The organism is Lysobacter ciconiae, from assembly GCF_015209725.1.
GTDB classification, from domain to species: domain Bacteria; phylum Pseudomonadota; class Gammaproteobacteria; order Xanthomonadales; family Xanthomonadaceae; genus Novilysobacter; species Novilysobacter ciconiae.
Map to the genome: position 1 here is coordinate 2,835,855 of NZ_CP063656.1, position 56,468 is coordinate 2,892,322.

The 56,468-nt window shown below is 65.9% G+C and carries 56 protein-coding genes (1 of these 56 only partly in view); 34 read left to right on the forward strand and 22 right to left on the reverse strand.

All coding sequences use genetic code 11. From position 1 onward, the window contains the following. Both INQ41_RS12790 and prpB read left to right on the forward strand, forming a co-directional pair. Nucleotides 1-543, forward strand: partial view of an electron transfer flavoprotein-ubiquinone oxidoreductase gene (locus INQ41_RS12790; RefSeq protein WP_193985035.1) — the final stretch only. Its footprint begins 1,140 nt before the window's first position; 543 of the gene's 1,683 nt are visible here — the last part of the coding sequence; the start codon falls outside the window, past its left edge; its stop codon occupies nt 541-543. A 44-nt stretch (nt 544-587) separates the two neighbouring features. After that, nucleotides 588-1,475, forward strand: coding sequence for a methylisocitrate lyase (prpB, locus tag INQ41_RS12795; protein ID WP_193985037.1), 888 nt, complete (start codon nt 588-590; stop codon nt 1,473-1,475). Between the two features lie 73 nt (nt 1,476-1,548). On the opposite strand, the gene betT is transcribed toward prpB, so the two are convergent. The 7 genes from betT to INQ41_RS12830 form a co-directional block, all read right to left on the reverse strand. Continuing rightward, complete coding sequence (gene betT, locus INQ41_RS12800) at nt 1,549-3,762, reverse strand: choline BCCT transporter BetT (RefSeq protein WP_193985039.1); 2,214 nt, start codon at nt 3,760-3,762, stop codon at nt 1,549-1,551. A gap of 79 nt (nt 3,763-3,841) precedes the next feature. Then, nucleotides 3,842-4,225 carry a fluoride efflux transporter CrcB gene (crcB, locus tag INQ41_RS12805; protein WP_193985041.1) on the reverse strand — a complete coding sequence of 128 codons (384 nt, stop codon included), beginning with the start codon at nt 4,223-4,225 and terminating at the stop codon, nt 3,842-3,844. A 56-nt stretch (nt 4,226-4,281) separates the two neighbouring features. Next, a complete protein-coding gene (locus tag INQ41_RS12810) occupies nt 4,282-4,455 on the reverse strand; it encodes a LiaI-LiaF-like domain-containing protein (RefSeq protein WP_193985043.1) in 174 nt (57 codons plus the stop codon). A gap of 41 nt (nt 4,456-4,496) precedes the next feature. Then, nucleotides 4,497-4,904, reverse strand: coding sequence for a hypothetical protein (locus tag INQ41_RS12815; protein WP_193985045.1), 408 nt, complete (start codon nt 4,902-4,904; stop codon nt 4,497-4,499). Between the two features lie 71 nt (nt 4,905-4,975). Continuing rightward, nucleotides 4,976-5,182: a hypothetical protein gene (locus tag INQ41_RS12820; protein ID WP_193985047.1), complete on the reverse strand. Its 207-nt coding sequence runs from the start codon at nt 5,180-5,182 to the stop codon at nt 4,976-4,978. Then, entirely contained in the window at nt 5,179-6,522 is a 1,344-nt protein-coding gene (locus INQ41_RS12825; protein WP_193985048.1) for a sigma-54-dependent transcriptional regulator, read from the reverse strand. Before INQ41_RS12825 ends, INQ41_RS12820 begins: the two co-directional genes overlap by 4 nt. An 83-nt stretch (nt 6,523-6,605) precedes the next feature. After that, nucleotides 6,606-10,883, reverse strand: coding sequence for a chemotaxis protein CheB (locus tag INQ41_RS12830; protein ID WP_228076620.1), 4,278 nt, complete (start codon nt 10,881-10,883; stop codon nt 6,606-6,608). Between the two features lie 275 nt (nt 10,884-11,158). On the opposite strand from INQ41_RS12830, the gene INQ41_RS12835 reads away from it, so the two are divergent. Both INQ41_RS12835 and INQ41_RS12840 read left to right on the forward strand, forming a co-directional pair. Further along, a complete protein-coding gene (locus INQ41_RS12835; RefSeq protein WP_193985053.1) occupies nt 11,159-11,533 on the forward strand; it encodes a KGG domain-containing protein in 375 nt (124 codons plus the stop codon). A 115-nt stretch (nt 11,534-11,648) separates the two neighbouring features. Continuing rightward, nucleotides 11,649-11,861 carry a hypothetical protein gene (locus tag INQ41_RS12840; protein WP_193985055.1) on the forward strand — a complete coding sequence of 71 codons (213 nt, stop codon included), beginning with the start codon at nt 11,649-11,651 and terminating at the stop codon, nt 11,859-11,861. A gap of 54 nt (nt 11,862-11,915) precedes the next feature. On the opposite strand, the gene INQ41_RS12845 is transcribed toward INQ41_RS12840, so the two are convergent. The 3 genes from INQ41_RS12845 to INQ41_RS12855 are packed head-to-tail and all read right to left on the reverse strand — an operon-like array spanning nt 11,916 to nt 15,214. Then, on the reverse strand, nt 11,916-13,370 hold the full coding sequence (locus tag INQ41_RS12845) for an aldehyde dehydrogenase family protein (protein WP_193985057.1): 1,455 nt from the start codon (nt 13,368-13,370) through the stop codon (nt 11,916-11,918). Next, on the reverse strand, nt 13,363-14,406 hold the full coding sequence (locus INQ41_RS12850; RefSeq protein WP_193985058.1) for a nitrilase-related carbon-nitrogen hydrolase: 1,044 nt from the start codon (nt 14,404-14,406) through the stop codon (nt 13,363-13,365). The genes INQ41_RS12845 and INQ41_RS12850 overlap by 8 nt, the downstream gene beginning before the upstream one ends. 28 nt (nt 14,407-14,434) lie before the next feature. Continuing rightward, complete coding sequence (locus INQ41_RS12855; RefSeq protein WP_193985060.1) at nt 14,435-15,214, reverse strand: enoyl-CoA hydratase/isomerase family protein; 780 nt, start codon at nt 15,212-15,214, stop codon at nt 14,435-14,437. A gap of 66 nt (nt 15,215-15,280) precedes the next feature. On the opposite strand from INQ41_RS12855, the gene INQ41_RS12860 reads away from it, so the two are divergent. The 5 genes from INQ41_RS12860 (at nt 15,281) to INQ41_RS12880 (ending at nt 21,349) form a co-directional block, all read left to right on the forward strand. Then, nucleotides 15,281-16,072: a GntR family transcriptional regulator gene (locus tag INQ41_RS12860; RefSeq protein WP_193985062.1), complete on the forward strand. Its 792-nt coding sequence runs from the start codon at nt 15,281-15,283 to the stop codon at nt 16,070-16,072. Between the two features lie 183 nt (nt 16,073-16,255). Then, nucleotides 16,256-18,382, forward strand: coding sequence for a TonB-dependent receptor (locus INQ41_RS12865; protein ID WP_193985064.1), 2,127 nt, complete (start codon nt 16,256-16,258; stop codon nt 18,380-18,382). A gap of 91 nt (nt 18,383-18,473) precedes the next feature. Further along, on the forward strand, nt 18,474-19,745 hold the full coding sequence (locus INQ41_RS12870; protein ID WP_228076621.1) for a 3-isopropylmalate dehydratase large subunit: 1,272 nt from the start codon (nt 18,474-18,476) through the stop codon (nt 19,743-19,745). Nucleotides 19,746-19,784: 39 nt separating this feature from the next. Next, nucleotides 19,785-20,396, forward strand: coding sequence for a LeuD/DmdB family oxidoreductase small subunit (locus tag INQ41_RS12875; RefSeq protein WP_228076622.1), 612 nt, complete (start codon nt 19,785-19,787; stop codon nt 20,394-20,396). Then, the gene (locus INQ41_RS12880; RefSeq protein ID WP_193985066.1) at nt 20,393-21,349 is read left to right on the forward strand and encodes a VOC family protein; all 957 of its coding nucleotides are present in this window, start codon (nt 20,393-20,395) and stop codon (nt 21,347-21,349) included. Before INQ41_RS12875 ends, INQ41_RS12880 begins: the two co-directional genes overlap by 4 nt. Nucleotides 21,350-21,386: 37 nt before the next feature. Here INQ41_RS12880 and INQ41_RS12885 read toward each other — a convergent pair whose 3' ends face one another. From INQ41_RS12885 to INQ41_RS12910, 6 genes are all read right to left on the reverse strand, one after another. Beyond that, nucleotides 21,387-21,563: a hypothetical protein gene (locus tag INQ41_RS12885; protein ID WP_193985068.1), complete on the reverse strand. Its 177-nt coding sequence runs from the start codon at nt 21,561-21,563 to the stop codon at nt 21,387-21,389. Nucleotides 21,564-21,651: 88 nt separating this feature from the next. Further along, entirely contained in the window at nt 21,652-22,911 is a 1,260-nt protein-coding gene (locus tag INQ41_RS12890) for a CaiB/BaiF CoA transferase family protein (protein ID WP_193985069.1), read from the reverse strand. After that, entirely contained in the window at nt 22,908-24,305 is a 1,398-nt protein-coding gene (locus INQ41_RS12895) for an amidase (protein WP_193985071.1), read from the reverse strand. The genes INQ41_RS12890 and INQ41_RS12895 overlap by 4 nt, the downstream gene beginning before the upstream one ends. Nucleotides 24,306-24,317: 12 nt before the next feature. Next, nucleotides 24,318-25,718, reverse strand: coding sequence for a phenylacetate--CoA ligase family protein (locus INQ41_RS12900; protein WP_193985073.1), 1,401 nt, complete (start codon nt 25,716-25,718; stop codon nt 24,318-24,320). Further along, nucleotides 25,715-27,100, reverse strand: a complete 1,386-nt coding sequence (locus INQ41_RS12905) for an MmgE/PrpD family protein (RefSeq protein WP_193985075.1) — start codon at nt 27,098-27,100, stop codon at nt 25,715-25,717. Before INQ41_RS12905 ends, INQ41_RS12900 begins: the two co-directional genes overlap by 4 nt. Nucleotides 27,101-27,108: 8 nt before the next feature. Continuing rightward, complete coding sequence (locus INQ41_RS12910; protein ID WP_193985077.1) at nt 27,109-28,470, reverse strand: MmgE/PrpD family protein; 1,362 nt, start codon at nt 28,468-28,470, stop codon at nt 27,109-27,111. A 152-nt stretch (nt 28,471-28,622) separates the two neighbouring features. Between INQ41_RS12910 and INQ41_RS12915 the strand changes: the two genes are divergently transcribed. Together INQ41_RS12915 and INQ41_RS12920 are read left to right on the forward strand one after the other, a co-directional pair. Then, entirely contained in the window at nt 28,623-29,867 is a 1,245-nt protein-coding gene (locus tag INQ41_RS12915) for an acetyl-CoA hydrolase/transferase family protein (RefSeq protein WP_193985078.1), read from the forward strand. 27 nt (nt 29,868-29,894) lie between these two features. After that, nucleotides 29,895-30,635 carry a GntR family transcriptional regulator gene (locus INQ41_RS12920; RefSeq protein WP_193985080.1) on the forward strand — a complete coding sequence of 247 codons (741 nt, stop codon included), beginning with the start codon at nt 29,895-29,897 and terminating at the stop codon, nt 30,633-30,635. Nucleotides 30,636-30,680: 45 nt separating this feature from the next. Here the strand turns inward: INQ41_RS12920 and INQ41_RS12925 are convergent, their stop codons facing one another. Together INQ41_RS12925 and INQ41_RS12930 are read right to left on the reverse strand one after the other, a co-directional pair. Then, nucleotides 30,681-30,872, reverse strand: coding sequence for a hypothetical protein (locus tag INQ41_RS12925; protein ID WP_043959441.1), 192 nt, complete (start codon nt 30,870-30,872; stop codon nt 30,681-30,683). Then, nucleotides 30,869-32,428, reverse strand: a complete 1,560-nt coding sequence (locus tag INQ41_RS12930) for an FAD-dependent oxidoreductase (protein WP_193985082.1) — start codon at nt 32,426-32,428, stop codon at nt 30,869-30,871. The genes INQ41_RS12925 and INQ41_RS12930 overlap by 4 nt, the downstream gene beginning before the upstream one ends. A 46-nt stretch (nt 32,429-32,474) precedes the next feature. Between INQ41_RS12930 and INQ41_RS12935 the strand changes: the two genes are divergently transcribed. Beyond that, on the forward strand, nt 32,475-33,440 hold the full coding sequence (locus tag INQ41_RS12935) for a LysR family transcriptional regulator (RefSeq protein WP_193985084.1): 966 nt from the start codon (nt 32,475-32,477) through the stop codon (nt 33,438-33,440). Here INQ41_RS12935 and INQ41_RS12940 read toward each other — a convergent pair. Next, nucleotides 33,437-34,438, reverse strand: coding sequence for an integron integrase (locus INQ41_RS12940; protein WP_193985086.1), 1,002 nt, complete (start codon nt 34,436-34,438; stop codon nt 33,437-33,439). The two genes, INQ41_RS12935 and INQ41_RS12940, sit on opposite strands and share 4 nt — an antisense overlap. A gap of 756 nt (nt 34,439-35,194) precedes the next feature. Between INQ41_RS12940 and INQ41_RS13415 the strand changes: the two genes are divergently transcribed. The 15 genes from INQ41_RS13415 to INQ41_RS13020 all read left to right on the forward strand — a co-directional run bounded on the left by INQ41_RS13415 (nt 35,195) and on the right by INQ41_RS13020 (nt 46,697). Continuing rightward, a complete protein-coding gene (locus INQ41_RS13415) occupies nt 35,195-35,521 on the forward strand; it encodes a ribonuclease E inhibitor RraB (protein WP_407074281.1) in 327 nt (108 codons plus the stop codon). A gap of 58 nt (nt 35,522-35,579) precedes the next feature. Further along, nucleotides 35,580-36,041: a hypothetical protein gene (locus INQ41_RS12950; protein WP_193985090.1), complete on the forward strand. Its 462-nt coding sequence runs from the start codon at nt 35,580-35,582 to the stop codon at nt 36,039-36,041. 212 nt (nt 36,042-36,253) lie between these two features. Then, nucleotides 36,254-36,790 (forward strand): hypothetical protein, encoded by a 537-nt coding sequence (locus INQ41_RS12955; RefSeq protein ID WP_193985091.1) that lies wholly within the window; start codon nt 36,254-36,256, stop codon nt 36,788-36,790. A 57-nt stretch (nt 36,791-36,847) separates the two neighbouring features. Beyond that, a complete protein-coding gene (locus INQ41_RS12960) occupies nt 36,848-37,363 on the forward strand; it encodes a TIR domain-containing protein (protein WP_193985093.1) in 516 nt (171 codons plus the stop codon). Between the two features lie 505 nt (nt 37,364-37,868). Beyond that, nucleotides 37,869-38,348, forward strand: coding sequence for a hypothetical protein (locus INQ41_RS12970; RefSeq protein WP_193985097.1), 480 nt, complete (start codon nt 37,869-37,871; stop codon nt 38,346-38,348). 525 nt (nt 38,349-38,873) lie between these two features. Next, complete coding sequence (locus INQ41_RS12975; RefSeq protein WP_193985099.1) at nt 38,874-39,410, forward strand: hypothetical protein; 537 nt, start codon at nt 38,874-38,876, stop codon at nt 39,408-39,410. A 19-nt stretch (nt 39,411-39,429) separates the two neighbouring features. Further along, complete coding sequence (locus INQ41_RS12980) at nt 39,430-39,981, forward strand: hypothetical protein (protein ID WP_193985100.1); 552 nt, start codon at nt 39,430-39,432, stop codon at nt 39,979-39,981. An 81-nt stretch (nt 39,982-40,062) separates the two neighbouring features. Further along, the gene (locus tag INQ41_RS12985; RefSeq protein WP_193985102.1) at nt 40,063-40,545 is read left to right on the forward strand and encodes a GNAT family N-acetyltransferase; all 483 of its coding nucleotides are present in this window, start codon (nt 40,063-40,065) and stop codon (nt 40,543-40,545) included. A 513-nt stretch (nt 40,546-41,058) separates the two neighbouring features. Next, nucleotides 41,059-41,415 (forward strand): transposase, encoded by a 357-nt coding sequence (locus INQ41_RS12990; protein WP_193985104.1) that lies wholly within the window; start codon nt 41,059-41,061, stop codon nt 41,413-41,415. Continuing rightward, entirely contained in the window at nt 41,385-42,221 is an 837-nt protein-coding gene (locus INQ41_RS12995; protein ID WP_228076823.1) for an IS3 family transposase, read from the forward strand. The genes INQ41_RS12990 and INQ41_RS12995 overlap by 31 nt, the downstream gene beginning before the upstream one ends. Before the next feature lie 662 nt (nt 42,222-42,883). Beyond that, nucleotides 42,884-43,186 (forward strand): putative quinol monooxygenase, encoded by a 303-nt coding sequence (locus INQ41_RS13000; RefSeq protein ID WP_092704911.1) that lies wholly within the window; start codon nt 42,884-42,886, stop codon nt 43,184-43,186. A 973-nt stretch (nt 43,187-44,159) separates the two neighbouring features. Beyond that, the gene (locus tag INQ41_RS13005; protein ID WP_193985106.1) at nt 44,160-44,582 is read left to right on the forward strand and encodes a hypothetical protein; all 423 of its coding nucleotides are present in this window, start codon (nt 44,160-44,162) and stop codon (nt 44,580-44,582) included. 711 nt (nt 44,583-45,293) lie between these two features. After that, a complete protein-coding gene (locus tag INQ41_RS13010) occupies nt 45,294-45,614 on the forward strand; it encodes a hypothetical protein (RefSeq protein ID WP_193985108.1) in 321 nt (106 codons plus the stop codon). 148 nt (nt 45,615-45,762) lie between these two features. Then, nucleotides 45,763-46,164, forward strand: coding sequence for a hypothetical protein (locus tag INQ41_RS13015; protein ID WP_193985110.1), 402 nt, complete (start codon nt 45,763-45,765; stop codon nt 46,162-46,164). A gap of 194 nt (nt 46,165-46,358) precedes the next feature. After that, nucleotides 46,359-46,697 (forward strand): MliC family protein, encoded by a 339-nt coding sequence (locus INQ41_RS13020; RefSeq protein WP_193985112.1) that lies wholly within the window; start codon nt 46,359-46,361, stop codon nt 46,695-46,697. 71 nt (nt 46,698-46,768) lie between these two features. On the opposite strand, the gene INQ41_RS13025 is transcribed toward INQ41_RS13020, so the two are convergent. From INQ41_RS13025 to INQ41_RS13035, 3 genes are all read right to left on the reverse strand, one after another. Then, nucleotides 46,769-48,328, reverse strand: coding sequence for an FAD-binding oxidoreductase (locus INQ41_RS13025; protein WP_193985114.1), 1,560 nt, complete (start codon nt 48,326-48,328; stop codon nt 46,769-46,771). A 73-nt stretch (nt 48,329-48,401) separates the two neighbouring features. After that, nucleotides 48,402-50,078: an alpha/beta fold hydrolase gene (locus tag INQ41_RS13030; protein WP_193985116.1), complete on the reverse strand. Its 1,677-nt coding sequence runs from the start codon at nt 50,076-50,078 to the stop codon at nt 48,402-48,404. Continuing rightward, nucleotides 50,075-51,082, reverse strand: coding sequence for an NADP-dependent oxidoreductase (locus tag INQ41_RS13035; RefSeq protein WP_193985118.1), 1,008 nt, complete (start codon nt 51,080-51,082; stop codon nt 50,075-50,077). The genes INQ41_RS13030 and INQ41_RS13035 overlap by 4 nt, the downstream gene beginning before the upstream one ends. Nucleotides 51,083-51,315: 233 nt before the next feature. Between INQ41_RS13035 and INQ41_RS13040 the strand changes: the two genes are divergently transcribed. The 7 genes from INQ41_RS13040 to INQ41_RS13070 all read left to right on the forward strand — a co-directional run bounded on the left by INQ41_RS13040 (nt 51,316) and on the right by INQ41_RS13070 (nt 56,410). Continuing rightward, nucleotides 51,316-51,831 (forward strand): c-type cytochrome, encoded by a 516-nt coding sequence (locus INQ41_RS13040; protein WP_193985120.1) that lies wholly within the window; start codon nt 51,316-51,318, stop codon nt 51,829-51,831. A gap of 92 nt (nt 51,832-51,923) precedes the next feature. Then, nucleotides 51,924-52,631, forward strand: coding sequence for an alpha/beta hydrolase (locus INQ41_RS13045; RefSeq protein ID WP_193985122.1), 708 nt, complete (start codon nt 51,924-51,926; stop codon nt 52,629-52,631). Then, the gene (gene zapE, locus INQ41_RS13050; RefSeq protein WP_193985123.1) at nt 52,624-53,748 is read left to right on the forward strand and encodes a cell division protein ZapE; all 1,125 of its coding nucleotides are present in this window, start codon (nt 52,624-52,626) and stop codon (nt 53,746-53,748) included. Before INQ41_RS13045 ends, zapE begins: the two co-directional genes overlap by 8 nt. Before the next feature lie 7 nt (nt 53,749-53,755). After that, nucleotides 53,756-54,601, forward strand: coding sequence for an NADPH-dependent 7-cyano-7-deazaguanine reductase QueF (gene queF, locus INQ41_RS13055; protein WP_193985125.1), 846 nt, complete (start codon nt 53,756-53,758; stop codon nt 54,599-54,601). A gap of 123 nt (nt 54,602-54,724) precedes the next feature. After that, a complete protein-coding gene (locus INQ41_RS13060) occupies nt 54,725-55,039 on the forward strand; it encodes a LysM peptidoglycan-binding domain-containing protein (RefSeq protein ID WP_193985127.1) in 315 nt (104 codons plus the stop codon). Between the two features lie 36 nt (nt 55,040-55,075). Continuing rightward, a complete protein-coding gene (locus INQ41_RS13065) occupies nt 55,076-55,564 on the forward strand; it encodes a hypothetical protein (RefSeq protein WP_193985129.1) in 489 nt (162 codons plus the stop codon). 120 nt (nt 55,565-55,684) lie between these two features. Next, nucleotides 55,685-56,410, forward strand: coding sequence for a UPF0149 family protein (locus tag INQ41_RS13070; protein ID WP_193985131.1), 726 nt, complete (start codon nt 55,685-55,687; stop codon nt 56,408-56,410). The last annotated feature ends 58 nt before the right edge of the window (nt 56,411-56,468 follow it).

A 56,468-nucleotide genomic window follows, 5' to 3' on the forward strand; every position in this document is an offset into this window, starting at 1 on the left:
GCATTCGAAGCCAGCTGGCTGCACGACGAGCTCAAGCAGTCCAAGAACTTCAAGCAGTGGTTCAAGAAGGGCCGCACGATCGCCACCCTGATGACCGGCATCGAGCAGTGGCTGCTGCCCAAGCTGGGCATCCGCAATCCGCCGTGGACGCTGCGCCACGCCAAGGCCGATCACGAGTGCCTGGATCCGGCCGACAAGCGCGAGAGGATCGACTACCCCAAGCCCGACGGCGTGCTGACCTTCGACAGGCTCAGCTCGGTGTTCCTCAGCAGCACCCACCACGACGAGAGCCAGCCGGCGCATCTGACGCTGAAGGATCCGGCCGTGCCGGTGAGCATCAACCTGGCAGAATACGCCGGTCCGGAAGCGCGCTACTGCCCGGCGGGCGTGTATGAATTCGTCGGCGAGCCGGGCGCGGAGAAGCTGCAGATCAACTTCGCCAACTGCGTGCACTGCAAGACCTGCGACATCAAGGACCCGACCCAGAACATCGTCTGGGTCGCCCCGCTGGGCGGCGACGGTCCCAATTACGCCAAAATGTAAGTGCGCGGCCACGCGCCGCCCCACCCACCGACATCGAGAGCCCCATGACCGCAAGCACGAGCCCCGGCGCCCGTTTCCGCCAAGCCCTCAGCGAAGAGAAGCCGCTGCAGATCGTCGGCACCATCAACGCCAACCACGCGCTGCTGGCCAGGCGCGCGGGCTATCGCGCCATCTATCTGTCCGGCGGCGGTGTCGCAGCTGGCTCCTTGGGCCTGCCGGATCTGGGCATCAACACCCTGGATGACGTGCTGACCGACGTGCGCCGGATCACCGATGTCTGCGATCTGCCGCTGATGGTCGACATCGATACCGGCTTCGGCCCCAGCGCGTTCAACATCGCGCGCACCGTGAAGTCGCTGATCAAGGCCGGCGGTGCGGCCTGCCATATCGAGGACCAGGTGGGTGCCAAGCGCTGCGGCCACCGCCCGGGCAAGGAGATTGTCTCCAAGGGCGAGATGGTCGACCGCATCAAGGCGGCGGTCGATGCCAAAACCGACCCGGACTTTTTCCTGATCGCGCGCACCGACGCGATCGCCTCGCACGGCGTGGATGACGCCATCGAGCGCGCGATCGCGTTCGTGGAGGCCGGCGCGGACGGCATCTTCGCCGAGGCCGCCTACGACCTGCCGACCTACCAGCGCTTCGTGGATGCGGTGAAGGCGCCGGTGCTTGCCAACATCACCGAGTTCGGCCAGACCCCGCTGTTCACCCGCGACGAACTCGCCTCAGTGGGCGTGGCAATGCAACTGTTCCCGCTGTCCGCGTTCCGGGCGATGAACAAGGCCGCCGAGGCCGTCTACACCGCCATCCGCAGCGACGGCCACCAGAAGAACGTGGTCGACAGCATGCAGACCCGCGAGGAGCTGTACGACCGGATTGGCTACCACGAGTTCGAGCAGAGCCTGGACAAGGTCTTCAGCGGCGCCAAGTAGGCGCGCACGGGGCGGCCGGTCAAGCGTTGCATAGCGGAAGCGCAATGGAGCGCCCGGGACCCGGATCAAGGGATCAGTCCGTGGCTTCCCCCGCGCCGCGCGCCTGCGACTGGACCGCCTCCGCCCGGGCGGCTAGGTATGCCTCGTAGCGCTCCAGCACGTCGTCGATGACCTGCGGGCGGGTCAGGCCCATCAGGTCATAGCCGCCCGAGCCCGATCCGGTGACCACTTCCAGGCGGTAATAGACGTCCGTCTGGCGCGCCATCTTGCCGCTGAAGGTCGGTACCGGCGCCTCGACCACGGCGACCTGGTACTGGAACGGCCGCTGCGCCTCCGGCGACACCCGCAGCACTGGCTCGGCAATGCCCAAGGCGTTGGTCACCGATTCGCTCTGCACCTGGTAACCCTCGTTGCGGAACTCGGCGGCGACCTCTTCCAGCGCCGGCCGCACGGTCCGCTCCAGGAACTGGCTGGCCTCGCGCAAAGACGGGAACGTGAGCAGGTGGCCCAGCCGCTGTTTCCAGGAGCGCTCCGGCACCGGCCCGCCGCTGGGCGCGATGGACGGCTTGCGCAGCACCGTGCCCTCGCGCTCGGCGCGTTCCATCCCCAGCGCCTTGTAGAACGAGGCCATCACCAGGTAGGCGATGATCGTCACCGGCAGGGCGAAGATCAGGGTGGCGTACTCCATGGTCATCACGCCACCGGCGAGCAACATTGCGATGGTCAGCACGGCGGTCAGCAGCGCCCAGAAAATGCGCAGCCACTTGGGACCGTCCTGCGCGGGATCCGGGATCGAGGCGGAAAAGTTCGACATCACCATCGCCCCGGAATTGGCACTGGTGAGGTAGAACAGCAGTCCGGAAAAGGTCGCCAGGATGATCAGAAAGATCGCACCCGGGAACAGCTCCATCAGCGCGTACCAGCCGCGCTCGGGGCTAGCCACCGCCAGCTCGGCGAATGCGTTGTTTCCCTGCAGCACCTCGTACAGCGCCGAGTTGCCGAACAGCGACACGATGATGAAGTCGCACAGCACCGGCACGGTGATCGCGGCAATGACGAATTCGCGCAGCGTGCGTCCACGCGAGATCCGCGCCAGGAACACGCCGACAAACGGCCCCCAGGCCAGCCAGAACGCCCAGAAAAACAGCGTCCACGATCCCATCCACTCGCTGCTGCCGGGCTCGTAGGCGAAGGTCTGGAACATCCGCGCCGGCAGCGTGACCAGGAACCGGCCCACGTTTTCGACCAGCGCATTCATCAGGAATGCGGTCTGGCCGGCGACGAGGATGAACACCATCATCGCCAGCGCGCTCCACAGGTTCAGCTCGGAGATCCAGCGCACGCCCCGGTCCACCCCGGAGGTGGTGGCCGCGATGGTGACCGCGACCGCGCCGATCACCAGCGCGATCTGCAGCGTCAGGCCGGCCTCCAGACCAAAAATGCGCGCGAAGCCGACGCTCAGCAGGACCACGCCGATGCCCATCGACGTGGCGACGCCGAACACCGTGCCCACCAGCGCGATGATGCTGATGCCATGGCCGAGCGGGCCGCTGACGCGTTTGCCCAGCAGCGGATACAGCGCGGCGCGGATGGAGAGCGGCATGTCCCAGCGGTAGGCGAAATAGCCCATCGCCATGCCCAGCAGCGCGTACACCGCCCAGCCGGCGATGCCGTAGTGGAACATCGTCCACACCACCGCATCCTGCAACGCGGCCGAGGAGACGCCGTCGCCCGCGGGCGGGGTCAGGTATTGCACGACCGGGCCGGTCACGGAAAAGAACAGCAGGTCGATGCCCACGCCGGCGGCGAACAGCATTGCCACCCAGGTCGTCAGCTTGTACTGCGGCCGGGACTCGTCGGGGCCGAGGCGGATATCGCCTTCCCTGGACACGGCCACCCAGACCACGAAGCCGATCACCAGTGCCATCGTCAGCACGTAGTACCAGCCAAGGTTGGAGGCGATCCAGTGGACGACCAGGCGCATGGTGGTGCGCGCGCCATCGGGCATGAAGATCGCCCACATCGAGAAGGCGAGGATCACCGCCGAGGCAATGACCAGCACGCTCCAGTTGATGTGGGCCTTGCCGTCGCCGACCAGTTCCTGGCGACCCTTGCCAAGGTCGCCGCGCGATACCGGTGCCTCGTCATCCGCACGCCTGGGGGGGCGCTGGGTGCCGCCGAAACGGCTGCGCTCAATCGGCGCCGGAGGTCTGGAGCCGGACTCGCCCGGTGTTGCGCCATGCGCAGCAGGCTGCGAACGCTTCGCGTCAATCGGCTCGTTCGTCATCGGCTGCCACGTCCACTTGTTGGATCCGCGTGATCCTAGATATCGCGACGGCTCGGTTGCGTGAATCCGGCCCGCCTGCTCATCGCGGCAGCATCGCCGCGAGCTTGACGCCGACCCAGACCGCGCCGATGCCGAGCACCACACTGCAGCCCACATACAATGCCGCCGAAGCCAATTCGCCTCGACGCAGCAGGTGCGAAGCCTCCAGACCGAACGCCGAGAACGTGGTGAACCCGCCCAGCAAGCCGGTGAACAGGAACAGCCGGGCTTCGGTTCCGAAGACCTGGTAGCGCTCGCCGACCCCCGCCAGCACGCCCACCGCCAGACACCCCAGGATATTCACCGCCAGCGTACCCAGCGGGAAGCGGCCCTGTCCGCCCATGGGCAGGATCAGCAGGCCGATCGAATAACGCGCGATCGCGCCGAGGAATCCACCGCATCCGACAAGGAGCAGGCTATGCATGGTCGCCAGCCCTTCTGCCCAGGCAGGTCACCGGTGCGCGCGCCGGGGCGTCGCGCTCAACCGCGCGAGCGCCGCTGCACGATCATGCCCACGCCGATGACGATCAGCACCGCCGGCCACCATTCCGTGACGAGCGGCCGGATGTTGGGCAGCCAACCCTGCTTCTGGAGCAGGAAATAGGTGCCCACCGCAATCAGTACATAGGCGCCGGTCAGTGAGTTGGAGCGCATGGGATCGTCCTGTTGAAGCCTGCGGCTGGATTAATGGTCGCCTAGGGTACCCCGACTGCGGACGCCTCCTGCATCCTTGCCAGCAGCTTCCCGGAGACCAGCAGGTTCTTCGCCGGCACGATCAACCCGGACTCGAACGGAGTGAGGAGCACCGTCATCAGGATCATCGGCATCAGGCCGATGGTGCGCGCCAGCGGGTCGATGGCGCGGCAGGTCCGGTGGACACGTGCCGCGTAGACAATCACCGGGGGCACGGTGATCAGCGCCAGCCAGATCGAGGTGGTGGCCACGGTCCGGGAGGCGTGGAAGACCGCCGTGAGGACCATCGCGCCGAACCAGAGCACGTGGACGATGTAGCTCACCATCAGCCGCCGCCGTTGCCTGTGCAGCGTCGACGCGAGCGGGTGTCGCCATTCGTCGGTGAGCGATGTCGCCGCCGCTGCCTCCATTCTGCCCACCTGCCAGAGAGGATCGCGTCCGTGTGGACCGTTGCACGGAGTGTGCCGCAAGCCAGCGGACTTCAGCGCGACCGGCGCACGTTCCGCGGCTGGCTCACCAGTTGCTGGCAGGCGCTGCAGGCCTGCTCCAGGTCGTCGAGGAACTCGATCGCGCGGTCGAGTTCGCCCTGTGCGAGCAGGCCACGTACCACGGCGGCCGACAGCACGACCGTGTTGAGCGCGTTGCGCAGATCGTGCAGCCAGTCGCGGTCGTATTCGGGCGCGCTCATGCCGGCGCGTCGGAGGTCCTGCCGTCCTCGGCCTCGAGGCGGGCAAGGTGGTTGTGCACGGTGCGCACGCTGATGCCCAGTGCGCGCGCGGCGGCCGTCTTGTCCTGGTCGAAATGGTCCAGCGTCTTCAGCAGGGCGCGGCGCTCGAGCTCGGCCAGGGTGGTGCCGACGGTGAACACGATGGTGGAGTCGGTCTCGGTCAGCACCGGCCGTGGCGGCGCCGGCCGCACGGTCAGTGCATCGCCGGGCTCCAGCAGGTAGGCGCGCTGGACGGCGCTGCGCAGCTCGCGCACGTTGCCCGGCCAGGCGTGGCGCAGCAGCAGGCCTTCGGTCCGCGGCTTGAGGTAGCGGCTGCGGTGGTAACGCGTATTGAGCCGATCGATGAACATGCGCGCCAGCAGGATCACGTCGTCGCCGCGCTCGCGCAGCGGCGGCAGGGTGATGGGCACATCGGCCAAGCGGTAGTACAGGTCCTCGCGCAGGCGTCCGGCCTCCACGGCAGCCAGCGGGTCGCGGTTGGTCGCCGCCACGACCCGGACCGGCACGGGGATCGCATCGGATCCGCCGACGCGGGTGACGGTCCCGGTTTCCAGCACGCGCAGCAGGTAGACCTGCAACTGCGCCGGCATCTCGCCGATCTCGTCCAGCAGCAGGGTGCCGTGCGCGGCCTGCTCGAACACACCGATGTGGCGACCGTGGGCGCCGGTGAAACTGCCGCGCTCGTGGCCGAACAGCTGGCTGGCCAGCAGCTCGTGGGGCACGGCCCCGCAGTTGATGGCGACAAACGGGCCACTGCGTCCGCTGAGCTCGTGCAGCGCGCGGGCGGCGACTTCCTTGCCGGTGCCGCTCTCGCCGTCGATGAGCACGGTCGCCTCCGAAGCCGCCACCTGGACCAGGGTGTCGGCGACCTGCTGCGTGGCCGGCGAGCGGCCCACGAAACCGTCCAGCCCGGGCGGCCGGCTGGGCACGGACTTCTTCCAGCGACCCGGCGATGACTGCTCCAGCAGCCTGGCCATCTGCGCCGGACACAGCGGTTTGAGGATGTAATCCATGACCGGCGCGGAGACCGCGCGCATCGCCGATTCGATGCTCGGGCTGCCGGTCACCACCACCACCTGCCCGTGCTCGGCCAGGTCGATGTCGGCCAGCAGGTCCATCCCGCGCCCGTCCGGCAGCTCCAGGTCGAGCAACAACAGGTCGGCGCGGATGTCGGGGATCTTTTCCCGCGCCTCGGCCAGGGTATGCGCGGCATGGACCTGGTAGCCGTGCTGGCGCGCCATTTCGCTGGCGGCGCGGACGAAGCTGCGGTCATCGTCGAGAATGAACAGGGTGGGTTCCAAGGCGGCCCTCCCGCGGGTTGGATTCCGAGCGTAGGCTCGGCGCAGTTAACGCGCTGTTGAACGCCTGCCGCATTGGGCTCGGGTCAGCGGCTGGAGCCTGAACGGTTCACCTTCACCACTGCATCCATTTCGCGCAGCAAGTCATCCACGTGGATGGGCTTGCCGATGTGACCGGCAAACCCGGCCTCCCCGGACTGGCGCGCGTCGTTCTCGCCGCCAAAGCCGGTGACGGCGATGACCGGAACGTCCGCGGTCGATGGCCGTTCGCGCAGCTTGGCCAGCAGCTGGTAGCCGTCCATGTCCGGCATGCCCAGGTCGGTGAGCACCACATCCGGGGGCCGGCGCGCCGCCAATTGCAGGGCTTGCTCGCCGCTGCTGGCGGCCAGCACGTCCACCCCTTCCAGACGCAGCAACGCGGCCAGTGCATCCACCGTCTGCGGGTCATCGTCGACGATGAGCACGCACAGGCCGGTGCCTGCCGGGTGGTCGTGGGTGCTTGCGGCGGGCTCCGTCAGCGACGGCGCCTGCAGCGGCAGCCAGACGCTGAAGCATGCCCCTTTGTCGGGGCCCTCGGAGCGCGCCTGCACGCGTCCGCCGTGGAGCTCGGCCAGCTGCCGCACCACCGACAGGCCGATACCCAGTCCGCGCTGGTGGCTGGCGGCGCGCGCGCCGCCCTGACCGAACATCTCGAAGATGCGTGGCAGCGCGTCGGCGCTGATGCCGCGCCCGTTGTCGATGACGTCCAGGCGGCCGAAGTCCGCCTCGGCGCGCGTGCGTACCCGCACCCGCCCGCCGGCGCTGCTGAACTTGACCGCATTGCCCAGCAGGTTCCACAGGATCTGGTTGAGCCGGGCGGCATCGGCGATCACCATCACCGGATCCTCAGGGCACTCGGCCAGCAGGCGGATGTCGGCGGCCGCGGCCTCGGCCGACATCGCCTCCACCGCCGCCTGCGCCGCCCCCGCCAGATCCACCGGCGCCAGGTCCAGGCTGAGCTTGCCGGTACGGATGCGCGACAGGTCCAGCAGGTCGTCGACGATGCGGCCCTGGGCGTGGGCGGCGCGGCACACGGCATCCAGCGCGCGCGCCGCGACCGGCTCGTTGCGCAGCTGCGGCGCCATGGTGCGACCGATCAGCTCGGCATTGACGCTGATCAGGTTCAACGGGTGCTTGAGTTCATGCGAGACCACGGCGAGAAACTCTTCCTTCACCGCCAGGCTGGCCTTGGCCGCAGCGTGCGCGGCGCGCGAGCGCGTCAGCTTCTCCTCGCTGAGCTCGCGCAGCTCGTGCTGCAGGGTCGCATCGCGGGCGATCTTGACGTAGCCGCGCAGGCCGTTCACGTCCACCGGGGTCATCACGCCGCTGCAGAAAATGCGGCTGCCGTCCTTGCGCAGGTGCCAGCGCTCGTCACTGGCGCGGCCGTACAGGCGGGCGTTCTCCATCTCCTCCTCGGGCTTGCCGGCGGCGACATCCTCGGGCACGAACAACGCGTGGATGCGCTTGCCCTTCATCTCGCCATCGTCGTAGCCGAACACCGCCTTGGCGCCGCTGTTCCAGCCGATGATGTAGCCGTCCACGTCGGTGGCGACCACGGCGAAGTCCGCCGACTGCAGGAACGCCAGGCGCATGTCCTCCTCGCCGCGGGCGATCTCCTCCTGCGCCCGGCGCAGCGGGGTGATATCCACCAGGGTCAGCACCACGCCTTCGATGTGGCGGCTGCCGGTCTGGTAGGGAAGGATGCGGCAGATCAACCAGCGTCCGTCGTCGGTGCGCACTTCCTGCTCGATGGTCTGCAGGGTCTCCATGACCGCCATCATGTCCGCGCGCAGGCCCGGATAGTGCAGCCGGTTGCGGATGTCGAACAGGTCGCGGCCCAGGTCCGAGGCGATCAGGCTGAACAGCGACTCGGCCGCCGGCGTGTAGCGGCGCACGCGCAGCTGGCGGTCGATGAACAGCGTGGCAATCTCGGTGGCGGCGAGGAAGTTCTTCAGGTCGTCGTTGACCCGCTCGGTTTCCTCGACCTTGGCCTTCAGCTCGGCATTGACCGTGAGCAGTTCCTCGTTGACCGACTGCAGCTCCTCGCTGCTGGTCTCCAGCTCCTCGGTGGTCGAGCACAACTCCTCGTTGATGGCCTGCAGCTCCTCGTTGGAGGCGCGCAACTCCTCGGCCGACAGGTTGGACTCCTCCACCGTGGCCTGCAGCTGCTGGCGGGTGTCCTGCAGGGCCTGCTCAAGCTGCCGGGCGACCGCATCGGTGGACAGCGCGGCGGCCTTGGCCGAGCTCTCCGCCGCGTCGGCGTCCGTCCGGGCGAAGAGCACCAGCATGAATTCCGCGGTCGCCGTCGGCGCGGCCTCGGCGGCGCCGTCCAGGACCACGCCGGCGCCCGCGTCCACCCGGAAGGGCTGGACGGTCAGCGTCACCAGCGTGGTGTGCCCGTCCGCCTGGCGGCGGACCGGCCGCGCGGTCACCCGCTCGCGGGTCTGCGCAGCCTGGAACATCGCCATCCGCAGCTCCATGCGCAGGTCCGGCTCGACCAGCGCGGCGAGGTTGTGCGAGGGCACCCCGGCGGCGTGGCGCAGGTAGCGCGCCACGCCCTGGGTCATGTGCACGATGGCCCCCGTCGAGTCGATGATCGCGCTGGGCGGGGCGTACGCCTCCAGCACCTGCTGGTGCAATCCGGCAAAGCGCTGCGGCACATCGGCCGGGGCGCGCACCGGCGCGGCCGGCAGCGCCGGAATCCGCAGCGGCACCGAGGGGATGCGGCGCGGCAGGCTTCCGCCCGGGCGGGCGCGGTAGATGCGGTGCTTGTTGTCGACCGGCTCGAACAGCCCGCCGGCCGCCTCGGGCGTTTCCGCGGAACCCAGGAAGAGCATGCCGCCCGGCCGCAGCGAGAAATGGAACATCTCCAGCAGCTTTTCCTGGATCTCGCGGCTCAGGTAGATCAGCACGTTGCGGCAGCTGATCAAGTCCAGCCGCGAGAACGGCGGGTCGCGCAGCATGTTGTGGGCGGTGAAGAGCACGCGCTCGCGCAGCGGCTTGCGGACCTGGTAGTGGTCATCGGCGACGGAGAAAAACTCGCGCAGGCGGCGGGGCGGGACGTCGCTCAGAATCGACCGTGGATAGCAGCCCCGGCGCGCCAGGGCGATCGCGCGCTCGTCGATGTCGGTGGCGAACAGCTGGAAGGCGTCGGCGATGCCGAAGCGCTGGGCCTCGTCCTGCAGCAGCATGGCCAGCGAATAGGCCTCCTCACCGGTGGCGCAGCCAGGCACCCACACGCGCAGGCGCTCGGGCCCGTCGATGCGCTGGTGCTGGCCGCCTGCGCCCTGCCCGGCGCGCTGCGGGCTTGCGGCGGCGCTGCTGCTGCCGTCGTCGACGCCGTCGTCAGCGGACGCACTGCGCGCCTGCGCCAGGCGCTCGAACATCGGCGGGATGATGTCGCGCTCCAGGGTGTCGAACGCCTCCCGGTCGCGGAAAAACCGGGTCACGCTGATCAGCATGTCGGCCAGCAGCGGCGGGGTTTCCTCCGGGTGCGCCCGCAGGTAGTCGCGGTAGCTGGGCAGGTCGGCCAGCATGCGCACCTGCAACCGCCGCTCGATGCGCCGCAGCACCGTGGCGCGCTTGTAGTGGGTGAACTCGTGGCCGCTGCGTTCGGCCAGGATGGCCAGGATCTCGCGCAGGGCGGTTTCGCTCTCCGGTCCCTCGTCGCGGGCGACTGCCAGGGATGCCTCCGGATCGCCGCTGGGCGGCACGCTGATGTTGCGGGCGTTGCGCCAGACATCCAGCAGCGCCTGCGGCAGTTCCGCCGCCGGCAGCACGAAATCCACGCTGCCGGTGGCGATCGCGTGGCGGGGCATGTCCGGATGCTCGGCATCCTCGGGCAGCTGGGCCATCGTCACCCCGCCCATTTCCCGGATCCAGCGCAGGCCGGCCGTGCCGTCGGATCCGCCGCCGGAGAGCACGATGCCGACCGCGCGTTCGCGGTGGGTGTCGGCCAGGGTGCGCAGGAAGATGTCCACCGCCACCGGCGCCCCGCGCTGGCGCTCCTGGTCCCGGACCTCCAGGTGGCCGTCGGCCATCGCCAGGTCCGAGCGCGGCGAGATCACGTAGACGTGGTTGGCCTTCAGCGGAACCGAGCCGGTCACCTGCTCCACCGGCATCCGGGTCGCGCGCTGCAGCACCGCGCCGGCATTGCTCTGGTGGCGCGGGGACAGGTGCAGCACCACCACGAAGGCCATGCCCGGATCGGCCGGCATCTGCTCGAAGAAGCGCTGCAGCGCGGCCAGTCCGCCTGCCGAGGCGCCCACGCCGACCACCGGGAAGGGCAGGCGCGCGTGTGCCGCGAGGTCCGCAGGCGGCGACATGGACGGTTGCGGCGAATCGGGCATCGCAGGGCTCCAGTGTTGCTCTGCGATGATGCGCCTTCGCGCTCCGGCCGTCACAGCCATCGTCTTGGCGTCCCGCAGCGCGCGCGACGCGGAAACTCCTTCCGCGCCATGCAGTTTTTGCACGCTTCGCTCGCGGGCCGCCGGCGCGGGAGCCGCGCGGCTGCTGCCATCGACGGTTGGCACGCAGCTTGCGCTTCCTTCCTGTGTGGGCAGTGGCGTCCACGCACAGCCAAGTGGAAAGGAGCACTCAAATGCCGAGCAAGAGCAGCGACAACCAGAACCAGAGCAGGAGTGGTGGCAACGACACCAGCAACCGCGGCTTCGCTTCCATGGATCCGGACAAGCAGCGCGAGATTGCCAGCGAAGGCGGACGTGCCGCCCATCAGAGCGGTCACGCCCACGAATTCGACAGCGAGGAAGCGCGCGAAGCCGGCCGCAAGGGTGGGCAGGCCAGCCACTCCGGCGGCGGCAGCAGCCGCAGCACCAGCGGCAGCAGCGGCAGCCAGAGCGGCAACGGCAACCAGGGAGGCCGTAACCAGAGCAGCGAGCACATGGCCGATATCGGCCGAAAGGGCGGTGAACACAGCCACGGAGGTGGCGGTGGCGGCAGCAGCCGCAATCGTTAACAGGACCGGCCGGCCTCCGACGGAGCGGAGGCCGGCATCACTGCACGAGCATCCGGGCGACTGTGCCGGTGCGTCCGTCGTTCCATTGCGGGCCCCACCGCGAGAGGAGGGGAAGATGTTCATTCACAGCCAGGGCGAACAGGGGCTGGCACGCATCCTGGGCGCGGAAGCGAAGGTGTTTTTCGGGGATGTGCCGTGGTCCCACGTGGCCTCGATCCTGGAGGCGAACTGGGAGCGCAGCCACACCGAGATCGCCTGGGCGGACGTGGCCTCGCTGGTCTACAAAGCCTGGCGCTCGGCGTCCTCCTCGAGCACGACCATCCAATAGATAGCGCGTCAGAAGGCGCCTATGCGCACGTGCAAACGCGACGCTCAGCGCACCTCAGCGCTGCGCCGGGGGAAACCACCAGGGGTCATCGACACCCGCATTCACCAGCACCGCCTGCGAGCGCACGAAGCGCCGGATAGAGGCGCTGCCCATGCGTGAGCCGCCCAGCCCGGACTGCTTGAAACTCTGCTTCTCGGCCGTGTGGATCATGCCGGTCAGGCAGGCGTCGTTGATGCTGACGCCGCCGGCGTGCAGGCGCGCGCCCACGCGCACGGCGTGCTCGGTATCGCCGCTGAAGACCGCCGCGGACAGGCCGAATATCGAATCGTTGGCGCGCGCGATCGCTTCCTCCTCGTTGGCCACGACCATGACCGGCAGGATCGTGGCGAAACTCTCCTCGCTGGCGATGGCCATGCTTTCATCCACATCGACGAGCACGGTCGGCGGGCACCAGGTCCCACCGTGTTCGACCAGTTCGCCGCCGGCCAGGGCGCGCGCGCCGCGGGCCTTCGCATCGGCCAGCTGCTCACGGACGATGGCGATCTGCGCATCGGAAATGATCGGTCCGATCTGGCCTTCGCGCGGGTCGGGATGGGTCAGTTTCAGCGCGTTTGCCTGCTCGACCAGCGCGGCAATGAACGGCTCGGCGATCTTGGCGTCGACGTAGACACGCTCGATCGACATGCAGCTCTGGCCGCCGTTGACGAAGCCGCCCCACGCAATGGCGCGCGCGCTGCGGACCGGATCGGCGTCGGCCAGCACGAGCGCGGGATCCTTGCCGCCGAGCTCGAGCGAGCAGGGAATGAAGCGCGCCGCGCAGGCCTCGCCGACACGGCGACCGGTGCGCACGCTGCCGGTAAAGCAGATGGTGTCTACCGCGCCGATCACCGCCTCGCCGGTGCGCCCGTCGCCGGTGACGACGGCGAACACCGGCTGCAGCGCCGGCACCTGCGCCATCACCTGATCGAGCACGCTGGCGAAGCGCGAGGTCACCTCGCTGGGCTTGCACAGCACCGCGCAACCCGCGGCGAGCGCGGGTATGGCATCGATCAGGCTCAGCAGCAGCGGGAAGTTCCACGGACTGATCACGCCAACCAGTGGGTAGGGCACGAGGTTCTGCCGGCTGTGCAGGAAGCCGATGCTGCTGGTCGCCGGCTCGGGTGCCTGCAGCAACGCGGGCGCGTCGGCGGCCCAGCGGCGCAGCGCGCCCACGGTGCTGTCGACCTCGATCAGCGACTCGTTCCAGCGTCCGGTGTCGCGCAGCAACGCCTCGGCCATCGGCTCGCGATGGCGCTCCAGCGCATCGGCCAGGGCGAGCAGCGCCTGGCAGCGCTCGCCGACATCGCGCGCGGCCCAGTCGCTCTGCGCCGCGCGCAGGCCCTGGGCGATCCGGTCGACTTCGGCCTTGGGCACGACGACCAGCTGCCCGTCGCACTGGCCGGTGCTGGGGTCGCGCGTGGGAATGGTCTGCACCTCGGTGGCGGCGGCAGCGGAGGCGGAATCAGTCATTGCCAAGTATTCCTGCAGTCTTGAGTGCGTCGATGGTGGCGCGCTGACGCTGGCCTAACTCGGCGCGCTCGGGAATGCGCAGCTCGCCGCCGGGCATCAGCGCGTTGGGCTGCATCGGCGCGGACGCCAGGCCCTGCGCGATCGCGTCCTGCGGCAGGCGCGAGAGGATGTGCCCCATCCCCGGGCGCTCGCGACGACGGCGCAGCGCGGCGATGTCGATCTCGGCAAAGGCAACCATCGACTCGCCGTCGCCGGCTTCCACCAGCACCCTGCCCTGGTCGTCGACGATCTTGGACATGCCGTCGGTGCTCTGCGCCGGGATGTCCACATCGACGATGCCGGCGGTGTTGGCCGAGACCACGTAGGCCATGTTCTCGAACGCGCGGGCGCGCTTGGCGATGTCCTTGGGGGTCAGCGCCGGGCTGCCCACTTCACTGGTCGAGTGCAGCAATACCTCGGCGCCGCGCAGGGCGAGCGAGCGGGCAATCTCCGGATACAGGATCTCCTCGGAGGCCACGCAGGCCAGCCGGCCCAGCGGGGTGTGCGCGACCGGGAACACGCCCTCGATACCGTAGATGTCCAGGTACCTGTCCCAGACGTCGTACGGCGTGGGCGCGAACAGCGACACCATGCGCCGGTAGCGCAGCACGGTGTTGCCGGCGTCGTCGAACAGCACGCTGGCCTGGAAATACAGGCCGGGGAAATTGGGGTCGGTCTCGTAGGCGTTGCTGGCCAGGTAGACCCTGTTGTCCTGGGCGACCTTGGCCAGCGCGTCGTACTCGGGGCCGTCCATGGCGAAGGCGGCCTTGTCCGCCCAGCCCGGGATGGTGTCGCCCAGCGGGTAGCCGGTGGCGAAGTATTCGGGCAGCACGACCAGACGCAGGTCCTGGCCGATGAAGGCCTTGCTGCCGCGCACCTGGCGATCGATGCGGGCGATGTTGTCGGCGATCTTGCTGCGCGCGGCGGCCACGTCGGGGGCGGCGTTGACGGCGCGGCAGGTCGTCTGCAGCGCCAGGGCGCGGTAAACCTCGGTCATGTATTCGGTCCTGTGGATGCGATGGGGCTCACTGGAAGTCGGGTTGGCGCTTGGCCAGGAACGCGGCCGCGCCCTCGGCGAAATCGGCGCTGGCGAAGGCGTCGTTGAATGCGGCGGTGGCGGCGGCGTGGCCGGCCTCGGCGTCGCCGCCCAGGTACGCGAGCACCTGCTTGATGCCGGCGCGTGCGCTCGCCGAGCCGGAGGCCAGCTCCGCCAGCAGCGTGGCCAGCGCGGCATCCACGCCGTCATCGCCGGCGATACGGTTCAGCAGGCCCCACTCCAGGGCGGTGGCGGCAAACAGCAGGCGTCCGGTCAGCAGCATCTCGCGCGCCCGTGCCAGGCCCACGGTATTGACCAGCCGGCGGCTGTCCTCGGGGCTGTAGACCAGGCCGAGCTTGGCCGGGGAAAGTCCGAAGCGGCTGCGGGTGCTGCCGAGGCGGAAATCGCAGGCCAGTGCCAGCCCCAGCCCACCGCCAACGCAGACACCGTCGATCACGGCAATGGTGGTCAAGGGCGAGCGCTGCAGGGCGAGCTGGGTGCGCTGGACCTGGGCGTTGCTGGCGGCGAAACCGGAGGGCGTGGCCAGCAGTTCGGCCAGCTCATCGATATCGGCCCCCGCACTGAACGCGCCCGGCGCACCTTCCAGCACCAGGACCCGGGCGTCGCTCGCATGGATCTCGGCGAGGCAGCGCTCGATGGCCGCCCAATGTACGCTTGCCAAGGCATTGCGCTTCGCGGGGCGGTCGATCCGCAGGCGGGCGACCTTGTCGTCCAGCTGCCAACCGACCACGTCATTGCTCGCTTGCATACCGTTCCTTTTGCAGCGCACTTATGATCTATAGTTATAGCATTAAGGCAAGGATGGAAGCGCGCGATGACCGGTCAGATAGTTCACTCGTTGCAGTCCCCCGATCTCAGGCAACTGCTGCGCCCTGACCTGCCGCTGCCGCTGTACCACCAGATCTTCAACATCCTGCGTGAGCGCGTGCTGGCCGGCGACCCGCCCCATGGAGCGCAGCTGCCGACCGAATTCGGCCTTGCCGAGACCTTTGGCGTCTCGCGCATCACGGCCAAGCGTGCGCTGGACGAATTGGCCAACGCCGGACTGGTGGAGCGCCAGCGCGGTCGCGGCACCCACGTCATCCATCGCGCCAGTCCCAAGCCCGTACGCGGGCCGCTGATCGGCCTGCTGGAGAACCTGCATATCCTGGGCGAGGAAACCCAGGCGACGGTGGTCGAGTTCGGCCGTGTCGCCCCGCCGCCGCGGGTGCGGGAGCTGTTCGGGATTGAGCCTGGCGAGCCGCTGGCGCGCGCGGTGCGGGTGCGCAGCCGGGCCGGCACGCCCTTCGGTCACTACACCAGCTGGACGCTCACCGGCCACGGCGAATTCAACGAGCACAACCTGGCGACGACCTCGCGACTGAAGCTGTTCGAACGCATCGGCATCCGGATCAGGCAGGTGCAGCAGACCCTGTCGGCAGTCAACGCCGACGCGGTGGTCGCGATGCATCTGGGCATGGATCCTGGCAGCGCCCTGCTGGCGCTGGAGCGCCACTCCTTTGACGAGTCCGGCCGTCTGGTCGACCTGCTCAGCATCCTCTATCGCCCCGATCAGTTCAGCTACCAGATGACGCTGGACCTGGATGAGCCGTCCGGCGCGCGCTGACAAGCGATCCGCCCGCCCACAGACTTTCCTTTTCCCGGCGAAACGCTGTGCCGATCCGGCGCCCGCGCAACGCTGGCGGGACGGCCGTTGCAAATTGTCCGGACATTCATTGACCCGCTGCGCCTATTGATATATCGATAGGTCCAATCGAGCGGTTCAACGTCAATGAGTGTGGAGGTGGTGGTGAGCGAACGACTTTATCGGTGCGCGCTGGCAGTGGCAGTCACCGCGGCTTTGGGCAGCATGCCCGTCCACGCCCAGCAGGCGACGGCGGCAGATGCCGGCAGCCAGGCGGTCCAGCTGGACAGCGTCAGCGTCACCGCGCAGCGCCGCGAGGAACAGGTCCAGGACACGCCGGTGGTGATCACCGTGCTCAACGCCGAGGAGCTCAAGCGCAAGCAGGTCTCCCGGGTCGATGACCTGAAGTTCCACGTGCCCAACATCACCATCGACCAGAACACCTCGACCAGCTCGGGCGCGAAGATCTTCCTGCGCGGCGTGGGCCAGGACGAATCCATGTTCACCGCCGACCCGGCGGTGGCGATCTACATCGACGATGTCTACATCCCGCGCCAGAACGGATCCATGTTCGACCTCTACGACGTGGAGCGCATCGAGGTTCTGCGTGGTCCCCAAGGCACCCTGTACGGCCGCAACGCCACCGGCGGCGCGATCCGTTACATCACCCGCAAGCCCAAGGGCGACGAGCGGCTCGAGGTCGACGCCACGGTCGGCAACTACGGCCGCGCCGACATGCGGGTCATGTACAACACCCGCCTGGGCGAGACGCTCGACTTCTCCGCCGCGGCCCTGACCCGCAACCGTGACGGCTTCATCCACGAGCAGGTCAGCGGCAAGGACGTCAACGACAACAAGGTCAACGCCGCGCGCATCGGCTTCTCGATGCCGGTGGCGGAGAACTCCTACGCCTCCCTCAACATCGACCGCCTGCGCGAGCGTTCCACTCCCAGCTACGCGGTGCCGGTCGCCATGGTGGATGGCAGGACCGTGCCGCGCCTGGAAAGCCTGTACACCACCCGCAGCGACCTGGTCGGCGGCATCAACGATCTGGACCAGTTCGGCGCGGCGTTCACCTTCGAGACCTACTTCGACAACGTCCTGTGGCGCCATATCGCCCACTACCGCAGCATGGACAACCAGATCTACGTCGACGTGGACGGCACCGACCGCCTGCTCTACCACCTGATGCAGGACCAGGAGCAGAGCCAGCGGGGCTATGAAACCCAGCTGGTCTCGATCGGCGACGGTCCACTGACCTGGGTCGCCGGCGTGTTCGCCTTCCGCGAGAAGAACGACCAGCCGACCCGCAACGACATCTTCGGCATCGGCGGCGTCTACGACATCGCCCAGGACACCACCGCGCTGGCGGCCTACGCCCAGGCGACCTACGCGGTGAACGATCGTTTCAACCTCACCGCCGGTGGCCGCTTCAGCCACGAGAAAAAGGACCTGTCGGTGCTGGGCCGCAATCCCGCCGGCGATGAGACCTTCCAGGTCAACCGCCGCGGCCGCTGGTCCAAGCCGGACTGGAAGGTGATGGCCGATTACGAACTCACCGACAACGTGATGGGCTTCCTCACCGTGTCGACCGGCTTCAAGAGCGGCGGTTTCAACGGACGCGGCACGACACCGGCAACGATCACCCCGTTTGACGAGGAGACCGTGCGCTCCTACGAGGCCGGCATCAAGAGCACGCTGTGGGACAACCGCGTGCGCCTGAACGCGACCTACTACCGCAACGACTACGGCGGCCTGCAGCTGTCGGCGATCGACCCCAACGGCGTGTACGTCACCACCAACGCCACCGGCGCGCTGATCCAGGGCATCGAACTGGAGGCCCAGGCCCAACTGACCAAAAACTGGAACCTGAGCGCGAGCATCGGCACGATCGACGCCGAGTACCGCGACTACGCGGAGATCAACAAGGACAAATTCGAGGGCCGCGACCTGAAGCAGGCGCCGGAGATGCAGTGGCAGATCGGCACCACCTACGTGCAGCCGCTGGCCGCCGCGCAACTGGTGTTCAACGCCCAGGTCGCGCGCACCGACATGTTCTATCAGAACCAGGACCTGTCGGAGCTGATCAAGACCCCGGCCAACACCCAGGCGAGCGCAAGGATCGGCTATGAACCCACCGACGCGAACTGGTCGGTCGCCGTGTGGGGTCGCAACCTCACCAACACCCGGGTGTCCGCCGGTGGCTTTGATATTCCCGGGCTGGGCGTTGGCGTGATCTACCCGACCCTGCCGCGCACCTACGGCATCGATTTCAACTACAAGTTCTGGTAACCGGCGCCCGATCCGCACCAAGAGGCCTGCACTGCAGGCCTTTTTGGTATATAGATATAACATTAGGACTTGAATAGCGGAGTGGACACGCGTGGCAGCAACTTTGGCCGAAAAGATCATCGCCCACGCCTGTCAGCGCGACAGCGTGAGCCCCGGGCAGATCGTCACCGCGTCGCTGGATCTGCTGATGATGCATGACTCCGGCGGCCCCCGGCGGGTCGCCTCGCGGCTGGAACAGCTCGGCGCGAAGGTGTGGGATCCCGACAGGGTGGTGGTCGTCAGTGACCACTTCGTCCCTGCCACCGATCTGGAAAGCGCGGAGATCCTCGCCCTGACCCGGCGCTGGACGCAGCAAGCCGGGGTGCGCCACTACGACATGCTCGGCATCTGCCACGTGGTGCTGCAGGAAGGCGGCCACGTGCAGCCGGGAATGTTCTGCGTCGGCGGCGACTCGCACTCGCCCAGCGGCGGGGCGTATGGCGCGTTCATGATCGGCGTGGGCGCGACCGACATCACCGGTGCGCTGGTGACCGGCGAGCTGTGGCTGAAGGTGCCGCAGACGGTACGCGTGAACTGGGACGGTGCGCTGGCCGACGGCGTCAGCGCCAAGGACATCATGCTGTACCTGTGCGCCACGCTGGGCATGGGCAACGAGAACCAGGCCTTCGAGTACGACGGCCCGGCGGTCCGCGCGATGTCGATGTCCGAGCGGATGGTGTTGTGCAACATGTCGGCCGAACTGGGCGCGGAAACCGGCATGGTTTCCGCCGACGAGAAAACGCTGGCGGCGCTGGTCGAAGCCGGCCGGCCGTTCACGGGCGACATCGCGCGCTGGCAAAGCGATTCCGAGGCTGCGTGCCTCGCCGAACACCACTACGACGCCGGCACGCTGGCACCGCAGATCGCCGCGCCGCACAGTCCCGCCAACAGCCGCGCGGTGACCGAGTACGAGCCGATCCACATCGACCAGGGCTACATCGGCGCCTGCACCGGCGCCAAGCTGTCCGACCTGCACATGGCCGCCAAGGTCCTCAAAGGCCGCAAGATCGCCAGCAACACCCGGCTGCTGATCGCCCCGGCGTCGGTGGCGATGACGCGCCAGGCGGCCGCCGACGGCACCTTGGAGATCCTGACCGAAGCCGGCGCGATCATGCTGCCGACGGGCTGCGGCGCGTGCGCGGGCATGGGTGCCGGCATGTACTCGGCCGGGGAAGTCGGACTGTCCACCACCGCGCGCAACTTCAAGGGCCGCATGGGCTCGGCGCAGGCGCAGGTCTACCTGGGTTCGCCCTACAGCGTGGCGGCCGGCGCGGTGAAGGGCTACCTCTGCGACCCGCGCGAACTGCTGGCGGAACCGGCGTGATGGCCGCAGATGCGAAAACCCCGCCCCACGGAGCACGCCATGACCGCTGACACCACGCCCGACAAGCCCGTCGACATGCGGACCACCGACCTCCCTCCCGCCGCGGCCAGCGCGCTGAGCCGGCGTGGCCGCGCGTTCGTGTTCGGCGACAACATCGACACCGACCTGCTCGCCCCGGGCCCGTATATGCGCGAGTCGCCCGACGTGCTGGCCAGCCACTGCCTGGAAGCGATCGACCCGGACTTTGCCAGTGACGTGCAGCGCGGCGACATCGTGGTGGGCGGCAAGTCCTTCGGCATCGGTTCCTCGCGCGAGCAGGCGGTGCAATCGCTGGTGGTGCTGGGCGTCGGCGCGATCGTCGCCACCTCGTTTGCGCGGATCTTCTACCGCAACGCGCTGAATTTCGGCCTGCCCGCCCTCACCTGCCCCGACCTTCAGGCCGAGCGCGGTGACGATGTGGAAGTGCGGCCGCAGGAAGGCCTGGTGATCAACCACACCACCGGCAAGCAGTACCAGTGCGAGAGCATTCCGCCCGAGCTGATGGAGATCGTCAATGTCGGGGGCCTGATGCCGTGGCTGGCGCGGAAACTGGCCCCCGATGCGAAGGCGGCCGCCGCCGGTGGCGATGCGTCCCCCGGTGATCCGGGTTGAGCGCGGTTGACCCGTCCGCGCTGAAGCTCCGTGGCGACGGCATCCTCCACGTAACGCTGATTGCGCCGGATCTTGATGCCGCGTGCACAGCCTACGGCGACCAACTGGGGCTGACCGTTGCCGCTCTGCAGTCGCTCGAAAGTGAGCTTGCGGCGGTGCTCGGACTGGTCGATCTTGCCGGTGCGCCCGTGGCCTGGCTCGCAAACCCGGCCGGCGAAGCCGTCCTGCGACTGGTGGAAGACCCGCAGGCGCGCCAGCTGGAACCGATGTTCCGACACGGCTGGCTGTCGCTGGAGGTCCTCGTCGCCGACGTCGATGCGTTGGTGGCCGACCTGCGCCCGCCCTTCCGCATGCTGCGCCCGCCGGCCGACCTGGAACTGAGCCCGGCGATCCGCGCCAGCCAGGTCTTGGGGCCGTGTGGGGAAATGCTCTACCTGACCAGCATCAAGGCGCCGGTACCACCGTTTGACCTGCCGATGAGCGATGAGCGGATCTCACACACCTTCATCGGCGTGATGTCCACGCCCGACCGCGACGCCTCGCAGGCCGCGTGGGCGGCGCTGGCCCGCCACCCCGGGTGGGCATTCGAGACCAGGATCACCGTGCTCAACGACGCCTTCGGGCGGGATCTCGGCGACCGCTACCCCGTTGCGGTGGTCGCGCTGCCCGGGCAGTGCATGGTGGAGATCGACGAGGTGAAACTGCCTGACGATTCCGGCCTGGAGGAGGCGCGCGAAGCCGCGACAGGTTCCGACGAGCCCTCCGTTGATCCAATGGATGCGGAGCGCCGGTTTGCCGGCCAGCACAGCATCGCCCTGCGACTGGCGGCACTTCCCGTAGGCCTTGCCTCGGCCGGCTGGAACTTGATCGGCGATGTCCAACTCGGCGCTGCGCGCCATGTAGGACTGGTCGGTCCGGCAGGCGAGCACGTGCAGTTGATTCTGGACTGCTGACGCGCCGCAGCGGATCGCCACACTCCAGCTACACGGGTCAGCCGGGCCTTTTGCTCACCAGCATCGCCAGAAACGGGGTGGCGATCGCAACGCCGACCCCAACCCCCAGACCGACGTTGTGAAAAACGGCGCCAATCACGACACCGATCCCGCCCCCCAGAGAAAGCGCGAGCGCCAGCGCCTGCGGATGACTCAGCTTTGTCTTGCTTTGCATATCCCACCTCTCCCTGTGGCGTCAGACACGAATATCCACGGCTTGGACGGATGGTGCAAACACGGACGGTGCGCCGCAAAAGGAGCGATCAGTCATTCTTGCCTGAGAACTTCCCGGCCGCCGAAAGACCAACCACACCGGCACTGTCCAAAGCCGCCAACTCGACAGCATCCAGCCCGAGCAGCTCACCCAGGACCGCGCCGGTGTGCTCGCCCAGTCCGGGAGCGGCGTGGCCATAGGCGATCGGTGTGGACGAAAACCGCACCGGGTTGGCGACGCCCGGTACATGGCCGGCGGTGGGATGCGGCAGTTCGATGCGCATGCCGCGCGCCTGCACCTGCGGGTCGTCGAAGACCTGGTCGATGCGATTCACCGGCGCGCATGGCACGGTGGCGCGCTCCAACTCGGCCAGCCAATGCGCGCTCGGTTGCGCCGCCAGACGTTGCTCCAGATACGGCACCAAGCGGTCGCGGTTGGCGACGCGGGCGGCGTTGGTGGCGTAGCGCGGATCGGTCACCAGTTCCGGATCACCGAGGACCTCGCAGAAGCGCGCGAACTGGCCGTCATTGCCGACGGCGAGCATGAAGTAGCCGTCCGCGGTCGGCATCACCTGGTAGGGGACGATGTTGGGGTGGGCGCTGCCTTGGCGCTGCGGCACCTCGCCGCCGACCAGGTAGTTGGACGCCTGGTTGGCCAGCCATGCGACCTGCGTATCGAGCAGGGCCAGGTCGATGTGCTGGCCTTCGCCGTGGCGCTCGGCGTGGCGCAACGCGGCCAGGATCGCCGACACGGCGTACATGCCGGTCATCAGGTCGGTCGCGGCGACGCCGACTTTCTGCGGCACGCCGCCGGGCGAACCTTCAGGCTCGCCGGTGATACTCATCAGGCCGCCGATCGCCTGGATCGCGGCGTCGTAGCCGGCGCGCTTGGCATACGGACCGGTCTGGCCGAAACCGGTGATCGAGCAGTACACCACCTTGGGATTGATTGCCTTGAGGCTGGCGTAGTCGAGCCCGTACTTGGCCAGTCCGCCGACCTTGTAGTTCTCCACCAGGATGTCGCAATGCCGGGCCATCTCGCGGATCAGGCGCTGGCCTTCCTGGCCGGTGAAGTCGATCGCCACCGAGCGCTTGCCGCGGTTGGCGCACAGGTAATAAGCCGACTCCGCGGTGGGCTGCCCATTGGCGTCGTGCAGCCACGGCGGCCCCCAGCCACGGGTGTCGTCGCCGCCTTCGGGGCGTTCGACCTTGATCACATCGGCGCCGAAATCGGCCAGCACCTGGGTCGCCCAAGGGCCGGCAAGGATGCGGGAGAGGTCGAGGACGCGCACGCCATCCAGGGGTTTCATCGCGGCCACCAGTCGTTGCAGGCTTGGGGGAGCGAGGGTTGCCAGCCGATGGCCTGCTGGAACGCTTCGGCCAGTGCGATCAGGGACCACTCGTCGCCAATGTCGCCGACCAGCTGCAGGCCCAACGGCAGTTCGCCCGCGCCCACCGACAGCGGCACCGACAGCGCGGGGTTGCCGGCGAAGTTGGCGTAGCCGGTGAGGTCGGCCTGGTTGGCTGGCGTGTCGGTATCGAAGCTGAAAGCGCGCTGCGGCGTGGTCGGCATCACCAGCACGTCGCACTTCGCCAGCCACTGCTGCAGCTGCACCTGGGCCCGGTCGAGCACGCGGATTGCGTCGACCAGATCACTGGCCGACTTGCGCTCGGCGTAGGCCATCAACTTCTGTAGCAGCGGCGAGAACCGCTCGCGTTGCTGCTCCCAATCGTCGGCGTGCTCGATCAGCATTTCCGCCTCGCACACCAGCAGGCCGGCACGGCGCGAATGGCCGGGCGAGACGTCGGGCGCAGGCAGGTCCACCCGCTGGTGGCCCAGACCGAGCAGCGTCTGCAGTCCGCCCTCGAAAGCCTCGGCAATGCCGGGATCCCACTCCACGGTGTCGCCGAAATCCACCACCCCCAGCCGCAGCGGACCGGCCGCCGCGGGCGCAAAGTGGATCGCGCGCGACTGTGCACTGGCCGGATCGAAGCCGGCCAGCACCGGCAGCAGCAAATGCAGGTCGCGCGCCGAACGCGCCAGCGGCCCGATGTGGTCGAGCCGATGGCTGAGCGCCACCGTGCCGCGTGTGCTGATCGCGCCCCGGCTGGGTTTGAGACCGACCACGCCGCAGTAGCTGGCCGGGATGCGCACCGAGCCCATGCTGTCGGTTCCGAGCGCCGCGCTGCACAGCCCGGCCGCGACCGCCGCGCCGCTGCCGCCGCTGGAACCGCCCGGGGTGAAGCCGGGACGGTGCGGGTTGTGGCAGGCGCCGAAGTGCGGGTTGTTGTTGTCCGCACCCAGTGCCGCCTCGTGCATGTTGAGCTTGCCAACGATGACCGTGCCGGCCTCGCGCAGGCGCGCTACGGCCGGACTGTCGGCGTCGGCCGGGGCGTTGTCGCGGCGGGTCGCCATGCCGGCGGTGGTAATCAACCCGGCCGCGTCGATGTTGTCCTTGATCGCCACCGGCACGCCTTCCAGTGCGCGCGCTGTGCCGGCCCTGCGGCGCGCATCGGACGCGTCCGCGGCGCGACGGGCGCTCTCCGCGTCCACCGCCAGGTAGCTGTTGAGCACGGGCTGGCTGGCATCGATCGCCGCCAGCTGCTGCTCCAGCAGGTCGCGGCAGCTGAGCTCGCCGCGCTCCAGCCGGGCCAGCTGCGATGTCATGTCCTCGCCCAGCAGGGCGGCGTCGATGCGGCTCATGGCGTCGGACTCTTACTCGAAGCGCTTGTCGATCAGGCGGATGGGCTTCTGCCGCGTTTCCATGCCGGTCAGCGGCGCCAGCGCGCCCGGCTCGGCCAGCACGACGCTGACATCCACGCCCAGGCGCATGCGCAGCAGGGCGGCAAACGCGGCGGCGAGCTGGGCGTCGGTCGTCTCGCCCTTGACCTCGATGTGCACGGCCAGGTCGTCGCGGCCGGCGGCATCGCGGGTGGTCACGCAGATGAATTCACCGGCAAACCCGGCGTGTTCCTCGAGGATCGGCGCCATCGCCTGCGGGAACACGTTGATGCCGCGCACCTTGACCATGTTGTCGCTGCGGCCAAGGAAGCCCTCGATCCGGCGCAGGTTGATGCCCAGCGAGGACGGCGTGGTCAGCACCCGGGTCACGTCGTGGGTGTTGAAGCGGATGATCGGGTAGATGTCGTCCTTGTACAGGCAGGTCACGACCATGTCGCCGGTCTCGCCGTCGGCGACCGGCTTGCCGTCGTCCACGCCGAGGACCTCGACGTACTGGGCGTCCTCCATCAGGTACAGGCCGTCCTGGTCCGGACCCTGGCCGGCAATCGCGCCGGTGTCGCCCACGCCGTACCAGTCATACAGCTGCGCCCCACCCCAGGCCTTGGACAGCGACTCGCGCGACTCGCGGCCCAGGTGGCCGGAGATCATCCGGATCGGGATGTCCCTGCCCGGCTCCACGCCCTGCTCGCGGGCGACGTCGGCCAGCTTCTTGATGTAGTCGGCAAAGCCGACGATCACGGTCGCGCCCATGTCGCGCATCAGGTTGACCTGCTGCACCGAGCGCATCTCGATGCCGGTGCCGGCCGAGCAGAACAGCGCCTGGGTGAAGTGGTTCACGGCCTCGCGGATGTAGTGGCCGCCGTTGATCATGCCGTGGCCGTAGACCGAATGGACGACGTCGCCGGCCTGCATGCCCTGCCAGCGATACAGGCGCGCCAGCAGCAGGTTCTGCACCTCGCGGCTGTGCGGGCTGAACAGCAGCGGCTGCGGCCGGCCGGTGGTGCCACTGGTGGTGTGGAACACCAGCGGCGTGTCGCCGGCGGCGGTGCCGTCGCGCCAGCCGTGGAAATCGCCCAGCGGCGGCTTGGCTTCCACCGAGGCCATGATCTCGTGCTTGCCATAGACCGGCAGTTTGGTGATGTCGACCAGGCCGGTGATGTCGCCGGGCTCCAGGCCCGCATCGCCCCACAGGCGCCGATAGAACGGGATCTGCCAGGCGCGCGCGACGCAGCGCCGGAAGCGCGCGTCCTGCTCGGCGAACAGCTCGTCGCGGCTGATGCGGCTGAAGCGATCGGTGAAGGCCTGGTCCAGCGGGTACTCGGCCAGCAGTTTGTTGACGTCGAAGGATTCGAAATAGGTCGCGTGGGTGGTCATGGGGCCTCAACAATCAGTAGGTCGACCAGGCGACGCACATCATCGAGCGCCTCCAGCCGGTCGAGAACGGTGAGCAGGTCCGCGCGGCGCTTCGGATCGAAGGGCCGGGCCGCGTGGTCCAGGCAATGGTGGAATTTCTCGAGCTGCTTGGCGCGGTCCAGCGGGCGCTCGGGCGAGCCGAGTGCCGCATTGCGGTGGTTGTGCACCTCGCGCCCGTCGGTGGTGGTGACCACCAGACTCTGCGGCACCAGCGCGTTGGGGTCGTCGCAGTCGTTGGGCTCGACGTGCAGGCGCTCGGCAAACTGCGCGCGCACAGGGTCGGCGAGGGCTTCGCCCGAATACGCATCCAGCCCCACCCGACCCTCGATCAGCATCGTGCCGGTCAGGTAGGGCAGGCACAGGCGGGCGTAGCTGGTTTCCATGCCGGTCTTGTAGGGCCGCGACACCAGCCGGCGTACCAGCGGCGGCGCGCGCAGGACGATGCGCTCGACGTCGCCGATGCGCAGCCCCTCGCGCTCACCCAGCTCGCGCAGCATGTCCAGGCACGCATGCGCGGCGCCGCCGGTGGGGAACACCTTGTGGCTGACCTGCTCGATCTGCGCGTCGCCGGCGGCGAGCGCGGCCAGCGCCGGACGGGTGTCGAACGCGCCCTCGATCAGCGGCAGGTAGCCGAACGGCCCTTCCAGCCAGTCGTGCGGGGCCGGGAAGCCGTGGTTGGCGAGCGTCCAGGCGGTGATTGCCGCACGGGCGTTGAAGGCGATCTGCAGGGCCAGGGTCGGCGATCCTTCCACGTGCGCCTGCATCGTGCCCGACAGGTGACTGTAGGTGAGCCCGAGGGCGCGATGCAGGGTCGCCTCGTCGGCCTGGTGCAGGTGGGCGATGCCGGCGACCGCGCCCAGTGCCCCGCACATCGCCGGGCGGAAGAAACGCATCGGCGACCGCCCGCTGATGCCGATCAGGGTCGCCACGTCGACCGCGATGGCGACCGCGGCGATCAGGCGCTTGCCGTCCACGCCGCCGCGCTGCTCGGCCGCGGTCACCAAGCTGGAGAGCACCACCGCCATCGGATGCACGACCGCGGGCATGTGCACGCAGTCGAACTCCTGGTTGTGGATCTGGAAGCCGTTGACCATCGCCGCGCTGGACGCGTGCAGGCGTTCGCCGGTGACCCAGACGCGGGCGTCGTTGCCGCTGCCACTGCCCAGGGTCTGGGCGGCGTCGCGCACGGTCTGGTTGAGCGGCACCTGCGGGCCGGAGCCGGCGATGCCGACCGATACGCCATCCATGATGAAGGTCTTGACCGCGGCGACGGCTTTGGGCGAGAGGTCCCCATAGCGCAGGTCGGCCGCGTGGGCGACCAGCGCCTCGGTCAAGCGCGGCATCGCCGTAATCATGCGTCCAGCCCGGCCAGCGCGGCCTGCAGCGGTTGCAGCGATAGCGCCGTCGGCAACTCACGGACGGCATCGAACAGGCGGGTTGCAGCCGGTTTGGACACGCCGCCCCACGCGGCCAAGGCCAGCGCCTTGGACGCGATCGCGGCCTCGGGCATCGGGCATTCCGGGTCGCCCCAAGCATCCACGCGGGCCGCGTGCAGGCGCCGGCCGTCAGCCAGCGCCACGGTCACGGACGCTCCGTAGTGGTCCGGGAAGCGGGCGCTGGCCGCCTCGTCCTCGCTCACGATGACGCGCTCGCGCATGGCGGCCACGACCGGATCATCGATGGTCGCAGGCAGGTAATGCGCCAGCTCGGACCGTCCCAGGCAGGCAATCGCAGCAACGGCATGCTGCAGGCTGAATTTGGCTTCCAGCTCGGTGGTGGGCTCGGGCCGGTCGCAGAAGCGCAGCGCCTCGGCATAGGTGGTCACGTGGATGCTGACAAAAGCCTCCACCGGCAGCCCGCCCGCCTGGCGCAGGGCGTCGCGCATCGCGTCGATCGCCGGATGCGCGTGGCGGCAGGCCGGCCACGGTTTCAGGCTGGTGGTGTGGATGAGCCAGTCGGGCGCGTGGGCGAGCACCAGATCCGGTTGGGCGTCGGGCGCGGTGGCGGCAAACAGTCCCTGCTCGCCCTCGAGGATCCGGCGCGGGCCACGCAGACCGGCAGCGGCCAGTTGCGCCGCCAGCAAACCGCTGCGCGCGGCTTCGGCGTTGTGGATCGACTTGGTCGGGACGGGCTCGTGACGCATCTGCCACAGGCCGCCGGTGCGGCTGCCGGCGGTACCGAGCGTATCGGCCAGTGCATCGGCGTCCAGGCCAAGGATGGAAGCGGCGGCGGTCGCGGCGCCAAACGCACCGGCGGTCGAAGTCGGGTGCCAGTAGCGGTAATGCCCTCGCCCCAGCGCGCGGCCGATGCGGATGGTCGCCTCGTAGCCGCGCACCACCGCATCCAGGAATTGTTGCGGCGTGGCGTCGGCGCTTTCCGCCGCGGCCAGCGCGACCGGGATCACCACCGGACCGGCGTGCAGGATCGCGCCGCGGTGAACGTCATCCATCTCCAGCACGTTGCCCAGCGCCGCGTTGATCAGCAGGGCGGACATTGGGTCGCGTCGGCTGGCGCCGAGCGCGGTCGCGTCGCCGCCCGGCAGCGTGGCCACCAGCGCGGTCAGCTGATCCGCCAGCGGCGAGCGCAAGGCGCCCAGCGCGCAGCCGAGCCAGTCGGCCACCAGCGCGGCGGCACGCTGGCGCGCCGCGGCATCCACCGGGCGCAGCAGCTGCACGGCCAGGGCTTCGGTCAGGCTCGGGGCCCGCGCTGTCATGCCGCGTCTACCAAGTGACACCTCGTTGGATCGTGGACTCTCTGACTCAGGGTATCGGACTTTGTCCGGACATATCATATGATCAGCATTCCGCACATCGCAAACCGGTCTTCACCGGCAGCGTCGCCACCGTTTCCCGGACCGGAGTCCCCGTGCCTGCCCAGCTCGACGCCAGTTCCTTCCTCGATCATTTCCGCCCCGGCGCGGAGATCTACACGCCCGGCTGCGCTGGTCACTCGCTGCTGTTCGAGTCGTGGCTGCGGCAGGCGCCGGAGCGCTGCGACGGGGTCCGCTTCACCGGCGTGCACATCCCCACGGTCAACCGATTCGACTTTGCAAGCCTGCACCCGGGCGCGCGGCAACGCACCATCTTTCTCAGCGCCGAGCTGCGCGAGTCGTGGCTGGCCGGTCGGGTCGACTACCTGCCGATGAGCTACTCGGCCACCTGGCAGTGGCTGAGCCAAGAGGCGCAGTTGGACGTCGCCCTGGTGCAGGTCGCACCGCCCGATGACAACGGCCAGTGCTCGCTGGGCGTGGCTGCCGACTTCACCCCTGCGGCCTGGCCGCGGGCGGCGAAGGTGCTGGCCCACGTCAATCCGCGCATGCCGCGCACCCACGGGCCGTCGATCCCCTGGTCGCGCATCCACGCCGCCATCGAGCACGACGGGCCGCTGCTGGAAGCACCGGACCCCGCACCGGACCCGGCCATGGAAGCGGTGGCGGCGCAGGTCGCCACGCTGGTGCCGGACCGTGCCACCCTGCAACTGGGCCTGGGCCGCCTGCAGTCGGCGGTGCTGCGCGCATTGCGCGGACGGCGCGACCTGCGGATCCACTCCGGGATGGTGTCCGACGGTCTGCTGGGGTTGATCGACGATGGCGCGCTGGCGCCGGCGCCGGATGCGGTCGTCGCGGGCGTGGCCCTGGGCAGCCAGGCGCTGTATGACGCCGTCGCCGGGCGGGTGCAGTTCCGCGAGGTCGGCCACACCCACGACCACGGTGTGCTGCGAGCGATCGCGCGGCTGACGGCAATCAACAGCGCCTTGTCGGTGGACCTGCTGGGCCAGGTCAACGGCGATTGCCTGGGCGGTCGCCAACTCAGTGGCATCGGCGGCTTGCCGGACTTCCTGCGCGGCGCGCGACAGGCACCCGAGGGCCGCGGCATCATCGCCCTGCCCGCCGCCACGCCGAAAGGGCAGACGCGAATTGTGCCAATGTTGCCGGCTGGCCCGGTCAGCGTGGCGCGGATCGACGCCGATTGCGTGGTCACCGAGCACGGCGTTGCCGACTTGCGACACCTGGGCGTGCACGAGCGGGCGCGCGCCCTCATCGCGATCGCCGACCCGGTCCATCGCGAATCGCTGGAGCGGGACTGGCATGAAATCACCCAAAGGCTTTGACATGGCACATTTGAAAGGACTCCCGGCATGACCGCCAAGCAGCGCAGCAAACCCCGTTACGCCGAGTTGGGCGACCTGCTCCAGGCGGGCATCGAGCGTGGCGACTACCCGGTGGGCAGCCTGCTGCCGACAGAGCTGGAACTGTGCGAGCGCCACCAGGTCAGCCGCCACACCGCGCGCGCCGCCCTGTCCCAGTTGATCACCGCCGGGCTGGTCCAGCGCCGCCCGGGATCGGGCACCCGGGTGATCGCCCAGCGCGAGGCGATGCGCTACGAACACGGCATCGACAGCCTCGACCTGCTGATGCAGTACGGCAACACGACCCGACTGCAGGTGCTCGAGACCCGCTCGGAGAAAGCCGCCGGCGAGATGACCCGCGCGCTGGAGATCGCCACCGGCAAGCCCTACCTGGTCCTCAACGGCGTGCGCATGGAAGAGCCCAACCGCGAACCCATCGCGGTGACCGAGATGTTCGTGCCGGTGCGCGCGGGCACACCGAGCGCCGAGCTGCTCGAGCTGTCCAGCTCGGCGCGCACGGTCGCCGGCTTCCTGGATGCGGCGCGGCTGTCGCGGGTGGAGCAGGTATTCGATGCCGCATCCCTGACGCCGGCCGAGGCCAGCTTGCTGGGGGTGGAGAGCACCGAGCCGGCCATGCGCGTCCGCCGGCACTACCGTGACGCGGCCGGACGGCTGCTGATGCTGGCCATCAGCAAGCACCCACCCGGGCGCTTCGCCTACTCCATGGTGCTGTCGCGCAACCGACGCTGAGCCGCCGGCGCGTGCAGCCGCCCCGAATCAGCGCCGGTTTGCCGCTCAGCGCTTGAACAGCAGTTTCAGCACCGACGGCCGCAGCGCCATGCGCATCATTTGGCGGAACTCGGCCGGAGTCAGGCTGGTGGTGCACGGCAGCACGCCGGCCACGCCCTTCATCACCAGCAGGCCGTCCTCGCTGACCACGTCGTTGATGCGCACGTCCAGCTTCATCGCGGGGGTGACGACCTTCATGCCGGGACCTCCTTGGCGCTGATCTCGTTCGCGTGGGTTCCGCCGGCGTCCACCCAGTCTTCCAGCGCCACCAGGCCCTTGCCGGCGGCGCGCCCGGAGATCATCGCCTCGGTCAGGTAGGAACCGTTCTGGTAGAGGTCGGAGAACATCGAGCCCAGTTCGCCGGCCTCAAACAGGCGCGGGATCGGCTTGAGGTCGTGATCGAGCACCTCGGAGTGGATGTTGCGCCGCGCGCCACCGCCGGTGCAGACGATCACCGGATCGACCTTGATCGCGTAGAACGGGCCCTGCTCGATCGGGTACAGGGTGTCGGGGTTGCGCTCGAAGTCCGCGTCGCTCTTGCCCGCGCAGGCGGCGTTGTAACGGTCCACCGTCGCCCGCAGCTTGGCCGGGTCGCGGCCGATCTTCGCCGCCAACTCCTCGATCGTGTCGGCCTGTTCGATCCAGCCCTTTGCGATCTCCGCGCTGTTGTCGTCGCTCCACTGGTAGCCGGTGACCACCGGCGCCCAGGTCATCACTTCGACCACCAGCTTGTTGTACTGGCAGGTGACGGAATCAAAGATCATGTGCACCGGTCCGGCCCGGTGGTGCGGGGTGTCCACCCAATGCCCGTGCTTCTTCTCCTTGTAATGGGTCAGCTGCAGCTCGGCGGTCTCGTTGTAGAAGCGCTCGCTGAGCGCATCGACCTCGATCCAGCTGAAGCTCTGCCAGAAGAAGGTGCGCAGGAACGCGGTCTCGAAACCCGGCGGGCGGAAGCCCGGCCAGATCCCGCCGGACTGCCCCTGGTTGCGCAGGTGCCACAGGTCGGCGCCGGCCTTCTGCAGGATCTTGATGCCGTCGCCGGTGTTGTGTGGCGTGCCCAGCGGATGCGCCTCGGCAAGGCCGAAGTAGTTGCGCTGCATGTCCATGTTGGCCTCGAAGCCGCCCACGGCCATCACCACGCCGCGGTTGGCGCGGATCGCCTGACGCTGGCCGTTGACCTCGGCGATCACGCCGAAGACCTCCAGCGTGTCCGGATCCTGGATCAGGTCCCTGAGCGGGGTCTCGTAGGCGATCTGGATGCCCGGGCGCAGGCGCACGTTCTCGCGGAAGGCCAGGTACACGCCGCTGGGAATCGGCAGGATGGTCGCGGTGCAGTAGACCGCCTCGCGCGCACCGAACTCGGGAAACTCCAGCACCGCGTCGCGCTCGCTGAAACCGGTGCCGTGGATGTACTGGGCACCTGCCTGCTCGGCGCGCGCCTGGATCCACGGCTCCAGCGCCACCATCGCCTCCGACCACGGCACCAGCATGTCCTCGGGGATCGGGTTGGCCGCGCTCATCTTGCGCTGGTACTCGGCCAGCACCTCGGCATTCTTCGAAATCAGCAGCGACTGGCCGGCCACGCGGCTGTTGCCGCCGGTCTCGGCCTCGGGCGCCTTCTCGATGATCAGGATGCGCAGCTCGGGATTGAGGTCATAGGCCTCGATGGCGGCGCACATGCCTGCCAGGCCGGCGCCGGCGATGACGATGTCGTGGGTCTGGTCCCAGCGGGACACGGAAGAGAGACTGGCCATGGAGAACCTCCTTGCGGGGTTGGCGCCATCGTGGGCACCGCGGCCGATGAATGCCAACCAATTCGAGGGCACGCGACAACCGATGGTTGTATTCGCCTACCCTGCGGGCATGGATATCCGTCAACTGCGCTACTTCCTCGCCGTGGTCGAGCACGGCAGCTTCACCCGCGCGGCCGCGATGACCGGGCGCACCCAGCAGGCGTTGAGCAAGGGCATCGCCGCACTGGAGCAGCAACTGGGCGCGCGCCTTTTCGAGCGCGGCTCGCGTGGGGCGCGACCGACCGCCGTCGGACGATTGCTGCTGGACCACGCGCGTACCGCCGACGACACCCTGCGCACCTTCGAGCAGCGGCTGCAGGAGTTGCAGACCGGCACCGAGGGCGAGATCCGTATCGGCACCGGTCCCACTGCCGCCGGCTCGGTCGTGGCGCCGGCGGTGCTGGCCTTGCGCGCGGCGTGGCCGCGGCTGGGCGTGCGCGTCACCGGCGGCGTCCTGCCGGAATTGCTGCCTGCCCTGCTGGCCCGGGAGCTGGATGTGGTGATCGCCCTGGACACGATGCTGCAGACCGACCCGCGCCTGCACCGCGACCTGCTGGTGAATGACGAGTACCGGATCATGGCCAGCGCGTCGCATCCTCTTGCCGGCCGCGCCGGGCTGACCGCGGCCGATCTGCTCGACCATCCGTGGGTCATGGGCCGTCGCCTGGGCGAGGTCCAGACCCAGTTCCGCCAGCGCTTCACCGATGCCGGACTGAGCCCCCCGGCGCAATCGCTGGAATCCTCATCGCTGGACTTCGTTCGTACCCTGGTGCGTGACGGCGCTTACCTCACCCTGCTGCCAACACGTCTGGTCCACGTCGAGCTGGCGTCGCGGCAATGTACGCGGCTGGCGGTGCCGGGCTTCTCCTGGGAACGTCCGCTGGTCGTCTACACCCGCCTGGGCGAGCCGCAGTCCGACCCGCAGGCCAGATTGCTGCAGGCGTTGCGGAACGCGGCGGAGCAAGCGGGTTAGCGGTCCAGCGGACTGACCACGCCCGAGCCGCCGCGATTGAGCACGTGCGTATAGATCATCGTGGTGGAAACGTCCGAGTGACCGAGCAGTTCCTGGATCGTGCGGATGTCCGACCCCGACTCCAGCAGGTGCGTAGCGAAACTGTGTCGCAGCGTATGGCAGGTAGCGTGTTTCGCGATTCCCGCCGCCTGCGCGGCGATCCGCACCGCCCGCTGCAAATTCTTCTCGTCAACGTGATGCCGGCGCTCTATACCCGACCGCGGGTCAATGCTGCGCAACCGCGAGGGGAAGACGTACTGCAAGATCCATTCGCGATCCGCGGCGGGGTACTTTCGTGCCAGCGCCCCCGGGAGCCAGACCGCGCCGTGGCCCACCGCAAGGTCCCGCTCGTGCAACACCCTGGTTTGCGCCAGGTGCAATTGGAGTGCCGGGACCGTTCTGGCGGGCAGCATCGTCCGCCGGTCTTTGCCGCCCTTGCCCCGTCGCACCAGAATCTCGCTGCGCACGAAGTCAATGTCCTGCACACGCAGGCGCACACACTCCATCAGTCGGATGCCTGAGCCGTAGAGGAGACTGGCCATCAGGTGATGGACACCACTCATCTGAACAAGCAAGCGCGAAACCTCCTCGACCGTGAGCACCACCGGCAGTCGCTCGGGCCGTTTGGCACGCCGGATGTTGTCCATCCAGGGCAGATCCTGACCCAGCACCTCCCGATACAGAAACAGCAGCGCGGAGAGCGCCTGATTCTGCGTTGACGCCGCAACCTTTCCCTGCACGGCCAACCGCGTAAGAAACCACTCGACCTCCCGCTCGCCCATCTCGCTTGGGTGTCGTTTCCCATTCGCGAGAACGAAGCGGCGAATCCAACTCACGTAGGCGTCCTCGGTACGAATCGCCAGGCCGCGTCGGCGAATCCGCGCCCGCACCGTGTCTAGCAGCCGAGGCGCGTGCTGCCCGGTCGTTGCGCCGTCCGACGGCGGGTGCGAATATCCCATGGCGAGGGTCCGTTCCGGAGAGAGTTCCAGATTAGGCCCAAGGATTAGGCACCTTCGCTCAGCGGACGTCGTTGATTTCTGTAGGACTTGCCCTGAAAACGCTGACCGGGCTATCCGGATTACACACAAGGAATAGGCACCACTTTGGTGTCGAATAGGTGTTAGAGGGCGATTAAGATATCACTTTGTTTTGTTGCACTCCTTTTCACACCGCTCCCTGCGCTGGCTACAACTTGTGTGTTTGAGCCACTTGAACAACAGCTCGAGAACGCAAGTGTTGCATTCATCGCAACCATCCTTGAGTCACGAGGGCCGGAGTCCTTTCGTGGCCTCCAGCTCGGCGACGAATATCGTGTGAGCTACCGCTTTGAGATCCAAACCGAGTTGAAGGGAAGCTCTTCGGCTGTTTCATCTCTCTTTACCCGCAACAGCTATCACCCTATCGACTCGGATCTGTCCTTTGATGGGGACGAAACACGCCTATTACCTGGAGACAACGTCTTGGTGATGGCTAAGTCCCCCGGGGAAAGCTAGGTAGCACCCTGCGGCCCGCCCCACATTTGGCGACCCACATCTGAGTCACTTCAGACATTGCGGTTGCGAAACTCGCCGCTCTAACTGATCATTCAAGCCGAACCCGCGACGTTCCATTTCCAGGCAAACTCGTGTTTCAATTCCCACCAGCCACCGGCTCATGCGTTGCGGGTCGGCTTAATTCCGGTGTTAGGTGCGCGTATGGCCCTCGTTGAGACATTGATGGAGACAGCAGTCGCTGACGTCGAACTCCTTCGCAAGCTCGACACTCAAGGCGACCGTTTCAGCATTCCGAGAAATGTCGACTTCTTGTTACGCTGTCCCACAACTGAGAAAGCAGAGATTGTTGCCAGCTTTATCAACGAGTGCCAGTACGGGGTTGCCACGGCGCAAGACTTGGAGACAACGCCGAGCGTGCTTGTCGTAGTACACATGCCAATTGAGCAGCATGTGCTTCATGCTGTATCCGGCTTCATGGCTTGCGTTTGTGAGTTGTACGGCTTGGACTACGACGGGTGGGGTTGTGCTGTTCAGTCAGAGCGCACCTAACAAGTCATTCAAGCCGATGCCGCTTCGCGGCACGGCTTAATTAAAGGTGTTAGCTCCCATGGACAATTCCCTAAAATTTTTGATAGCTACATTTATAACCATTCTCGGAATCACCGGCTGCTCCAAAGACAAGCAATCCGGGCCAAGTCCAACGTCAGGTTCGGTTGCTGGTGTACAGCAACTGGCAAGCGACACACCCAAAAAAGATATCTTCAGAATCTACGACGAATTTATCGCCGCAGAAGCCGTTGCGAAGGAATGTGGCATTTCTTCACCTGAGCTAGAAGAGCAGCACAAGAAGAATTTCATCACTGTAGCTCACGCAGTGAGAAATGATCTAACGAGCAAGCACGGCAAGCCTAAAAGCTCTCTCGACGAATTTCTCCATGGGCATGATGAAATGATTCGTACTAGAACTTTGGAAATGCTCAAATCTCACCCGTGCAACAGTACAGATGCAAAGGTTGTCATCAAGCGCTATAAGTTGCAATCTCAATGGCAAGTACCGGCTGACAGCTAACAATTCATTCAAGCCGAACCCGCTTCGCGGGTCGGCTTAATTCAGGCGTTAGGTCGCAGTAAAAGCGTCTTTCGTTGCAACGGGGCTTCGTAGCACTTTGCGATTCGCTTCACTGGGGTTTCTGGCTTCGCGGCAAATGGCTTTTCTTGGCCGGCTGGGGTTTATGGATACATTTGGTGGCCTGCGCCATAGCGCTCTCGCTCGACTCCATCATGGCCATCTGGTCAGTCCCGGCGGTGCAGTTCATCGGGCGCAGGTACAGTTTTCTGCGCTTCTCCAAGCTCGGTCTTTCGCAAGCGGGTGTTCTGGGCTACGGTTGCAACCTAACTGGTCATTCAAGCCGAGCCCGCTTCGTCCTTTCGACCAAATGTATCGTTGGGGGAGTTGTATCGGCACCCGGTTCGCGCGTTGCGGGCCGGCTTAATTCCGGTGTTAGGGGGCATTTGGAAGTCATGTCGCAAACGTCGTCGTCAAAAGCAACTAGCTGGGTCTGGCTCGTAGGATTTTTTGTGCTTGCCGCTTACTACTTGGCTTCTTGCATCCGCACGCCGTCGCCGCATTACGCCCTATCCGCGTTCGGATTTTTCTGCATCGGTCTTCACGCTTTCAAGCGGCCGGTCAGCTTCACCGGCCCAATCTGGCCGCAGGTGACGGTGCCGCGTGCTTCGGCGCTCACAGCCGAAATTCTTGGAGTCGTTGGGGTCGTCCTCGCCGTGGCAGGAGCCATCTGGCGTTGGTATGCCCCCTAACAATTCGTCCAAGCCGACGCCGCTTCGCGGCGCGGCTTAACTCAGGTGTTAGGCCGCATGAACTCACTCCTTCGCAGACCGCTAGATCCGACTGCCCGCAGGCAGGTCTTCTACAGCTTCCACTACGCAAATGATGCGTTCCGTGCGCAGCAAATTCGCAATATGGGCGTGATCGAGGGAAATACTCCATGCGCGCCAAACGAATGGGAGGCCGTTCGGCGCCAAGGCGAAGCAGCGATACAGCGCTGGATAGACCAGACTATGCAGTATCGTAGTTGTGTAGTCGTCTTGGTTGGCTCACAGACTGCCCAGCGCCCTTGGATTGACTATGAGATTCGCAAAGCCTGGAACGACAAGCGAGGCCTTTTTGGCATCTACGTGCATAATCTGAATTGTCCGCGGCAAGGTTTCTGCTATCAAGGCGCCAATCCCTTCGCGAATGTGATCCTCAACAATGGCCAGCCTCTTTCAAACTACGTGAGCTGTCACGACCCAGGCCCAGATGCCTACAATGTTGTTCGTCGCATGATGAGCACTTGGATCGAAACGGCGATTCGGACAAAGCGCCAATGAGCACGTCACAGCCAAGCGAATCAGCGATCCAAGCTCATCTCGGCATGCTGCAGAACGTCGTGCAACGCATGGCGTCAAACTCGGCATCGTGTAAAACTTGGTGCATCACAATTGTGAGTGCAATCATCGTTGCCGTCGCTGACAAGCCAAATGAGAAGCTTCTCTGGATTGCCGCCATTCCCATACCTGCATTCTTGCTACTGGACGCGTATTACCTTGGCTTGGAGCGAGGATTTAGAGATTCCTACAACACGTTTGTTTCCCGCTACTGTTCAGGGACCCTACGGTCAGAGGATGTCTTTTGCATAAGTCCGTCTAAGGATGTGAACTGGCTCCGTTTTGAAGCATTCACTTCATTCTCTATTCTTGGCTTCTACCTTCCTCTAGCCGCGATAGTTGCCGTTGTGAAAGCAATCATTACGTAGCACGCGGCCTAACAAGTCATTCAAGCCGACGCCGCTTCGCGGCGCGGCTTAATTCCAGTGTTAGGCGTCACGGGGGAGATATGCAGCAATTGTTAGAAGAGATAGCCAAATTGCTCCCCGTTCTCGTCGGAGCGTTGATTGCACTGCTCGGGGCCGCTGCCAGATACTTCGTCGAGCGTCGCGATAAGCGGATGGAAGTTAGGCGACAAAAACTCGAGCGTCTCACTGACCTCACATATCGCATCAGAGCATGGACCGGCAGCCTCGATAGCAAGTTGGCTTTCGGCTTAGAGGGCGAGTCACAAGTAGATTCACCTATCGAAGAGCTGCAGGTCCTGGCGGATATCTACTTCCCTGAGCTACACGACCCTGCGTCTAGACTCGTAGTTGCTGCCAAGACGTATGCTGCAATGGCTTACAGAATGGGTGCGCGTCGGCTCCAAGATGGGCGCATACCAGACGACGCCAATATGCGAATTCAAGAGACTTATGCGCCTGTTGCCGATGCGATCGGTGAATTGAGCAAGCAAATACGGCTTGCTGCAAGAAAGCTAGAGTGACGCCTAACAATGCGTTCAAGCCGAAATTTCATCGCTACGCCAGCCACATCGCAGGAAGAGCTTGCCATGTGCCCGGCTACGCGCTGCAATTCGGCTTAACTTAGGTGTTAGGTCGCAGTAAAAGCGTCTTTCTTTGCGCCGGGTTTTCGTAGCACTCGCTTTATTCGCTTCACCGGGGTTTCTGTTTTCGCGGCACGTGGCGTTTCTGGCGTGGTGGGGGTTTAGGGAAACATCTGGTGGCCTGCGCCGCAGCGTTCTCGCTCGGCTGCATCACGGCTATCCGGTCAGTCCCGGCGGTGCAGTTCATCGGGCGCAGGTACGGCTTTCTGCGCTGCTCCAAACCGGGTCTTTCGCAAGCGGGTGCTCTGGGTTACGGTTGCAACCTAACTGGTCATTCAAGCCGAGCCCGCTTCGTCCTTTCGATCATATGTATCGTTGGCAAAGTTGTCTCGGCACCCGGTCTGCGCGTTGCGGGCCGGCTTAATTCCGGTGTTAGGTGGCCCTCAACCTTCTTCGGCTCGCAAAATGCACAAGCTCGTTCTCGCAGCTCTAGTTCTGAATCTGATCGCCTGCGGCGAGAGATCGATTGAGCAAGGCGCAACAATCGTTCAGCCTAAAGCATTCTCTATTTATACGCTCACTAATGACAGGTCGACGGTTTGCTTCTCGATCTCTAGCAAGCTACATCCGAGCCTGCTTGATGGCGCTATATCAATGCGCTTTGACGACTTGGACGACTTGGACGACTTTTCAGAGCCTGGCAAAGAACTCCGTTTTGGTAGACACATAGCAACAATTTTTCTTCATCCAAATGAAATCCAAAGAGCACAAGCGATATTCGGCCTAAGCGCGATAGAGAAACAGCCTGTCAGAGAAGATCCTCAATTCCTCTACATCTTCCCTATAGTATGGAGAGGCGGATATGTTCTTGATAAGGACAGTGCAATGACAATCCGCTTGTACAGTACTCCAAGCGAGATCAATTTATCGCAAGAAAAGCTGCGTAACGTGATGTTGGCAATAACCAAGATGCGCGTCCCCTGTACAAGCGGGGCCACCTAACAATTCGTTCAAGCCGAACTTGCTTCGTTACGGCAAAGGTATGGCAGAAAAAGCTTGCCATACCTTTGCCTCCACTACGCAAGTCGGCTTAACTCAGGTGTTAGCTCCCATGGACAATTCCCTAAAATTTTTGATAGCTACATTTATAACCATTCTCGGAATCACCGGCTGCTCCGAAGACAAGCAATCCGGGCCAAGTCCAACGTCAGGTTCGGTTGCTGGTGTACAGCAACTGGCAAGCGACACACCCAAAAAAGATATCTTCAGAATCTACGACGAATTTATCGCCGCAGAAGCCGTTGCGAAGGAATGTGGCATTTCTTCACCTGAGCTAGAAGAGCAGCACAAGAAGAATTTCATCACTGTAGCTCACGCAGTGAGAAATGATCTAACGAGCAAGCACGGCAAGCCTAAAAGCTCTCTCGACGAATTTCTCCATGGGCATGATGAAATGATTCGTACTAGAACTTTGGAAATGCTCAAATCTCACCCGTGCAACAGTACAGATGCAAAGGTTGTCATCGAGCGCTATAAGTTGCAATCTCAATGGCAAGTACCGGCTGACAGCTAACAATTCATTCAAGCCGAACCCGCTTCGCGGGTCGGCTTAATTCAGGCGTTAGGCGGCTAAATAAACATACGTGGATCCCCAATGTCCCCTTCAGTCCAGCTTCGCACGCCCACCATTGAGGACGCTCGTGCGCTTGTGCCGCTACTCGCCGAGCTGGGCTACTCCGTGCCGGAGGCCACCGTCCGCACCAACATTCTCAACCTTGCCGACGGCTCTGCGGACAGGGCATGGGTGGCTGAGAGTATCGACGGCATACTTGGGCTCGTTAGTGTCCACCTGACCCCCTTGTTTCACGCCTCGGGGCACTTGGGTCGAATCACCTCCCTTGTAGTCCGCAGCGACGCTCGCGGCAACGGTGTTGGGCGCATGCTCATGCAACAGGCACAAGATTTCTGTTGGGGTGCTGGCTGTGAGCGCATCGAGCTCACCAGCGGCGACCATCGGGGCCAGGCACATCGCTTTTATGAGCAGCTTGGCTTTCAATTACACTCGCGGCGTTTCATAAAACACGGTACGCCGCCTAACAATTCATTCAAGCCGATGCCGCTTCGCGGCACGGCTTAATTCTGGTGTTAGGCCGCTCATGAAGAATCTTCGAAGCGCTGCGATATTCATCTACGCTCTGATGGCTGCTTGTGCGCCAGGTTCGTCTCATGGGCAGGCTACGGGGCCAGCCATGGGCGCCTTCAATCTCTACTTCACAGACGACCTCGTTCGTAAGTGTGCCGCGAGCTACCCAGCAAGCGCAGCGAACATTACCGAATCGTTTGAGAGCATGAAACGCAGGAATAGATCTTACCTGTCGTCCAAAGACTGGGATGAAATCAGGCGCAGGAACAGGGAAATTGCACTAGTTGAACCCGAACGAAATGAGTACATAAATGAGATCGTCAACGATCGCAGTTGCGCACTTGTTCTCGATCAGCTTTCAGTCGGAGGCGAACTTGATCAACACATTGCCAAGCATTTTCCTAAGGGTTATAGACCTTGAGACACGGCCTAACAATGCGTTCAAGCCGAAGCGGTAGTTCCTTCGGTTTAGTGGACACCCTGATCTAACAGTCAGGAGTGTCTTTCATGGCAAGACCAGGCCCCAGAACCACCTATCGCTACAGCGATGAATTCAAAGCCACAGCAGTCCGGCTCAGCCAGCTCCCCGGCGTGTCCGTCGGCGAGGTGGCCGCTTCGCTTTACATCCATCCCTTTATGTTGTCCCGTTGGCGCAGGCTTGCTCGGGAGGGATTGATCGTGACCAAAGGCGTTGAGGTGGACAAGGCGGTGACCGCTGAGCTCAAGGCGCTGCGCGAGGTGCAGCGCAAGTACGAGCGGCTCAAGGTTGAGCATGACCTTTTAAAAAAAGCCATCGCGTTCACTTCGGCTCGAAAAGCGATGTCTTCGCCTTCATCGAGCACCACCAGCAAGCCTACCCGGTGAGAACGATGTGCCGCCTGCACGGGGTCAGCAGCTCGGGCTACTACGCGTGGCTGCAGCGACCAGCGAGCCAGCGTTCCTTCGATGACGCGCAGCTCCTGCAGAAGATACACATCGCCCACCGCGACAGCCGCCAAACCTATGGCAGCCCGCGCATCCACGCCGCCTTGCGCCAGAGCGGCGAGACGGTGGGGCGCCGCCGGATCGAGCGCTTGATGCGGGAGCACAACGTCAGAGCGTTTTCTACGCGACTGTATCGCCAGCGGCCCGGGCTGAAACGCTTTCTGGCCAGCGTGGAGAGTCGCGCGCATACGATCGAACCAAAGCGGCCCAATCAACTCTGGGTCGCGGATGTCACCTACCTGAAGGTGCGCGGCCACTGGCGCTATCTGGCCACCGTCATGGATCGCCACTCACGTCGCCTATTGGGCTGGTCACTGGGCCCTGATCGAACGACGGCGCTGACTCGCCGCGCGTTGGCTGCCGCGCTGCGAACACGGAAGCCGGGCCCCGACACTCTGTTTCATACCGACCGTGGCATTGAGTTCCTGGCGGGCGATTTCAAACAGAAGCTACAACGTGCCGGGCTGACCCAGTCAGCGAACCGGCCGCGACGGATGAACGACAACGCGCACATGGAATCGTGGGACAAATCGATGAAGTCGGACATGTACCACCGCCGCAGCTTCGAGAGCGATCACGCACTGCGGCAAGCGATCCACACCTACATCGACTTCTACAACCACCGGCGCTTACACTCGGCACTTGGATATAAATCACCCGCCGAGTTCGAGCGAGAATGCGCCTAACCATCGGGTGTCCACTTTAGTGAAGGAAGTCCCAGCCGCTTCGTTACGCAAAGCACATGGCAGGTACAGCTTGCCATGTGCTTCGCTCCACTACGCGTCTCGGCTTAACTCAGGTGTTAGGGCTCAATCGTGGCTTCCGAAGATCTCAATGCTCTGTTCAATGAGGCTCTTGGTTTCGCCCAGTACATGCTACTCACGCATGGTGAGTTCATTCCATTCGGCGTCTCGATGAGCCACGACGGGAAAATAGCTCAGGTTGCCGGAAGCCTTGGCACTCAGCGTCCAAAGTCGAGTGACATGGTCGAGTTCCTCCAATCATCCTTTGTAGAGTCGGCTACGCATGGCTCTATCCGGGCCGCAGGTGTGTGCTTGGACATGTACGTAGTGCCTCCCGGACAAGACCAGAGATCGGATGCGATATGTGCTCGGCTGGCTCATGTATCAGGCGAGACAGCCGAGGTATTTGTGCCTTACTCTCGGGACAAGCACGGGGCTTTTCAACTTGGTCAAACGTTCGCAACTGCGGGCGCCGAGTTCAAGCTGGTTGAGCCCTAACAAATCATTCAAGCCGATGCCGCTTCGCGGCACGGCTTAATTCTGGTGTTAGGCTTGCAAGAGAACATCGCGTATCGTGATGTCGTTTTAACAACAGGAGACATGCCATGGTCAAAGTAGCCTTGTTCGTTCGCCTTGAAGCGAAACCCGGAAAAGAGAAAGAGGTTGAGAGCTTCCTTGTGAGTGGTCTTCCCATCGTCAATGAGGAGCCTGCCACCACTGCGTGGTTTGGCATTCGCCTTGGACCAAGCACTTTCGGAATCTTTGATGCTTTCCCGGATGAAGCGGGTCGGCAGGCCCATCTCTCCGGCAAGGTCGCAGCCGCGTTGATGGCAAAGGCAGGTGAGTTGTTCTCCGAGCCCCCGTCCATCGAGAACGTTGATGTACTTGCGGCAAAGCTACCTGGCTAGCAAGCCTAACAATTCATTCAAGCCGACGCCGCTTCGCGGCGCGGCTTAATTCAGGCGTTAGGCCCGCTAGATGCAGACTCGGGAGATTGGACAACCTCTAAACACTGCAGCGCTCGCAGCATTTGCCGCGGCGGTCGCGCTGTCTGTTCCGGTTGTTGAGCGCCTCATTGCCGCTGCATGGCAGTGGTACAAGTTCGCGGGCTACTCCAACGACGGCCACATCACCCTTAGCCTCAGCACTGGCCTGCCCTTCTCCGGTCTGCTCGCAACTACGTTCGGCTTTGCTTTATGCGTCAATCGCGTTGCTGCAAGACGTTCCGCACCTCGCGCAGTAGCTTGGTCGCTGTGGGCAATGTACGTTACAGCTGCCGCTACGGCGGCATACTGGCTCCTGGGCTTTAGCAGTCTCAATGCCTGGCGGGCCTAAGAATGCGTTCAAGCCGAAGCCGCTTCGTTCCACCAAACACATGGCAGGTACAGCTTGCCATGTGTTTAGTTCCACTACGCAGCTCGGCTTAACTTAGGTGTTAGATCACAATTGAGGAGATCGTCATGTTGAAAAATGGGGACGCGGTAAAGCACGCTAACGAGAAGGAGTCGTTCGGCCAAGGAAGGATCCTTGAACTTGACGAAGCCGCTGGCACCGCGCTCGTCGAGTGGGAGTCCCACGAGGTCATTAGAGAGACTTCCAATCTCAAAACAACGCAAACGCACGTGAAGATATCCAACCTTGTCAAGGCATGACTCATGTCCGTTGCCCAGTGTTGTGGGCGCATCACGGCAGCCCACTTCGCGGGGCTACATGAGAATAGCCAAGGGCCATTCTAACTGGTTATTCAAGCCGAACCCGCGAAGTATCATTTCCAACCCTAGTCGCTGTTCGGCTGCCACCAGCTTCCGCCCCACGCGAAGCGGGTCGGCTTAATTCCGGTGTTAGCTGTGCGATCAACAACTTGGCAAATGGAGAGTTCACATGAGCAAATCACCTTTGTGGTTCAAGGTCGTTGCCGTGGTTGCCCTACTCTGGAACCTGATCGGTTGCCTAGCCTTTGCTTCAGATATTCGTCTTACACCTGAAGATATTGCAAAACTACCCGACGCCCAACAAGCACTCTACAACTCGCGTCCCAGCTGGGCGGTTGCCGGGACTGCTGTGGCCGTGATTGCCGGTGCCCTGGGTTCACTCGCTTTGTTACTCGGCAAGAAGTGGGCATTGCCCGTGCTTATTGCTTCATTGATCGGCATCGTCGTTCAAGACTGTGCAATGTTCATCCTTGCTGACGGGGCAGCTCTGGCCGGTACAACTGCTGTCGTACTGCAGGCTCTCGTTTTGTTGATCGCAATTGCTCTTGTACTGCTCAGCAGGAAAGGAATTGCTCGTAGCTGGCTCAAATAACCGCTGCACAGCTAACTATTCGTTCAAGCCGACACCGCTTCGTATCTTCACCTTTGCGCCTGCGCTACGCTAGCGCAAAGCTTTCGCCACTGCGCGGCGCGGCTTAACTCAGGTGTTAGAGGGCGATTAAGATATCACTTTGTTTTGTTGCACTCCTTTTCACACCGCTCCCTGCGCTGGCTACAACTTGTGTGTTTGAGCCACTTGAACAACAGCTCGAGAACGCAAGTGTTGCATTCATCGCAACCATCCTTGAGTCACGAGGGCCGGAGTCCTTTCGTGGCCTCCAGCTCGGCGACGAATATCGTGTGAGCTACCGCTTTGAGATCCAAACCGAGTTGAAGGGAAGCTCTTCGGCTGTTTCATCTCTCTTTACCCGCAACAGCTATCACCCTATCGACTCGGATCTGTCCTTTGATGGGGACGAAACACGCCTATTACCTGGAGACAACGTCTTGGTGATGGCTAAGTCCCCCGGGGAAAGCTAGGTAGCACCCTGCGGCCCGCCCCACATTTGGCGACCCACATCTGAGTCACTTCAGACATTGCGGTTGCGAAACTCGCCGCTCTAACTGATCATTCAAGCCGAACCCGCGACGTTCCATTTCCAGGCAAACTCGTGGTTCAATTCCCACCAGCCACCGGCTCATGCGTTGCGGGTCGGCTTAATTCCGGTGTTAGGCGCCCTGCTGCACCGCAAGGAGGCGTGAGGTGAAACTGACAGACTCGGAAATTCGCCACTTCAAGAATGTACTGTGGGGCACCCGCTTCTGGGCGTGGTTCCGCTGGGTTCTGTTGGGTGTTCTGGGCTACACCGCCGTCGCACACTTCAGCGGCTGGAAGCCAATGACCCGTCCTGACTGGCTGGTTGCCGGAGCGCTTTACATGCTTGTCGCTTGGCCAGGCCTGTGCCGCACCTACGTATTTCACACGCTTCGCCGCGTTGTGGCGGAGGATCCGGAGGCACGGGCACAGCTTGCTGCGGCTGGCGTTAAGGAGTTCGCGCCTGGCACACCGGCGGGGCGCGCCTGACAATCCGTTCAAACAGATGCGGCAGTTCCTGCCAAAGCGGGGTTGGGGCGTCGCAGGAAGACCAACCTGTGTTATTAGCTGATTCCTGCAGGGTAGTCTCGTACCTCAAGAACAAGCCGCGGCGGTCGAATCTCCTACAGACCTGGTTATGGTGATCGACACATTCGTCCGGAGGAAAGACCAGTCCGAGAAGCGCGATGAGCCGAAAGCCGATGCGCGAGTTGAACCTCGCATGCGTGCATCAGAGATGCCGGCCGACCCCCTTATTTCCGACTCGAGCGAGTCGGAACAACCGGCCGCTCCTCTGGACCTGCGTCTCCCGGAACACCCGCTGCCTGCCGGGCGAGGCCCGATGGAGCGCCGCAGTGCGCTCGCGGATCCCCATTTGAACCGCCTGAATCTGAGTTTCCAGGACCGGTCGATCGGCGGAACGATGCAACGAATGGTCAAGGCCGATATCTGTAAAGATCTTCGCAACGCGCTGACGTCTGGCATCGGCGACGCCACCGTGGTTGTGAACACCATGAAACAGCATGGATGTCGTGTTTAGCCCGAGCCATCAAACCGAGCTTGCGTGAGGCTGATCGGTTGCCGCTTGTTCCAGCCTGATGACGACTTGGTCACGCTCGATCTGGTCTTATGCCGGCGCACCACGTCCGTCAGCCGCTTGCCATTCCGGCCAAGTTGGGTGCGTTGGATTGATCCCACCCCGGCGGCGCCACCGTCCAGATTGAGAGGTTCACGATGCAGATTCTTGCCCCCGCCGCCTTTGCGTCCGTTTTGCTGATGTCCGCGTGTGTGACGTCGCCACAGTCCCCGTCGGATACCAGCGCGCAGAGCTACCGCTGTGAAAGTGGCGAGACGATCGCCGCCAGCTATCCCACCACCGACTCGGCGACCGTGCAGTACAAGGGCAGCAGCCACACCATGGCGATCGCGGTTTCCGCCAGCGGCGCACGCTACGTGGGCGGCGAGATGGAGTGGTGGTCCAAGGGCTCCGGCGCTGGTTCCGAGGGCACGCTGTTCCGCCACATGCCGGACAACACCACCGGCGAGGTCATCGAAACCTGCACCGCCATCTGATCCAGACCGGATAGCGCTGCCGAACTCGCTCCGGGCGCCTGGGCCAATGTGTCCAGGCGCCCGGCTTGCGTTCAGCGTCCCAACACGCCCGGGTTCATCAGACCCTTCGGGTCGAGTTGCTGCTTGATCGCATCGAGCATCGCCAACGCCGCCGGATCGCGCCGTTCGCGGTAGGTGTAGAACTTGCCGATCTGAAAGCTCGCCGCGCCGTGCGCGCGCATGGTGTCGGCGATCTTGCGCTTGAGTGCGTGAGTGGCCGCGCGCGCCGGCAGGTTCTCGCCAGGGCAGCCGATCCTGGCGCGGTGATCGGGGTCCACGGTGCGCACATGGAAGGCGTTGTGCGAGTCGGGCCAGTAGATGCACGGCTCGATCAGCGTCGCCTGCGCGCCGACGGTGGTCATCAGGGTCCCGATGAACAGGCCGTGCTCGTCCATTACCGCCTTCTCGGAGGCAAACAAGTCCTGCAGGGCGTTGAACAGCTCGGTGCTGCGCGAGTGCGGCACGATGCCGTGGATCGGCGCCCAGCGCTCGCCGGCTGAGCCGAGCATGGCGTTCTTGGCCGCGAACGGGTTGGCCGCCATCACCTTGGGTACGCTGTTCTCGACCTCCCCGCCGAATGCCTCCACCGCCTTGCGGGCTGCGGCGACGCGCGCGTTGATCTCCCCCTCCGAGTCACCCTCCAGGGTGATGTGCAGGGTGAACAGTTCCGGGTCGAGGAAATCGCGGCCCTTGGTCACCAGCTTCAGGCCCTGCATCAGGCCGCCCTTCTTGATCACGTTGCCGAGGCTTTTGACATCGCTGCTGAGGCTGGCGCGGCGCATGCGGATCTGCGACAGGCTGGGATCGAAGGCGGCGATCTCCGAGGCCAGGCCGGCGCGGGCCAGTGCGCCCATCGCGTCCATCAACTGATCAGCGCGCTCGAACTGCCACGACAGGTAATCGATGTGCGAATGCCTGGGCAGCAGGCGCAGGCTGGCGCGGACCTTGATGCCGAGCAGGCCGCAGTCGCCGAGGAAGACGCCGGTCAGGTCGGGGCCGTGCCAGCGGAAGAACGGCGTCGCATTGCCGGAGGCGGCCGAGCCGGTGCGCAGGATGTCGCCGTTGGCGGTAACCACCTCCAGTCCGAGCACGGAGTCGGCCGATGAGCCGTAGCGGGCAGAGCCGTGGAACACGCTGCCCTGTGACAGCGCGCCGCCGACGGTCGCGTGCGAGCCCGACATGGGGCCGAAGTACGGGGTACGCACGCCCTTGGCCTGCAACGCCTGCTGCAGGGCTTCCCAAGCGACGCCCGCCTCGACCACCACGTAGGCGTCGCGGACGTTGATTTCCACCACCTTGTCGAGGCTGCCGGTGTCGATCAGCACCGTGGGCTGGCGGGTGGCGAGGTAGCCGCCGGTGTAGCTCATGCCACCGCCGCGGGCGATCAGGGCGATGCCGGCAGCCGTCAGCTGGGCCACCGCGGCGGCGAGCTGATCCGCGTCGTTCGGGCGCAGAACGGCCAGCAGCGGCTCGCCCTCGGAGTAGACGTCGGTACCGAAATACTCGAGCTCGGCCGGGTCGGTGATGACGGCGTTGCCCCAGCGGGTCTTCAGGTCGGCGATGACGTGATCGGGGGAGAGCGTGGTGCTCATGCGGAAGTCCTCGGAAGTCGTTGCGCCGTTGCGTGCCCTGCGCCGCGGGCGGCGGGTGGGTCGGGAACGGGTGTCAGGGATGGGTTGGGGATGTTTCGGATTGTTCGCCCAGCAAGGCGGCGGCGCGGCCGAGGTAGTCGTCGGTGCTGGCCGAACTGCCGGCGGCCAGCCGGACACCCAGCGCGCCCAGGCGCGCCGCGAGACCGGGTGAGGCGGCCTCGCGGAACATCGGCTTGCAGCGCTCGCCGAGGCGCAACAGCTCGACCACGTTGTCATTGACCTGGGCCGGTGTCGGAGCGGCGACGCGGCGACGGGCGGCTGCGGAAGGCGTCAACCAGGGCCACATCAGGTGGCGTTCGCGCTCCCACTGCCAGGCCTCGTCGAGGTGGCCGCCGGCGCGCAACAGCTGCGGGTCGGGCAGTTGCACCAGCAGGGTCGCGGTTTCATCGCCCTCCAGCAGCCACGGCCGGTGCAGCACGACCCGCTGCAGGCGCTCGCCCAGTGCCGCAGCCAGCGCTGGCACGTAGCCTGCGGCCGCGCCGTGACTCTCGATGGTGACCGGCAGTTGCCCCGGGACCGACCCCAGCGTCGCGAGGATCGCGCTCACCATGGTTCCGGCGTCCAGGTCAGCATCGATCTCGGACGAGCCGCCGTGTCCCGGGAGGTCCGGCGCGACTACCACTGCCGTGCCGGCCAACGCCAGGTCGGCGGGCCCCAGCGGCCGCTCGCCCGGCGCATGCAGCGCCAGCCGCAGCGAATCGACACCGTCGCGGGACCAGAACGCGATGTCGCCCACCGCGCAGGCGACGATGCCGCGCGACCAGCCGGCGCCGTCAGGACCACCGGAAGGGCCGCGGCCGGCATCGCCACCCGCGCAGTGCGGCGAACGCTCCGCCCCGGCAGTGATCAGTTCGACTGATGCTTCGTCGGCCAGCTTGTCCGCCAGCAACGCGTCCATGCGCGCGTGCATGCCCGCTATGCCGTTCTCCTCGACCACGGCCTTCACGTTCGCGGGCAGTTCGGGCAGGCGCGGCAGGTGGGCCAGCAGCGGATCGCCGCGGCGGAAGACCAGCAGCGACGGCGGGTGCAGGGTCGACAGGAATCCGTGCTCGACGTGGCGGAAGGCGGCGCCATAGCCGGCCCGGTAGGCATCGCCGACCTCCAGCACGTCCATCACCGCCTCATGAGTGCTCTGGGTGGTGTGCGGATCGATCGCCATCGCCGCTTCGGCGCGGTCGTCGTACCACGGGAAGAAGTATTTCTGCTCGCGCATCCGCGACCACAGCCAGCGCAGGTGCGAGCCGTCCCACGCGGGCACGAACGGCGGCAGGTAGCGGTCGCCGTAGATCGCGCTCTCCGCCGGGGTGAAGGCGGCGTAGCCATCCACCACCAGCGCGGTCACCCGCTCCGGACATGCGGCCGCGACCTGGGCGGCGACCAGCCCGCCGGTGTGCATGCCAAACACCGCGAACCGGTCGATGCCCAATGCGTCCAGTACCGCGACGGTGGCCTCCGCCAAGTCGGCAATGGAGGGCTCGGCGATGTCGAGCGGGTCGGAATAGCCAAAACCCGGCGTGTCCGGCGCGATCACGGTGTAGCGGTCGGCGAAGCGCGAAATCATGTCCAGCCACATCCGCGAGTTCTGCGGCGACTGGTGCAGCAGGACCAGCGCCGGCCCCTGCCCGGCATGGCGCAGGTGCACGTGGCGCTGCCCGATGCGGACGAAGCGACGGTGGATACGCACGCTCATTCGGCCAACCTCACCAGTGACTTGCCCAGGTTCCGGCCCGACATCATCGCGATGAAGGCCGTGGGCGCAGACGCGAGGCCGTCGCTGACCGACTCGCGATACTGCACGCTGCCGTCGCGCACCAGTGGCGCGACCTCATTGGTGAATTCGTCGAACCGGTCGAGATGGTCAAACACCACCAGTCCCTGCAACGTGGCACGGGCCGCGATCACCGGGCCCAGGTTCGGGCCTGGCGGGCGCCCGCTCTGGTTGTACTGCGAACTCAGGCCGCACAGCACCACGCGCGCCTGCGGCCGCAGCAGCGACAGCGCCGCTTCCAGCACCGGCCCGCCGACGTTGTCGAAATACACATCGATGCCGTCCGGACACGCCGCGCGCAGGTCCTCGGCGAAGCCCGGGCTGAGGTGGCTGACGCACTCGTCAAAGCCGAAGGCCTCGCGCGCGATCATGCATTTCGCCTCGAGCCCGGCGATGCCGACGGTGCGGCAACCCGCGCGGCGTGCCAGCTGCCCGGCAACGCTGCCGACCGCGCCGGCTGCGGTGGAGACCAGCACGGTCTCGCCCGGTTGCGGGCGGCCGATCGTGTGCATGCCGGCCCATGCGGTCAGGCCGGGAATGCCGAGGACGCCCAGCGCGGTGGAGGGCGGGGCCAGGTCCGGATCGACCCGGCGCAGCACGTCCTGCGACATCACCGCGTAATCGCACCAGCCGGTGTCACCAACCACCCAGTCGCCGACGCCGAGGTGCTCTGCGTTGCTCTCCACGACCCGGCCGACCGCGCCACCCGGCACCACCGCGCCCCGCTCGGGCCGCGGGATTGCGTAGCGCCCGCCCAGCAACGGGCGCAGGCACGGGTCCAGCGACAGCCAGTGGTTGCGCACGACCACCTCGCCGGCTGTGGGCGCCGCCAGCGGACGCCGGTCCATCCCGAAGTCCTGCTCGCGCGGGATCCCGTCGGGGTAGCGCAGCACCTGCACGACCTGCCGGGTCGGGGGTAGGGCCATCCAGCACTCCTGATCGTTCCGGTGATTGTCCGGACATTTACCAAGATACCCGGATTGGCTCCACTCGCCAACGGGTTTGCCGGGATGCACCCTCCATGCCGGATTTCCCGTCGCCGTCCCGGCCCTACTTGTCAGGCCGGCAACGCTTTATACTGCCCCGCGGCCGCTTGATTGCGGATTTTTGTTGGACGGCGATGCGCGACCCATCACGGGGAGCGCCAAAAGGTGGGATCGTGCGCAATTACGACCTTGATTTCCTGAAAAGATTTTCCCTGGTGATCGGCTTCCTGATCGTCCTCAGCCTGGGCCTGGTGCTCGGCGCGCGCATGGTCAGCGACTCGCTGCCCTACGACGAGCCCGACAACGTGGCGCAGCGCGCCCGTGAGCGCATCGCGCCGGTGGGCAGCGTGTACGCGGGCAGCACCGGCGCAGCGGCAGCCGCGGCAGCGGCGTCTGCGGCGGCCGCCTCGGCCTCCGCGCAGGTCGCCTACGGCGGCACGCTGGATGGCTCGGTGATCTTCGATGGCCTGTGCGCGGGTTGCCACGGTTCCGGCGCCGGCGGTGCACCGACCATGGATCAGGCGCACTGGTCGGCACGCATCGCGCAGGGCATGGACACCCTGCACAAGCACGCCATCGAGGGTTACACCGGCAGCGCCGGCCTGATGCCGGCCAAGGGCGGCAATCCGGCCCTGACCGACGAGCAGGTCATCGCCACGGTCGACTGGATGGTCGAGAACCTCAAATAGCGCGCGCCTGCTTGATGGCACGCTGACACAGCCGCCTCCGGGCGGCTTTGTTCTTTCCGGTGCCGCCAGGTCGCAACGCTTATCATGGGCGCATGGACAAGCCCGCATTTCCCAACGACCCGGAGTTCCAGTCCGGCAAACCGGCCGCCGTCACCGTGCAGGGCCCGACCGGCGCACTGGAAGCCATCGTCGAAGGTCCCGAGGCCGACGCCGATCCCCGCCCGGTGGTGATGGTCGTCTGTCACCCGCTCCCCACCGAGGGCGGCACCATGCACAACAAGGTGGTGACGATGACGGCGCGCGCGTTGCGCCAGTCCGGCGCCACGACCGTGCGTTTCAATTTCCGCGGCGTTGGCGCCTCGCAGGGTGCGTTCGACAACGGTGACGGCGAAGCCGACGACCTGCGCGCCGTCATCGCCTGGGTGCGCGAGCAGCGACCCGACCACCAGCTCTGGCTGGGCGGTTTCAGTTTCGGCTCCTACGTCGCCTTCCAGGTCGCCAGCGAGGTCGATGCCGGCCTGTTGCTGATGATCGCGCCGCCCGCCGGGCGCCGCGGTTACCACTTCGACCGCATTGCAGCCTTCGACGGCCCCTGGATCGTGATCCAGGGCGAGACGGACGACGTCGTGGATCCCGAACAGGTGTACGCGTGGGCGAACGGCTTCGTGCAGCCGCCCGAACTCGTCCGCATCCCCGATGCGAGCCACTTCTTCCACCGCAAGCTGATCGACCTGCGCGGCGCGGTGAAGCACGGGATCCGTCCGTACCTGCCTGCGGCGAAGCCTGCCGCCGATGCTTGACCCCGTCGTGACCGCGGACGCCGGCGCCCTGCCCGGCGTGCGCTACCGCGCCGGTGTTGCGCGTGGAGACTGGGATGCCGATCCCGCCCAGTTGCCGGCACTGGCCGAGCTGGACCGCATCCACGCGGCGCTGCTGGAGCCGCCCTCGCGCGGCCTGCTGCAGCGCCTGCGCAAGCAGCCGCCGGCGGCCGTGCCCGGGCTGTACCTGTGGGGCGGCGTCGGCCGCGGCAAGACCTTCCTGGTCGACCTGTTCTACGACGGCCTGCCGATCCAGGCCAAGCACCGCACCCACTTCCACCGCTTCATGCGCGACGTGCACGCACGCCTGCGCGAGCACGCCGGAGAGCGCGATCCGCTGGCCTCCATCGCCCATGCCGCCGGGCGCCGCTGGCGGGTGCTGGTGCTGGACGAGTTCTTCGTCACCGACATTGGCGATGCGATGCTGCTGGGCCGCTTCATGGAGCAGCTGTTCGCCAACGGCGTGGCCCTGGTGACGACCTCCAACACCGCCCCGCAGAACCTGTTCAAGGACGGGTTGCAGCGCGAGAGCTTCCTGCCGGCGATCGCCCAGATCCAGCAGCACTGCCACGTCCTGGAGCTGGTCAGCGACCAGGATTACCGCCTGCGCGCGCTGACCCGCTCGCCGGTGTACCGCGCACCGCTGGATGCCGCGGCCGACGAGTGGCTGGCGACGCGCTGGAAGCAGATCATCGCCGACGCGCCGCGCGAGGACGGTCCGCTGCATATCGAAGGCCGCGACATCCCGGTGCGCGGCATCGCAGACGGCCACGTCTGGTTCGACTTCGATGCGCTGTGCGATGGCCCGCGCGCCACCGGCGACTACATCGAGATCGCGACCCGGTTCCACACCGTGCTGGTCGGCGGTGTCCCGGTGTTCGATGGCAGCAACGATGACCCCGCGCGGCGCTTCGTCAACCTCATCGACGAGCTCTACGACCGCAACGTCAACCTCGTCTGCACCGCCGATGCCGATCCGGTCGGCCTGTACAGCGGCCACCGCCTGGCCGGTCCGTTCGAGCGCACCACCTCTCGCCTGATCGAGATGCGCTCCACCGAATACCTCACCACCCGGCACCGGGGCGGATCGGGGGGATAATCGCGCCATGACCGCCATCGACTCCCTCGCCGCCACCGGCGCCGGCGCCGACCTGCCGCTGGGCCGCAGCGTCGCCTACCCACGCGCCTACGATCCATCGCTGCTGTTCCCGATCGCACGCGCCCTGGGCCGGACTGCGCTGGACGTGCACGCGGACGCGCTGCCCTTCATCGGCAACGACCGCTGGCATGCCTACGAGCTGGGCTGGCTGGACGGCCGCGGCAAGCCGCGCGTGGCCACCGCCACGATCACCGTCCCGGCGACCTCGCCGCAACTGATCGAATCCAAGTCGCTCAAGCTCTACTTGAACTCGTTCAATGCGACCGCGTTCCCCAGCGACGAGGCGGTGCTGACGCGCATGGTCGAGGATCTGTCGCGCGTGGCCGGGAGTCCGGTCGAGGTCGCCTTCGGCCTGACCGCCATGGATGACTCGCAGGACAACGCCATCCTGATCGACACGCTGGACATCGCCATCGACCATTACGGCCCGCCGCAGCCGGCCTTCCTGGCCGCCGATCCCACCCATGTGGTAACCGAGACGCTGACCAGCGAGCTGCTGAAATCCAATTGCCCCGTGACCGGCCAGCCCGACTGGGCGCGCCTGGTGGTCCACTACCACGGCCCCCAGCTGGATCGCGCCGGCCTGCTGCGTTATCTGGTCTCCTTCCGCGAGCACGCCGGGTTCCACGAGCAGTGCGTGGAGCAGGTCTTCTGCGACCTGATGCGCCACGCCTCGCCCACCCGCTTGTCCGTGGAGGCACGCTACACCCGTCGCGGCGGCCTGGACATCAACCCTTGGCGGGCAACGCCGGGGTTCCCCGCGCCGCCGCCCGGACGTGACCTGCGCCAGTAAGGGCAGCCTGCATCTCACAACGCGCGAGCCCATCGCCGTCGCACCGCCCTCACCCACCCGCGATCTGGTTTTAACAACGCCCGTGCCATCGTTCCCCTGCCCCGATGGCAGGAGTCCGATGCAATGAGCCACCCAGACAGGAAAGCCGATTTTTCCGGCGTCACCAGCCGCGTTGACACCACGGCTGACAAGAAGGACACGGCCGACTTTTCCGCCGTCAGTTCACGCGTGGATACCACCGCGCAGAAGACCGGCCAGGCCTCTTCCGAGCTTTACACGGTGAAACCCGGCGACACGCTGTCGCATATCGCCAAGAACTTCTATGGCAAGGCGAGCGCGTGGAACACCATCTACGACGCCAACCGCGACCAGCTGGACAACCCGGACCGGATCCAGCCCGGCCAGGTCCTGCGCGTGCCTGCACGCGATGATCGCTGAAAGCCGCTTCGCCCCACGCACCCAAGGAGATCCACCATGACCGCACCCACCCTGCGTTACGCCGTTGCGACCGCGTTGATGGCCTCGCTGGCACTGGCCGGCTGCAAGAAGGACAAACCCGTCGACACCGCGGCGACCCCGCCGCCGATGAGCACGCCGGCCCCGAGCCAGCCGGCCACGCCGCCGCCGATGAGCAGCGCGGTCTCCATCACCTCGGTGACGCTGGGCAAGGCCGCCGGCGCCGACAAGCGGATCGAATCGGCCACCACCGACTTTGCCAGCACCGATCCGATCGTGGTCTCGGTCGCCACCAACGGCAGCAGCGGCAGCACGACCATCCACACCCGCCTGATGTACCAGGACGGCCAGGTGGCCGGTGAGGAATCGCAGTCGATCGCCACCGATGGCATGGAAACGACCAACTTCACCTTCAACAACGCCAATGGCTGGCCGGCCGGCAACTACACCGCCGAGGTGTCGGTGGACAACGCCGCGCCGCGCACCACGACGTTCACGGTGAAGTAAGCGCTTTCATCCAATGGGCAATCCAACGGGCGCGCCGCAGGGTGCGCCCGTTGTCGTTTGCAGCGCTCGGCGCTGCCGGGCAACCGGTACCATGGGCCATCCCCGCCCCGATCGTTCCCCATGACCGCATCCGCCTACCTGACCGACGACCAGATCGAACGCCTCGCCCATCTGCTCGAGCAGCGCGCGGTGCCGTTCCGCGGCTTCAACCTGGAGGCGCTGGACGGCTATTTCACCGCCCTGGCGGTATCGCCCGCCGAGCTTGCCCTGGAGCAGTGGGAGCCGATGGTCTGGGGCAAGACCCCGCGCTGGGACGATGCCGCCGAACGCGCGGGCGTCGAGGATCTGCTGCTCACCCACCGCAACATGGCACTGGCCCGCGTCCGCCACGGCAACGAGACCCTGCCCGATCACCTGGCGCCGCTGCTGTGGCTGCCCGAAGACCCCGAGCACCCCACCGGAGGCGCGCCCGAATCGCAGGAGGACGAGCTGGATGTCGGCCGCGACTGGGCATTGGGCTTCTTTACCGCCGTGGAGCTGCAGGAAGACGCGTGGGATGCGTGGCTGGACCAGAACGAGTGGATGGAGGAGATCTTCGAGCAGTTGGACCGCCTCGCCAGCGGCGAAGTCATCGGCGAGGACCCGACCCAGCCCGGCACGCCGATCGACTACCCCGAGCGCCTGGGCATCATCGCGATGCTGCCCGACATGCTGGCCGACCTGCACCACCACCGCATCGAGGCGCTGACCCCGCGCGAGCCGATCCGCGCACTCGACACACCCGAGCGCAACGAGCCCTGCCCGTGCGGCAGCGGCAAGAAGTACAAGAAGTGTTGCGGCGCGTAGACCCACGCTTCCGCAGCTGGCAGCGCTAGCACCCGGTTCGCGAAACCGTCTGCCGGGT

Coding starts and splice junctions, on each gene's coding strand:
- prpB (WP_193985037.1), top strand. CDS start 588: ATGACCGCAAGCACGAGCCCCGGCGCCCGTTTCCGCCAAGCCCTCAGC.
- betT (WP_193985039.1), bottom strand. CDS start 3,762: ATGACGAACGAGCCGATTGACGCGAAGCGTTCGCAGCCTGCTGCGCAT.
- crcB (WP_193985041.1), bottom strand. CDS start 4,225: ATGCATAGCCTGCTCCTTGTCGGATGCGGTGGATTCCTCGGCGCGATC.
- INQ41_RS12810 (WP_193985043.1), bottom strand. CDS start 4,455: ATGCGCTCCAACTCACTGACCGGCGCCTATGTACTGATTGCGGTGGGC.
- INQ41_RS12815 (WP_193985045.1), bottom strand. CDS start 4,904: ATGGAGGCAGCGGCGGCGACATCGCTCACCGACGAATGGCGACACCCG.
- INQ41_RS12820 (WP_193985047.1), bottom strand. CDS start 5,182: ATGAGCGCGCCCGAATACGACCGCGACTGGCTGCACGATCTGCGCAAC.
- INQ41_RS12830 (WP_228076620.1), bottom strand. CDS start 10,883: ATGTCGCCGCCTGCGGACCTCGCGGCACACGCGCGCCTGCCCTTCCCG.
- INQ41_RS12835 (WP_193985053.1), top strand. CDS start 11,159: ATGCCGAGCAAGAGCAGCGACAACCAGAACCAGAGCAGGAGTGGTGGC.
- INQ41_RS12840 (WP_193985055.1), top strand. CDS start 11,649: ATGTTCATTCACAGCCAGGGCGAACAGGGGCTGGCACGCATCCTGGGC.
- INQ41_RS12845 (WP_193985057.1), bottom strand. CDS start 13,370: ATGACTGATTCCGCCTCCGCTGCCGCCGCCACCGAGGTGCAGACCATT.
- INQ41_RS12850 (WP_193985058.1), bottom strand. CDS start 14,406: ATGACCGAGGTTTACCGCGCCCTGGCGCTGCAGACGACCTGCCGCGCC.
- INQ41_RS12855 (WP_193985060.1), bottom strand. CDS start 15,214: ATGCAAGCGAGCAATGACGTGGTCGGTTGGCAGCTGGACGACAAGGTC.
- INQ41_RS12860 (WP_193985062.1), top strand. CDS start 15,281: ATGACCGGTCAGATAGTTCACTCGTTGCAGTCCCCCGATCTCAGGCAA.
- INQ41_RS12875 (WP_228076622.1), top strand. CDS start 19,785: ATGACCGCTGACACCACGCCCGACAAGCCCGTCGACATGCGGACCACC.
- INQ41_RS12885 (WP_193985068.1), bottom strand. CDS start 21,563: ATGCAAAGCAAGACAAAGCTGAGTCATCCGCAGGCGCTGGCGCTCGCG.
- INQ41_RS12890 (WP_193985069.1), bottom strand. CDS start 22,911: ATGAAACCCCTGGATGGCGTGCGCGTCCTCGACCTCTCCCGCATCCTT.
- INQ41_RS12895 (WP_193985071.1), bottom strand. CDS start 24,305: ATGAGCCGCATCGACGCCGCCCTGCTGGGCGAGGACATGACATCGCAG.
- INQ41_RS12900 (WP_193985073.1), bottom strand. CDS start 25,718: ATGACCACCCACGCGACCTATTTCGAATCCTTCGACGTCAACAAACTG.
- INQ41_RS12905 (WP_193985075.1), bottom strand. CDS start 27,100: ATGCCGCGCTTGACCGAGGCGCTGGTCGCCCACGCGGCCGACCTGCGC.
- INQ41_RS12910 (WP_193985077.1), bottom strand. CDS start 28,470: ATGACAGCGCGGGCCCCGAGCCTGACCGAAGCCCTGGCCGTGCAGCTG.
- INQ41_RS12920 (WP_193985080.1), top strand. CDS start 29,895: ATGACCGCCAAGCAGCGCAGCAAACCCCGTTACGCCGAGTTGGGCGAC.
- INQ41_RS12925 (WP_043959441.1), bottom strand. CDS start 30,872: ATGAAGGTCGTCACCCCCGCGATGAAGCTGGACGTGCGCATCAACGAC.
- INQ41_RS12930 (WP_193985082.1), bottom strand. CDS start 32,428: ATGGCCAGTCTCTCTTCCGTGTCCCGCTGGGACCAGACCCACGACATC.
- INQ41_RS12935 (WP_193985084.1), top strand. CDS start 32,475: ATGAATGCCAACCAATTCGAGGGCACGCGACAACCGATGGTTGTATTC.
- INQ41_RS12940 (WP_193985086.1), bottom strand. CDS start 34,438: ATGGGATATTCGCACCCGCCGTCGGACGGCGCAACGACCGGGCAGCAC.
- INQ41_RS13415 (WP_407074281.1), top strand. CDS start 35,195: ATGGAGACAGCAGTCGCTGACGTCGAACTCCTTCGCAAGCTCGACACT.
- INQ41_RS12950 (WP_193985090.1), top strand. CDS start 35,580: ATGGACAATTCCCTAAAATTTTTGATAGCTACATTTATAACCATTCTC.
- INQ41_RS12955 (WP_193985091.1), top strand. CDS start 36,254: ATGGCCATCTGGTCAGTCCCGGCGGTGCAGTTCATCGGGCGCAGGTAC.
- INQ41_RS12960 (WP_193985093.1), top strand. CDS start 36,848: ATGAACTCACTCCTTCGCAGACCGCTAGATCCGACTGCCCGCAGGCAG.
- INQ41_RS12970 (WP_193985097.1), top strand. CDS start 37,869: ATGCAGCAATTGTTAGAAGAGATAGCCAAATTGCTCCCCGTTCTCGTC.
- INQ41_RS12975 (WP_193985099.1), top strand. CDS start 38,874: ATGCACAAGCTCGTTCTCGCAGCTCTAGTTCTGAATCTGATCGCCTGC.
- INQ41_RS12985 (WP_193985102.1), top strand. CDS start 40,063: ATGTCCCCTTCAGTCCAGCTTCGCACGCCCACCATTGAGGACGCTCGT.
- INQ41_RS12990 (WP_193985104.1), top strand. CDS start 41,059: ATGGCAAGACCAGGCCCCAGAACCACCTATCGCTACAGCGATGAATTC.
- INQ41_RS13000 (WP_092704911.1), top strand. CDS start 42,884: ATGGTCAAAGTAGCCTTGTTCGTTCGCCTTGAAGCGAAACCCGGAAAA.
- INQ41_RS13005 (WP_193985106.1), top strand. CDS start 44,160: ATGAGCAAATCACCTTTGTGGTTCAAGGTCGTTGCCGTGGTTGCCCTA.
- INQ41_RS13015 (WP_193985110.1), top strand. CDS start 45,763: ATGGTGATCGACACATTCGTCCGGAGGAAAGACCAGTCCGAGAAGCGC.
- INQ41_RS13020 (WP_193985112.1), top strand. CDS start 46,359: ATGCAGATTCTTGCCCCCGCCGCCTTTGCGTCCGTTTTGCTGATGTCC.
- INQ41_RS13025 (WP_193985114.1), bottom strand. CDS start 48,328: ATGAGCACCACGCTCTCCCCCGATCACGTCATCGCCGACCTGAAGACC.
- INQ41_RS13030 (WP_193985116.1), bottom strand. CDS start 50,078: ATGAGCGTGCGTATCCACCGTCGCTTCGTCCGCATCGGGCAGCGCCAC.
- INQ41_RS13035 (WP_193985118.1), bottom strand. CDS start 51,082: ATGGCCCTACCCCCGACCCGGCAGGTCGTGCAGGTGCTGCGCTACCCC.
- INQ41_RS13045 (WP_193985122.1), top strand. CDS start 51,924: ATGGACAAGCCCGCATTTCCCAACGACCCGGAGTTCCAGTCCGGCAAA.
- zapE (WP_193985123.1), top strand. CDS start 52,624: ATGCTTGACCCCGTCGTGACCGCGGACGCCGGCGCCCTGCCCGGCGTG.
- queF (WP_193985125.1), top strand. CDS start 53,756: ATGACCGCCATCGACTCCCTCGCCGCCACCGGCGCCGGCGCCGACCTG.
- INQ41_RS13060 (WP_193985127.1), top strand. CDS start 54,725: ATGAGCCACCCAGACAGGAAAGCCGATTTTTCCGGCGTCACCAGCCGC.
- INQ41_RS13065 (WP_193985129.1), top strand. CDS start 55,076: ATGACCGCACCCACCCTGCGTTACGCCGTTGCGACCGCGTTGATGGCC.
- INQ41_RS13070 (WP_193985131.1), top strand. CDS start 55,685: ATGACCGCATCCGCCTACCTGACCGACGACCAGATCGAACGCCTCGCC.